The organism is Sphaerisporangium sp. NPDC049002, from assembly GCF_040649355.1.
In the GTDB taxonomy this organism is placed as follows: Bacteria; Actinomycetota; Actinomycetes; order Streptosporangiales; family Streptosporangiaceae; genus Sphaerisporangium.
In genome coordinates this window covers 1-55675 of the sequence record NZ_JBEZFH010000013.1, presented here as the reverse complement: position 1 = coordinate 55675, position 55675 = coordinate 1, and the positions used below count along the sequence as shown (strand labels likewise).

Sequence of the window (55675 nt, the reverse complement as noted above, 5' to 3'; positions counted from 1 at the left end):
GCCCGAGGCCGATCAGCTCGAAGAAGACGAGCACGGCGACCGCGAACGACGCCAGTGACATGGCGACGCCGAGGAAGTGGCCCCAGCGGTCGGTACGACGGCCGCCCAGCAGGAGGATCGCCGCGCCCAACAGGGGCAGGACGATCGTCAGCCAGGAGACGCCGATCACTCCACCGGAGTGCTGGACGATCTCAGCGGGTTCCACGGCCACCTCTTAGTACTTCAGCAGGTTGGCGTCGTCCACCGACGCGGACCTGCGGGTTCGGAAGATCGTCACGATGATCGCGAGACCCACGACGACCTCGGCGGCGGCGACGATCATCACGAAGAACGCGATGATCTGGCCTTCGAGGTTGCCGTGCTGCCTGGCGAACGTGACGAAAGCCAGGTTGCAGGCGTTGAGCATGAGCTCGACGCACATGAACACCACGATGGCGTTGCGGCGTACGAGCACGCCGACACCGCCGATGGCGAACAGCAGCGCGGAGAGCACCAGGTAGTGGGTGGTCACTTGCCTTCCTCCTGGACGGGGCCGTCGGCGGTGCCGGCGGTCTGGGCGACCTTCGGCTTCTCCTCCGCCTCGGAAGAGCCCCCAAGGGAGTCCTCGGGCTCCTCGGCGACGGCCTGGACGACCTTCGGCTTCTCGGCGCGGCCGGGGCCCGCGGCGACGTTCCTGATCGCCTGGGCGAGCCTCGGGTTCTCCGGCAGCCGGTCGTCCTCGACGTCGTGCCGGGCGATGACCCGGTTGACGGAGAGCTCGGAGACCGTGCCGTCGGGCAGCAGCGCGGGCATGTCGATCGCGTTGTGCCGCGCGTAGGTGCCGGGGCCGGGAAGCGTGCCGGGGTGCCCGCCGAGGAAGCGCGCGCGCGACAGCTCCTTCTGGGACGCCTTCGGCGTGCTGCGCTCGCGGTGCGCGAGCACCATCGCGCCGAGCGCGGCGGTGATGAGCAGCGCGGAGGTGACCTCGAACGCGAACACGTAGCGGGTGAAGATCAGCCTGGCCAGCGCGGGGACGTTGCCTCCGTCGGCCTTGACCGCCGAGGCCAGCCCGGCCGGGTCGCCGATCACCGCGTTGCCGATGCCGGCCGCCAGGAGCACCGCGAAGCCGAGGCCCGCGACGACCGCCCAGAAGCGCTGACCCTTGATCGTCTCCACCAGGGAGTCGGAGGAGTCGACGCCGACCAGCATCAGCACGAACAGGAAGAGCATCATGACCGCGCCGGTGTACACGATGATCTGCACCACGGCGAGGAACGGAGCGTCCTGCACGGCGTAGAGCACCGCCAGCGACAGCATCACCACGCCCAGCATGAGCGCGGAGTACACCGCCTTGCGGCTGAAGACGAGTCCGAACGCCGCGGCCACCGAGACGACCGCCAGCACCCAGAACGTGATGGTTTCACCCATTGCTACGGCCCAACCGGTAGTAGTCCTCTTCGGTCTCGCCGAGGCGCATGGAGTGCGGCGGCGCCTCCATGCCAGGACCCAGCGGCGCGAGCAGCATCTCCTTGGTGTAGATGAGGCTCTCACGACTGGAGTCCGCGAGCTCGTACTCGTTGGTCATCGTGAGCGCGCGTGTCGGGCACGCCTCGATGCACAGTCCGCACAGGATGCAGCGCAGATAGTTGATCTGGTACGTCCGGCCGTACCGCTCACCCGGGGAGTAGCGCTCCTCGTCGGTGTTGTCGGCACCTTCCACGAAGATCGCGTCCGCCGGGCAGGCCCAGGCGCACAGCTCGCACCCGACGCACTTCTCCAGGCCGTCCGGCCAGCGGTTCAGCTGGTGGCGGCCGTGGAACCGAGGCGCGGTGGGCCGCTTCTCCTCGGGGTAGTTCACCGTCACCGGCTTCTTGAACATGTGGTGGAAGGTGACGCCGAAGCCCTTTACGGGATTCAGGAAATCAGTTAGTCCCACTGGGGACCTCCTTGCGTCCGTTGACGCCGTGGTAGTGCGGCAGGTCCAACGCCGGAACCGGGAACCCACCGGCGGTGGGCTCCTCACGCAGCCGCTCGAACTCCGCCTCGACCTCCGCGGCCCTGGCCTCTCTGCGGCGCTGGTTGACCGTGTCGAAGCGGAAGTAGATCGCGAGGATTCCGATGACGACGATCGCCGCGATGACCAGCACCAGGGTCCTCTGCTCACCGGCGATCCGGGTGGCCCGGACGGTGGCGACCAGCAGGATCCAGCCGAGGTTGAGCGGGATGAGGACCTTCCAGCCGAAGGCCATGAGCTGGTCGTACCGGATTCGGGGCAGCGAGGCGCGCACCCAGATGAAGAACGCGAACACCAGCGCGAGCTTGATGAAGAACCACAACATCGGCCACCAGCCGACGTTCGCGCCGTCCCACAGCGAGATCGGCCACGGGGCGCGCCAGCCGCCGAGGAACAGCGTGATGCACAGGCCCGACACCGTGAACACGTTGGCGTACTCGGCCAGCATGAACATCGCGAACTTCAGCGACGAGGAGTACTCGGTGTGGAAGCCGCCGACCAGCTCGCCCTCGCCCTCGGGGAGGTCGAACGGGACGCGGTTCGTCTCACCGAGCATCGTGATCACGTAGATCAGGAACGACGGGATCAGCAGGATCGCGTACCAGGACGGGAGCGGGATGGAGAGCCCGAAAGCGTCCCAGGTGCCGCCGGAGGCCTGCTTGGCCACGATCTCGGAGGTGGACAGCGTGCCCGCGAACAGGAACACCGCCACGAACGACAGGCCCATCGCGATCTCGTACGAGATGACCTGGGCCGTGGAGCGCAGGCCCCCCAGCACGGCGTACGGCGAGCGCGAGCCCCAGCCCGCGAGCACGATGCCGTACACGCCGATCGAGGCCATCGCCAGGACGACCAGCACCGCGACCGGCAGGTCGGTGAGCTGCAGCGGCGTCCTCACCCCGAACATCGACACCATCGGGCCGAACGGGATGATCGAGTACGACAGGAACGCCGGCACCGCGATGATGATCGGCGCGAGGATGTAGACGAGCTTGTCGACGGTCCTCGGGAGGATGTCCTCCTTCAGCCCCATCTTGAGACCGTCGGCCACCGACTGCAGCAGGCCGAACTTGCCCGCGCGGTTGGGGCCGTAGCGGTGCTGCATGCGCGAGATGAGCTTGCGCTCGGTCCACACGCCGAACAGCACGCCCAGCATCAGGAAGACGAAGATGAAGACGGCCTTGATGATGGAGATCCACAGGGGATCCTTGCCGAAGTCGGCCAGGGTGGGCCCGGCCGGATCGGCGACCAGAAGAGCTGCCTGTGTCATTTGGTCGCTCACCACTTCTCATTCGCTTCGCGGGCGGCTCGTGCCTCGCCGACCGCTCCGCTCACCGCGTAGGATCCGCTCCCCGTCATGAGGCGCTCCCGATCTTGACGACGTCGCCGGCCACAGCGCGCAGGTCACGGGTGACCGAGCAGCCGGCCGAGTTGGACGGCACCCAGACCACGCGGTCGGGCAGGTCGGCCACCCGCGCGGGCAGCGTGACCGTGCCGCCCTCCGTGGTGATCGTGACCTTACCGTCGAGCGCGCCGATCTCGGCCGCGGTGGCCTCGGAAAGCAGCGCTTCCACGGCCCGGCCCGTGCCGGCCAGGTACGGCTCGCCGTCCTGCATGCGACCGGAGTCGAGCAGCAGGTGCCAGGTGGCGAGGATCGCCTCGCCGGACCTGGGGTCGGCGTGCGTGCCGCCGGACACGCTGGGACCGTTGGAGCGGGAGCCGCGCCAGGCGCCGAGGGCCGCGAGCTCGCGGCGGGCGGCGGCGGCGTCGGGCAGGCCCAGGTGTACGTCCATGTGGTCGCTGATCGCGGCGATGGCGCGCAGGTCGCTCATCACGCCCGGCACCTCGATGGCCTGCTCGAACGAGCGGCCCCTGCCCTCCCAGTCGACGAACGTGCCGCTCTTCTCGGAGACCGCCGCGACGGGCAGCACCACGTCGGCGCGGTCGGTGACCGCGCTGGCGCGCATCTCCAGCGAGACGATGAACGGCGTGTTCTCAAGTGCCGCGAGCGCGGCCTCGGGGTCGGCCAGGTCGTAGGGGTCGACGCCCCCGATGACCAGGGCGTCGAGCTCGCCCGTCAGCGCGGCGGCGAGGATCCCGGAGGTGTCGCGCCCGGCGGTCTCGGGAAGCCCCGAGACGTTCCAGGCGCGGGCGACCTCGGCGCGGGCCGTGTCGTCGTCGGCGGGGCGGCCGATGGGAAGCAGGTTCGGCAGCGCGCCCGCCTCGATGGCTCCGCGCTCACCGGCCCGGCGGGGCACCCAGGCCAGGCGCGCGCCCGAGGTGGCGCTCAGCCGCAGAACGGCCGAAAGGGCGCCCCGGGAGGTGGCCAGCCGCTCGCCCACCAGGATGATCGTGCCCGGCTGCGTGAGCGCGTCGGTGACCGGCGAGGACCCGGAGATCAGGTCGCCGAGCGCCTCGGCCTCCGCGCCGGGAAGCGTGCGGATGAGCGTGCCGCCCATCTTGGCCAGGCCCGCCGATGCGAACGGCGCGAGCGAGTAGACCTTCAGGCCGCGCTTGCGGAACGCCTTGCGGAGCCGCAGGAAGACGATCGGCGACTCCTCCTCGGGCTCGAATCCGGCGAGCAGCACGGCCGGGGCCTTCTCAAGGTCGGCGTAGGAGACCTCGATGCCCTTGCCCGCGACCGCGTGGGCGAGGAAGACCGTCTCCTCCTCCGACAGCGGGCGGGAGCGGAAGTCGACGTCGTTGGTGCCGAGCGCGATGCGGGCGAACTTGGAGTAGGCGTAGGCGTCCTCGACGGTCGCCCGGCCGCCGACCAGCACGCCGGCCTTGCCCCTGGCCCTCGCGAGCCCCTCGGCCGCGGCCGTCAGGGCCTCGGGCCAGGAGGCGGGGCGCAGCCGACCGGTCTCGTCACGGACGAGCGGGGACTGCAGGCGGTCGGGCTGGGTCGCGTAGGCGAAGGCCCAGCGGCCCTTGTCGCAGTTCCACTCCTCGTTGACCTGCGGGTCGTCTCCGGCGAGGCGCCGGGTGACCTTGCCGCGCCGGTGGTCGGTGCGCAGCTCGCAGCCGCTCGCGCAGTGCTCGCAGGCGCTCCGCGTGGACACCAGGTCGAACGGCCGTGACTTGAAGCGGTAGGCGGCCCCGGTGAGCGCCCCCACCGGGCAGATCTGGACGGTGTTGCCGGAGAAGTACGACGCGAACGGCTGGCCGTCGGCCACGCCCACCTGCTCGGAAGCGCCGCGCTCGAAGAAGTCGATCAGCGGGTCGCCCGCGATCTCGTCGGCGAAGCGGATGCAGCGGGCGCACTGGATGCAGCGCTCACGGTCGAGCAGCACCTCGGTCGAGAGCGGGATGGGCTTCTCGAACGTGCGCTTGGTCTCCTGGAAGCGCGACTCGCCCTGCCCGTTCGACATGGCCTGGTTCTGCAGGGGGCACTCGCCGCCCTTGTCGCAGACCGGGCAGTCGAGCGGGTGGTTCAGGAGCAGCAGCTCCATGGCGCCGCGCTGGGCCTTCTCGGCGACCGGCGAGGTGAGCTGGGTCTGGATGACCATGCCCTCGGCGACCTCGATGGCGCAGGACGGCTGCGGCTTCGGGAAGCCCCTGCCGTTGCCCGCGTCGGTGATGTCCACCAGGCACTGGCGGCAGTTGGCCGCCGGTTCGAGCAGCGGGTGGTCGCAGAACCTCGGGATCTGGATCCCCAGCAGCTCGGCCGCCCGGATGATCAGGGTCCCCTTCGGAACGCTGACCTGGAAGCCGTCGACGGTGAGCGTCACCATGTCGACCGGCTGCTCGACCGGTCCCGCCGGGGTTGTCTGTACTGTCATGCCTTGCCCCACACAGTCGACGCGGCGGGATCGAACGGACATCCGCCGATCTCGAAGTGCTTGAGGTATTCGTCGCGGAAGTGCTTCACCGAGGAGTGGATCGGGCTGGTCGCGCCGTCACCGAGGGCGCAGAACGAGCGGCCCAGGATGTTGTCGGCGATGTCCGTGATCGTGGTGAGGTCCTCTTCGGTGCCCTGGCCCTTCTCAAGCCGCCGGAGCACCTGCTTGAGCCAGTAGGTGCCCTCCCGGCAGGGGGTGCACTTACCGCAGGACTCGTGGGCGTAGAACTCGGTCCACCGCAGCACCGCGCGCACGACGCAGGTCGTCTCGTCGAAGATCTGCAGCGCCCGGGTGCCGAGCATCGAGCCCTTGGCGCCGACCGACTCGAAGTCGAGCGGGACGTCCAGGTGCTCCTCGGTGAAGATCGGGGTGGAGGAGCCTCCGGGCGTCCAGAACTTGAGCCGGTGACCCTCGCGGATACCGCCCGCCATGTCGAGCAGCTCGCGCAGCGTGATGCCGAGCGGCGCCTCGTACTGGCCGGGCCGGGTGACGTGGCCGCTCAGCGAGAAGATGCCGAAGCCCTTGGACTTCTCGGTGCCCATCGAAGCGAACCAGTCGGCGCCGTTTCCGATGATGCTGGGAACGCTGGCGACCGACTCGACGTTGTTGATGACAGTGGGGCACGCGTAAAGGCCCGCGACCGCGGGGAAGGGGGGCTTGAGGCGAGGTTGACCTCTGTAGCCCTCCAGCGAGTCGAGCAGCGCCGTCTCCTCGCCGCAGATGTAGGCGCCTGCGCCGCTGTGCACGACGAGCTCAAGGTCGTAGCCCGACCCGAGGATGTCCGTGCCGAGGTAGCCCTTCTCGTACGCCTCGGCGACGGCCGCCTGCACCCGGCGGATGACGTGGAGCACCTCGCCGCGGATGTAGATGAAGGCCTGGTTCGCACGGATCGCGTACGCCGTGATGATGACGCCCTCCACCAGCGAGTGGGGGTTGGCCATCATGAGCGGGATGTCCTTGCAGGTGCCCGGCTCCGACTCGTCGGCGTTGACGACGAGGTAGTGGGCCTTGCCGTCGCCCTGGGGGATGAAGCCCCACTTCATGCCGGTCGGGAAGCCCGCGCCGCCACGGCCGCGCAGGCCGGAGTCCTTGACCGCCTTGATGATGGCGTCGGGGTCGGTGCCGAGCGCCTTCTTGACGGCTTCGTACTCGCCGTATCCCTGGAGGGTGAACGAGTCCGCCCTGTCCCAGTTGGCGGTGAGGACCGGAGTCAGCGTGGTCATTCGGAGGCCCCCTTCGAAGGCGCGGGCGCCGTCCACCCGTTCGCCTTGGCGATCTTGAGACCCTCGATCGAGGGGCCAGCGGCCGAGGGGCCGTCAGCGGCCAGGCCGTCCGGCAGGCCCGCGAGCACGCGCGAGGCCTCCTTGAACGAGCACAGGCGCCCCGGCCCTCGGGTCGGCGCGATCTCCTTGCCGGCCCGCAGGTCGTCGACGAGCTGCTTGGCGGAGCCGGGGGTCTGGTTGTCGAAGAACTCCCAGTTGACCATCATGACCGGGGCGAAGTCGCAGGCGGCGTTGCACTCGATGCGCTCCAGCGAGACCTTGCCGTCGGGGGTGGTGTCCCCGTTGCCGACGCCGACGTGCTCCGAGAGCTCGTCCCAGATCTGGTCGCCGCCCATGATCGCGCACAGCGAGTTGATGCAGACGCCCACGTGGTACTCACCCGCGGGCTTGCGCTTGTACATCGTGTAGAACGTCGCGACGCCCACGACCTCGGCCTTGGTCAGGCCCAGCATCTCGGCGCAGAACTCCTGCCCCGCGTCGGAGACGTAGCCGTCCTCCGACTGCACGAGGTGCAGCAGGGGCAGCAGCGCCGATCGGGTCTTCGGGTAGCGCCCGATGATCTCTTTCGCGTCGCGTTCGAGACGCTCGCGGACTTCCGGCGAATAGGTCGTCACCGGTCCACACCTCCCATGACCGGGTCGATCGATGCGACCGCGGCGATGACGTCGGCAATCATGCCGCCTTCGCAGGTAGCGGGCACCGCCTGCAGGTTCGTGAACGACGGGTCGCGGAAGTGTACGCGGAAGGGGCGGGTGCCCCCGTCGCTCACGACGTGCGCGCCCAGCTCGCCGCGCGGCGACTCGACCGGGACGTACGCCTGGCCCGCCGGGACTCTGAAGCCCTCGGTCACCAGCTTGAAGTGGTGAATCAGCGCCTCCATCGAGCTGCTCATGATGTGGGCGATGTGATCGGGCGAGTTGCCGAGGCCGTCGGGGCCGAGCGCGAGCTGCGACGGCCAGCCGATCTTTTTGTCCTCGATCATGACCGGCTTGCCCTTGAGCTCGGAGCCGGAGAGCCGGTCGAGGCACTGGCCGATGATCTTGAGCGACTCCTCCATCTCGGCCACCCGCACGAGGTAGCGGCCGTAGACGTCGCACGAGGTCTCGGTGGGCACGTCGAAGTCGTAGGTCTCGTAGCCGCTGTAGGGCTGCGACTTGCGCAGGTCCCACGGCAGGCCGGCCGCCCGCAGCATGGGCCCGGTGACGCCGAGCGCCATGCAGCCGGTGAGGTCGAGGTAGGCGACGTCCTTGGTGCGGCGGGTGTACGCGGGGTTCTCGTCGAGCAGCTTGCGCATCTCCTTGATGCGGCCCGGCATGATCTTGAGGAACTCACCGATCTTGTCGACCGCACCCGCCGGCAGGTCGACGGACACGCCGCCCGGCCGGACGTACGCCATGTTCATGCGCAGGCCGGTGATGTACTCGAACAGGTCGAGCACCAGCTCGCGCTCGCGGAAGCCGAACAGCATCGGCGTCGTCGCGCCGAGCTCCAGGCCGAAGGTCGCGATGGCCACGAGGTGGGAGGAGATCCGGTTGAGCTCCATCATCATGACCCGGATGGTCTGCGCGCGGAGCGGCACCCTGTCGGTGATGCCGAGGAGCTTCTCCACCGCCATGCAGTACGCCGCCTCGTTGAAGATCGGCGACAGGTAGTCCATGCGGGTGACGAACGTGACCCCCTGGGTCCACGTCCGGAACTCCATGTTCTTCTCGATGCCGGTGTGGAGATACCCGATCACCGTGCGCGCCTCGGTGACGGTCTCACCGTCGAGGGTCAGCACGAGCCGGAGCACACCGTGGGTGGACGGGTGCTGGGGGCCCATGTTGATGACCAGGCGCTCTTCCGACGACTCGGCGACCGCGCCGACGACCTCGTCCCAGTCCTGACCGTTGACGCTGTAGACCCTGCCCTCGGTGGCGTCCTGCTCGGTGCGAGCGGTCTCACCGTCGTGGATGGCGGTCATGCGTACGACCTCCTCTGGTCCGGCGCGGGGATGGTGGCGCCGCGGTACTCGACCGGGATGCCGCCAAGCGGATAGTCCTTGCGCTGCGGGTGACCTTCCCAGTCGTCGGGCATCTCGATGCGGGTGAGCGCCGGATGGCCGTCGAAGACGATCCCGAAGAAGTCGTAGGCCTCGCGTTCGTGCCAGTCGTTGGTCGGGTAGATCGACACCGTGGACGGGACGTGCGGGTCGGCGTCCGGGCAGGAGACCTCGACCCGGACGCGCCGGTTGTGCGTGATCGAGCACAGGTGGTAGACCGCGCGCAGCTCAGCGCCGATCTCCTCGGGGTAGTGCACGCCCGAGACGCCGAGCGACAGCTCGAAGCGCAGGTCGGCGTGGTCGCGCAGGTGCCGCATGACCTCGACCAGGCGCTCGCGCGCGACGTGCAGGGTCAGCTCACCGCGGTCGACGACCACGCGCTCGACCATGCCCGTGTAGGCGTCGCCCGCCGCGCGCTCCAGCCCGTCGGCCACCTCGTCGAAGTAGCCGCCGTACGGCTTCGCGCTCGACAGCTTCGGCGCGCGGCGCACGACGAGCCGGCCGTAGCCGGAGGTGTCGCCGGAGTCGGTGACCCCGAACATGCCGAGGCGGGCTACCGGCTCCTCCGGCACCCCAGGAAGGTTGTCAGTGCTCATTTCGAGGTCCCCTGGTCGATGAGCGGAAGCGACCGGAGAGCCTGCAGCTCCAGCTCGTCGATCTGCTTGGCGCGGTGCGCGCCGAACTTCATGTTCTGGATCTTGTCGTGCAGCTTGACGATCGCGTCGATGAGCATCTCGGGGCGCGGCGGGCAGCCGGGCAGGTAGATGTCCACCGGCACGACGTGGTCGACGCCCTGCACGATCGCGTAGTTGTTGAACATGCCACCGCTGGAGGCGCAGACGCCCATCGCGATGACCCACTTGGGCTCGGCCATCTGGTCGTAGATCTGGCGCAGCACCGGCGCCATCTTCTGCGAGAGCCGGCCCGCCACGATCATGAGGTCGGCCTGGCGGGGGGACGCGGACGCGCGCTCCATGCCGAACCTGGCCAGGTCATGGTTGGGACCGCCGGTGGCCATCAGCTCGATGGCGCAGCAGGCCAGGCCGAACGTGGCCGGCCAGACGGAGTTCTTGCGCGCCCATCCGGCCGCCTGCTCCACGGTGGACAGGACGAATCCGCTGGGCAGTTTCTCTTCGAGACCCATCTCAGTGCTTCCTCTCGCGCGCCTCCGGCACGCTGCCTCTCAGTCCCAGTCCAGGCCGCGGCGACGCCAGACATAGGCGTACGCGACCAGGACGGTGACGATGAACAGCACCATCTCGACCAGCCCGAAGACCCCGAGCTGGTCGAAAGCGACCGCCCACGGATAAAGGAAGATGATCTCGATGTCGAACACGATGAAGAGCATCGCGGTGATCATGTACTTCAACGGGAACCGGCCGCCGCCGACGGGCTGCGGCGTGGGCTCGATGCCGCACTCGTAGGCGTCGAGCTTCGCGCGGTTCCAGCGCTTTGGGCCGGTGAAGGGCGCGATTCCCACGGAGAAGACGGCGAAGCCCGCCGCGAGAACCGCGAGCACCAGGATAGGCACATACAGTTCCATCGCTATGCGTCCCCTCTGAGCGCTGAAGCTTCGGTCAATCGGTTGCTGAGTCTAGGCAGGTCGATCATCGATCTTCGTTCCGGGTGCTGTGTCATGCCGGTGGCGTGACCTTGGACAGGGCGTTGATGATCCGGTCTGACGCATCGCCCTGCCGGTCCGTGAGGTTACCAAGGAGTTTCAGAGCGAACCGCATCAGAGTGGGATGTGGCAGGCCGTGCCGCGTGAGGAACCCCATCACGCCGGGCTTGCCGATGGCCTCGACGAACAGCCGCCCGAGGGTGAAGTAGCCGCCGTAGGCGTCCTTGAGCGTCTTCGGGTAGGCGCGCAGAACGCGCTCCCGCTGGGCGGGGGTGGTGCCGGACACGGCCGTGACGATGGTGTCGGCGGCGATGCGGCCGGTCTCCATCGCGTAGGCGATGCCCTCGCCGTTGAAGGGGTTGATCATGCCGCCCGCGTCTCCGACGAGCACCAGGCCGCGGGTGTAGTGGGGCTGCCGGTTGAAGGCCATCGGCAGCGCGGCGCCGCGGATCGGCCCGGTCATGTTCTCCTCGGAGAACCCCCACTCGGAGGGCATGTTCTTGACCCAGCGGCGCAGCAGGTCGCGGTAGTCGAGGTTCTGGAACGCCTCGCTCGTGTTGAGCAGCCCGAGTCCGACGTTGCTGGTGCCGTCGCCGACGCCGAAGACCCAGCCGTAGCCGGGAAGGAGCCGCGAGGAGCCGTCGGCGTCGGTGTCCCACAGCTCCAGCCAGGTCTCCAGCCAGTCGTCGTCGTGACGGGGGCTTGTGTAGTAGGTGCGCACGGCGACGCCCATGGGGCGGTCGGTGCGCTTGTGCAGGCCCATCGACAGGGACAGCCGCGTGGAGTTGCCGTCGGCGGCCACGACCAGGCGCGAGCGGTAGGTCACCGGCTCGCCGTCGTGCTTGGCGGTCACCCCGACGATGTGGCCGCTGCGCGGGTCGAGCACGGGACCGGTGACGTTGACGCCCTGGAGCAGCCTGACGCCCCCGCGCTCGGCGTTGTCGGCCATGATCTGGTCGAAGTCGAGGCGCGTGCGCACCAGGCCGAAGTCGGGATAGCTCGACAGCTCAGGCCAGGCGAGCTCGATGCGCATGCCGCCGCCGACGGCCCGGAGCCCCTTGTTCCTGATCCAGCCGGGGGCGTCGATGTCGACGCCCATGGCGATCAGCTCCTTGACGGCGCGCGGCGTCAACCCGTCCCCGCACACCTTCTCGCGCGGGAACCGGGTCTTCTCCAGCAGCAGCACGTCGAAGCCGGCCTGTGCGAGATAGAAAGCCGTGGTCGAACCCGCCGGTCCGGCACCGACGACGATGATGTCGGCGTCCGCCGCGGGAGCTGACTCGCTCACGGGACCTGTCCTGTCCTGGGTGTCGAGGGCCTCGGGTTTGGGGCCTTCGTTCCTTTGTGAACCACTTCACAAACTTGTCGGCGGAAGTCTAACCCTTTTTCCCTGCCCGATGTCAGATGGAGCTTACCTACTTGCCCACGGTTGGTTTACCAGCCCGATGGAGGGCCACGATGCCGAGGGAAAGATTGCGCCACTCGACCCGCTCCCAGCCCGCCTCCTGGAGAAGCCGGGCGAGACTGGCCTGATCAGGCCAGGCGCGGATCGACTCGGCGAGATATTCGTACGAGTCGGGATTGGAGCTCACGGCGCGGGCGACGGGCGGCAGGAGCTTCATGATGTATTGCGTGTAAACCAGCTCGAACGACTTCACCGTGGGCCTGGAGAACTCGCAAACCACCAGCCGCCCGCCTGGCTTGGTGACCCGCAGCATCTCGCGCAGCGCCTCGACCGTGTCGTTGACGTTGCGCAGCCCGAACGAGATCGTCACCGCGTCGAACGTGTCGTCCGCGAAGGGAAGCCTGAGAGCGTCGCCCCCGACGAACGTGACGCCGCGCACTCCCCCGCCCCGCAGCCCCGACCCCCCATGCCGCTCGGCACCCGTGCGCAGCATGCCGAGAGAGAAGTCACAGGCGATCGCCCGCGCCCCGAGGCCGGTGAAGGCGTCGGTCGAGGTGCCGGTGCCCGCCGCGAGGTCGAGGACGAGCTCACCCGGGCCGGCGTCGACGGCGACCGAGGTGGCCTTGCGCCAGGACCGGTCTTGGCCCAGCGAGAGGACATCGTTGACCAAGTCATAGCGCCGGGCCGTGCGGTCGAACATCGCCGCCACCTCGTGCGGCTGTTTGTCCAAGGATGCACGCGTCATGCGACCAGCTTAGTGCGCATGAGGTGATCGACCCAAAGTAGCCACCTCATTACTTAGCGTCTGCTAGGACTTGGTGAATGTTTGCCCGAAACTCGACCCGAAAGTCGATCGCGATCGCCGTCCCGCTGGTCGCGGGAGCCCTCGCCGTCCTCCCCTGCGCCCCCGCCTCGGCCGGGGACGTCGCGCAGGCCCGCGTCGTCTCGGCCCATCCCGTCGCCACCACTCCCCACGTTCTCGACGGCATCGTCAACGCCTTCGCCCTGGTGGGGGGCACCGTCGTCGTCGGCGGCGCGTTCAGCCAGGTGCGCGAGGCGGGCGGCTCCACGACGCTGCGGAGAAGCAACCTCTTCGCCTACGACCTCGCCACAGGAAAGGTGGACCCCCGCTTCGCACCGCGGCTGGACGGCCCGGTCAACGCGCTGGCGGCGGGTCCCGACGGCTCGGTCTACGCCGGCGGCGCGTTCATCACCGCGGGCGGCGCGGGCGGCGCCGGCCGGGGCCTCGTCCGGTTCGGCCTCACCGACGGCTCGCCGGTCGCCGGCTTCTCGGCGCCGGTGCGCGGCGGCGACGTCTCCGCCCTCGTGCTCCACGGCGGCAAGCTCTACGTCGGCGGGGACTTCACCGGCATCGGCCGCACCGGCCGCGCGGCGCTCGCCCGCGTCGACCCGGCAACCGGAGCGGTCGATCCGGCCTTCACGGTCACCCCGGGGGGAGGGCGCGGCGGCAGCCTCAAGGTCTACGCGATGGCCGCCGCCCGTGACCGGCTCGCGGTCGACGGCTCCTTCACCACCCTCGACGGGCTGCGCCGCCCGCAGGTGGGCCTCATCGACATCGGCGCCTCGCGGCCTTCGGTAACCGGCTGGCACACCGAGGCGTACGCCCCCGACTGTAAGGACGTGTTCCCCTCTTACGTGCGAGGCCTGGATTTCTCACCAGACGGACAGTATTTCGTCATCGTGACGACAGGAGGCGCCAAGGGAGCCAACAAGCTGTGCGATTCAGCGGCGCGCTTCGAGACCTATTCACATGGTGACACCATCAGGCCCACGTGGGTCAACTTCACCGGGGGCGACTCGCTGTACTCGGTCGCGGTGACCGGGGCCGCGGTCTACGTCGGCGGCCATCAGCGGTGGCTGAACAACCCCAGAGGGTCGGACTCCGCAGGACCCGGAGCGGTGGCGCGACCCGGCATTGGAGCGATTCAACCCACCACCGGCAGAGCGCTCACATGGAACCCAACTCGCGACCGGGGCATCGGTGTCAAAGCGTTCCTGGCTCACAAAGGCGGCCTTCTCGTCGGAAGCGACACCACGCACCTCGGACACGAGTACCATGCCCGGGTCGGCATGTTCCCGCTTCTCTAAGCCCTGTGGCCCTTGCTGATCTGCTCACTCACCGCGTCTCGCTGCTTGGACAGCAGCACGTAGCTGGCTATGCCGCTGATCACGAAGCTGATCACGATGAGCCAGAAGGCGTCGTGAACGCCGATCAGGAAGAGGACACCAAGGGTGACGACGAACAGGCCGAGCCGTGACGCGGTGTAAACAAGAAACGATCGCACAACGTCGAGGCTACGCCACCAGCCCGGTGGAGCGGTCTACTGGCCGCCTCTGGGTGGGGAGCCGATTACGTCCGTGGAGCTTTACACCGCTCACTTCGCATCGGGAGCGAGCACTGCTAGTGTTCCCAACACGGCGCTTTTGTAAAGAAACACCCACGAGCGCCCCAAAGAGGCTCTATCATATAACAAACGGGCAGTCAGCTGATAACAACCCGTGATCTTTCGATCTAAATCACGGATATATCAGATTTCCGCTCAGCAAACTGGATACCTGTCCGCCCGCTTCAGGATGCGGGATGCGAGGGGGAGAGATTGTGGAGAGTAGCAGCGAACGTCTGCTGACCCCCGGAGAGGTTGCCGCCCTCTTCCGGGTCGATCCAAAAACGGTTACGCGCTGGGCAGCGGCAGGCCGCATCAGCAGCATCCGTACCCCCGGAGGGCACCGGCGTTTCCGCGAGTCGGAGGTGCACGCTCTCCTGCGTGGTGAGGAAGTCCTAACGGCCGAACGGCCGAGCGGCGACTCACCACGTGTTTGATGTACCGGCGAGAGCACGCCGTCCCTGGCGACCATCGGGGGGCACGGTGGGCTCGAAGCCACGTTGCACCACCCGGTGATCCTGCGTGCCCCCCGGAAGCCGCAGGGTCACTGTTCTTTTTAGGACGCGCCTTTAATGCCTTTACGGGTGCGATCTGTTCTCCGTGTCCGGCCGGTGCGGCCCTCCTGGTGGCGTCACTTCCATGGCGCCACGAGCGGGCTCGCCACCGGCACGCGGCCGTCCGGCGCGCACTCCCCCGGAGCCGGAGCTCAGTGGTCGGTGGCCTGCGACTCCTTGAACGCCAGGAACTCGCGCTCCAGGTCGTCGTTCTCGTCCTTCCAGCGCCTGCGCCGCTCGGCGTCCTGCTCCTCGGTGATCGACTCGGGCAGCCAGCGGTCGTAGTCGGGGTCGCTGGGCGCGAGCTCCACGTAGGCGTTGCCGATCAGGCGGCCATCGTCACTGGTGAGGGAATGCGGTATCCGCAACGTCCCGTCCGCGAGCCGGATGACGTACATGGCGGATCACCTAGATTCCGTAGCGCCGGTTGAAGAAGAGCATGACATTGAGAGCGGCCCGGGTGTCTCCGTTCAGCATGTCGAGCAGCGCCGGCCGCTGCCGGGAGGCGATGGCCGCGAAGGCGTCGGCGAAGAACTCCTTGCGGCCGAGGCCACCCGGCTGCTTGTGGAACGCCGAGGCGAACAGGTGCCCGCATTCCTCGTAGAGGGCGACGAACTCCGGCGAGTCGGACACCCATTCGCCAGGCGCCGAGTCGATGTCGTCGAGAGCGTGACCGGTCTCGTGCATCATCACGTCGGGCGTGGGCGAGGGCCGGTCGCCCACCACGATCTTGCGGTCGCCGTACGCGCCGGCGCAGACGTCCCAGGTCGCCTTGCCCGAGGGCAGCGGCGCGCCCCGGAGATAGCCCATGTCGTCCAGATCGGGCACGCCACCGGGCCCGACGTAGATGCCGTCGAGTCCGACCGCCAGGAGGGCCTTCAGGCGCTCGGGGAGCCGGGCGAGGCTGTCCACGGCGCGCACCGCGTCGGCCGACGGGGGGCCGTTCACCGCGTCCCACTGGCGGTAGAGGATCTGCTCCAGCGGGCCGCAGTGTTTCAGCCCGTCGCGCATGTCCGGCGTGTCGGGCGAGTTGGGCTGGGCCAGCGGGGGCTCGTCGTCGAGCTCGAAGTCGCGCCAGATGTACTGCGGCCGGTCGACCACGGGGGCGGTGACGGCGCGCATGGCGTCGGCCCGGGGCTGCTCGCCCTGCCAGAACGCGTCGGCGCGGCTCTCCCTGCGGTTCGCCCTGCGCCCGCTGTCGCGATAGTCCGTACGGTCGCGCGCCTGATCGGCGCGCCCCTCACGGAACGACTCGGGACGCCCCTCACGGAACGACTCGGGACGCCCCTCACGGAAGGACTCGGGACGGCCGTCTCTGCCGTCCGTGGGCTCCGGGGTTCCCTCGCGAGGGGACTCTCCGCGGCGGGGAAGGCCGTACGGCGCCTTCTGCCGCCAGCGCGGCCCTCTGCGATGGCGACCCCTGTCGCCGGAATACGCCGTCAAGGCGACGGCCAGGGGGCCCGGGCGAGCGCGAACAACGGCACGCACCTCTCACGTCCGCGAAGCGTGGTCACGGTCCACGGTACGACGAGGCCGCTCGGGAAGTCATCAGGAATGTCCTACGGGGATGGATCCGCCCGGCTCCCGAGGGACATCCGGGGACATCCGGGGGACGCTGTCACGCCCCGAAAACACGATCTACCGTCGAATGGCTTACGCTGCGGACATGCCTAGCGTGCTTCTTGGCCTGGCCCTGTTAGCCTTCTGGCTTTACTGCCTGTTCGATGTGATCACCACACCGGAGGAGGACGTAAGGAACCTGCCCAAGCTCCTGTGGGTTCTCATCGTCGTCCTCCTGGTCGACCTCGGTGGCCTTCTGTGGCTGCTGCTCGGCCGCCCCCAGAGCGAGCAGGCAGTTCAGCGACAGCGCATCGGCCGCGCCGGCCGGCCCCGGCCCTCCGTGCCCCGTGGACCCGACGACGACCCCGACTTCCTCCGCGACCTAGACCGGCGCCTCCGCAGGGAGGACGACTGACCCCCCGCGCGTCTCCCTGACCCACAGAGACAGCATGCCCGTACCGGCCTCATCGGCGGGCACGGGCGGCGGAACGGCCCGCTCGTAGGGGACGAGCGGGCCGTTCAGGGGACGCCTAAGGGCCTACGGCACCTGCGCGTAGGAATGCAGGCCCGACAGGAAGATGTTCACCCCGACCAGGTTGAACAGCAGACAGCCGAAGGCGATCAGCTGGACGATCACCGCCGCCCGGCCGCGCCATCCGGCGGTGGCCCTGGCGTGCAGGTAGGCCGCGTAGGCGATCCAGGTGATGAACGCCCAGACCTCCTTGGGGTCCCAGCCCCAGTAACGGCCCCACGCCTTGTCCGCCCACAGGGCGCCCGCGATCACCGCGAACGTCCAGATCGGGAAGGCGATCACGATGGCCCGGTGGGCGACGCGCTCCAGATCGTCGCGCCCGGGGAGCCGCGACGGCCCGTCCTTGCGGCCCAGGAACAGGATCCCCGAGACCCCGGCGACGATGAACAGGCCGCTCGCGAAGATCGCGGCGGTGACGTGGATGGCGATCCAGTACGAGTTGAGCGCGGGCACGACCGGCCCCGCCTGCACGTGCAGGTAGCGGACGGCGAAGCCGAGCCCGAGCGCCGCCGCGACCGAGACGAAGGCCCCGAGGAACCGCACCGGCTGCCTGGCCTGCATCACGAGGAACGCGGTCACGGCGGCGAAGCAGATCGCCACCACGAACTCGTACATGTTGCCCCAGGGCCAGCGGCCCACCGCGAAGCCCCGGGTGACGATGGCCCCGAGGTTGGCGGCCCATCCGACACAGCTCAACGCGACCGCGAGAGTGCCCGCACGGGCGGCCCAGGCGGGCCGAGTGCCTCCCGCGCCGGCCGCGGAGCCCGTCCCGTCCCCGCCCGTACGGGCGTCGGTCGTGGTGACCTCGCCCGCCTCGGCGACGGCCCCGCCGCCGGCGGGGACGAGCTCGCGTGCCGGTTCGGCCGCCCGGGCCCGGCCGAAGCCGAGATCGAGCGCGTAGCCGATCATGGCAAGGACATACAGCAGGACGGTCGCGAGGATCAGCTGGTCGCTGAGCGTGGCGAGCCCTGAGTTGACGTCAGTGGGCATCCTTTACTCCTTGACGCGAGGCGGCATCGCCGGCCTCGGGACCTCGAAGGGCCGTGACGATCTGGGAGAACTCCTCGGCGAAGCCGGGGCCGCCCTCGGTGCGCGTCAGCCCGCCGACCTCGACCTCGGTCGCGCCCTCCCCCTCCTTGACCCGCGCCCAGACCCGGCGGCGGCGGACGGTGAGCGAGAGCACGAGCCCGAGGACCGACAGGCCCGCGGCGATCAGGGCCGGGATCCGGCCGGGGTCGTAGGCGATCTGGAGGCTGATCCACTCGCGAACGCCCGTGAGCTGAATGGACCCGGCGCCACCGGGCAGCGGCAGGGTCTCGCCGATGGCGAGCGGCTTGGTGTTGAGCCCCATCACCAGGGGCTTGAGGTTCTTGGTGTCGAGCTGGTAGACCGACTGCGGCCGGCCCGACTTCATCCCGAGGTCGCCGGAGAAGGCGAACACCTGGGCCGTGGGGTTGGCGGCGCCGGGGAAGACCGAGACGTACGAGCCGTCCTGCGCGGGCACGGTCGTCGGCAGGAAGCGCACCAGGAACCCGAGCTGGTCGGGCACGGCGTCCGGCACCTTGATCACGCACTCGGAGGTGTAGGTCACCTGGTCGGCGGTCAGGCACGGCACCGGCCCCTCGAAGGCCACCTGCCCCTTCCCGTCGAGGATCTTGAACGTGGGGGCGTACCCATGCCCGAGCAGGTAGGTCTGGGTGCCGTTGACGTCGAGCGGCTCGTTGACCCGCAGGTCGTACGGCCGCTCACGCGCCCCTGGGCGGTCGGTCACCCTGAGCTTGGCCGAGAAGTCGAGCGGTTGCCCGCGCCGGTCCCCCGTGGCGACGTAGGTGGCCTGGAAGTCCGAGAGCGTGAAGGAGAACGGCTCCAGGGACTCGGCCGACACGTTCTGGCCGGGGATGTACCTGTCGTAGGCGGCGACGGTGTTGGCGAAGCCGTTCCCCTCGACGAGCAGCACGTTGCCCCGGTAGCCGTACAGCCCGCCCGCGCCCACCGCGACCAGCAGGGCGAGCAGGGCGACGTGGAACAGCAGGTTGCCGGTCTCGCGCAGGTAGCCCTTCTCGGCCGACACCCAGCCGGGGCCGGTGACCGTGCGGAAGCGCTTCTTCCTGAGCTGTGCGGCGATCGACTCGACCGTGGCGCCGGGGGCCTCGAAGGAGGCGTGCTGGGGAAGCCTCGACAGGTTGCGCGGGGCCGCCGGAGGCGTGCGCCGGACCTCGCGCAGGTGGGCGGCCGCCCGGGGGATGACGCACCCGGCCAGCGACAGGAACAGCAGCAGGTAGGTCGCCGCGAACCACGGCGAGGTGAAGACGTCGAAGAGCCCGAGGCGGTCGAGCCACCTGGCCACGCCGGGGCTGTCCTTGAAGTACTGCGCGACCTTCTCGGGGCTGATCGACCGCTGCGGGTAGATCGAGCCCGGCACCGAGGCGAGCGCGAACAGGAACAGCAGGATCAGCGCCGTGCGCATCGAGGTGAGCAGGCGCCAGGCCCAGCGCAGCCAGCCCATCGGCCCGAGGCCGGCGGGGCCCGCCGGGTCGGCCCGGACCTCCTGGGTGAACGTCATCAGATCACCGGCTCGAATCCGCCCACCCAGCCCTGCATGCCCGCGATGATCTGGCCCCAGAGGCCGGTCACCAGCAGCACGCCGACGAGGACGAGCATGGCGCCTCCGATACGGGTGATGAGCTGGGAGTGGCGGCGCACCGCCTTGAACGTGTGGAGCGCCCTGCGGTAGGCCAGGGCCGCGAGGACGAACGGCAGGCCGAGGCCCAGCGCGTACGCGAAGGCCAGCACCGCGCCCCGCACCGCGCTGGCCTGGTCGAGCGACAGAGTGAGCACGGCGGACAGCGTGGGGCCGATGCACGGCGTCCAGCCGAGGCCGAACACCACGCCGAGCAGGGGCGCGCCCGCCATCCCCGCGGCGGGGAAGCGGTGGATGCGCACGTCCCGCTGGAGGCCGGGGATCAGTCCGAGGAAACCCAGCCCGAGCACGATCGTGAGGCCGCCGAGCACGCGGGTGACCACCTCGGCGTTACCGAACAGCATCGCCCCGAGGCTGCCGAACAGCGCGCCCCCCAGCACGAAGACCAGGGAGAAGCCCAGCACGAACAGGGCGCTGCCCGCCACCATGCGCCCGCGCCTCGGGTCGCCGCTCATGCCGGTGACGTACGACAGGTATCCGGGGACCAGCGGCAGCACGCACGGCGAGAGGAACGACACCAGCCCGGCCGCCACCGCGACGGGCAGGGCGACGATCAGCGAGCCGGCCGCGACCGTGCTCGCGAGGTCGGTCACGGCGCACCCACGTGGTCGCTACTTCTCATCGCCGACCTTGGTGATCACGTCGTAGAGATCGGAGTACTTGACCTCTCCGAGGGCGCGGGCGGCGACCCTGCCCTGCCGGTCGAGCACCAGCGTGGAGGGGATAGCCGCAGGGTTCACCATGCCGTGGAACGCGAGCGCGACCTTGCCGGGCTGGTCGTACAGGCTGGGATACCCGGGCTGCTGCGTGCGCTGGAAGGCCATGGCCTGCGCCTTGTCGTCCTTGAAGTCGACGCCGAGGAACTGGACGCCGCTGTCCTTGGTCTTGGCGGCGATGTCCTTGAGCACGGGGGCCTCGCTGCGGCAGGGAGCGCACCAGGAGGCCCAGAAGTTGAGCACCACGACCTTGCCCTTGTGGTCGGCGAGGCTCGCGGGGGTGCCCTCCAGCGTCTCGCCCTGGATCGCCGGGGCGGGCTGACGCTCCCCGGCCGGGAAGAGCCGCACCGCGCCGTCGCCCGCCACGAAGCGCGTGTCGCCGGACTGCGGCTGCGATGCCGGGGTTCCGGCGCAGCCCGCGAGAGCCGTCATGGCAAGGACCATGGTGACGAGGGCACGTGACTTCGCGGACACGGAGGAGGATCTCCTTGCACTACAAGCGGTAGAGCTTCAAACCCTACCCAGCGCACCGCACGCCCTCGAAATCGGGGCGGGCACCGGCGACTAACGACGTTTGGCCGGTTTGAGTAGTTTAGGCGGTTTGACGAGCGCCCCCGCCGGTTCGCTGTAGCCCACGCTCGTCAGCCGGTCGCCCTCGAAGGTGAAGCTGGTGAGGCTCGCGAGCCCGCACTGCCGCTTGCGCGGGTCATGCGCCAGCCTGCGGCCCTCCGCGGCCAGCCTGATGATCCAGATCGGGAGCTGGTGGCTGACCAGGACCACCTCGTGCCCCCGCGCCTCGGCACGCGCGTCGTCGATCATCGGCCGCATGCGCTTGACGATCTCGACGTACGGCTCGCCCCAGGAGGGACGGGCGGGGTTCCACAGGTGGCGGTAGTTGGCGGGCGCCCGGAACATGCCGCCGACGACCAGGCCCTCGAAGACGTTGTCGGCCTCGATCAGCCTGGCGTCGGTCTGGATCGGGAGCTCCAGCGTCGTGGACAGCGGGGTGGCGGTCTCCTGGGCGCGTTCCAGGGGTGAGCTGTACAACGCGACGATGTCGCGGCCCGCGAGCGCCTTGGCCACCATCTCGGCCATAGAGCGGCCGTTCTCGGAAAGGTGATATCCGGGCAATCTGCCGTAAAGCAGACCCTGGGGATTGTGCACCTCTCCATGGCGGAGCAGGTGAACAACGGTGCTTTCAGTCATGACGGACACCAGCCTACTGGGCCAGACCGGCCGTGGCATGACTAGACGTGGCGGACCGCCCGACATCCTCTGAGACCGGCAGGAGCCCGGAGGGCGGGCTCATCTGCCGCAGCACGTCGACGGCCGCGCGGATCGCCGGGCGCCGGGCGGCGTCCGTGCGCCACAAGGCGAAGATGCGGCGGGTCGGACGCGGAAGGATCGGAACGGCCCGGACGTCGGAGGACAGGACCTCCCTGCCGAGGCGCGGCACGATGGCACAGCCGTGCCCGGCCCCCACCAGGGCGATCTGCGTCGGGTACTCGTCGGCCATGCATGAGAACTCCGGCTCCAGCGACGCCGTCCTCAGGGTGAACACCAGCCAGTCGTGGCAGACCGTGCCCGGTGAGGAGCTGATCCAACGCTCGCCGTGCAACTCGGCGAGGTCGATCTCGCGCCGGTCGGCCAGGGGATGGCCGGCGGGCACCACCACGTCGGCCACGTCGTCGAACAGGGGGACCCGGGAGAGCCCCTCGGGGATGGCCATCGGCCGGTTCAGCCAGTCCTGGACCAGGGCGAGATCTAGCTCGCCCCGCGCCACCTCGCGGACCTGCCGCTCGGGCTCCCGCTCGTAGAGCACGAGGTCGAGATCGGGATGGCGGTGCTTCAGCTCCCTGAGCGCGCGGGGAAGCACGCCCCGGGCGGCCGTCGGGAACGCGGCGATCAACAGGCGCCCGACGACCGTGCCGCGCAGCGCCTCGAAATCGGCCTCCGCCGTCTCCACCAGCGCCAGGATGCGCTCGGCGTGCTCGGCGAGCAGGCCGGCCGCGTCGGTGAGCTTCACCCCGCGCCCGCTGCGCTCGATGAGCGTCGAGCCGGTCTCGCGTTCGAGCTTGGCGAGCTGCTGGGAGATCGCCGACGGTGTCACCATGAGCGCCTCGGCGGCGGCGCCGACCGAGCCGTACACGGCGACGGCGTGCAGGGCCTTCAGGCGGTGCAGATCCAGCATATAGCGATGCTAAACGATTTATCGGTGTAAGTCCCGCCTGGGCTGAAGGGTCACCCCTGGGAGGACGCGGAAGCGGCGGCCTTCGCGGCGGCGGGCAGCGCCTCGACGACCCGGGTCAGCGCCTCCTCGTCGTGGGCCGCCGACAGGAACCACGCCTCGTACGCCGACGGCGGCAGGTAGACGCCCTGGTCGAGCATGGCGTGGAAGAACGCGCGGTACGCCGGGGTGTCCTGGGCGCGGGCGCCCGCGAAGTCGGTGACCGGGCCGGGGGTGAAGAAGATCGAGAACAGGTTGCCCGCCGTCTGCAGCCGGTGGGGCACCCCGGCGGTGGCCAGGGCGTCGGAGGCGGCGCGGCCGATGATCAGGGCCGCGGCGTCCACCCGGTCGTACACCTCGTCGTCGCAGGCCCGCAGGGTGGCCAGACCGGCGGCGCAGGCCAGGGGGTTACCCGAGAGGGTGCCCGCCTGGTAGACCGGGCCCTCGGGCGCGAGCCGGTCCATGACCTCGGCCCGCCCGCCGAACGCCGCGGCCGGCAGGCCACCTCCCATGACCTTGCCGAACGTCATCAGGTCGGCGTCCACGGGGTCCAGGCCGTACCAGCCGGAGGCGGAGACGCGGAAGCCCGTGAGGACCTCGTCGATGACGAGAAGGGCGCCCCTGGCCGTGCACAGCTCGCGCAGCAGCGCGTTGAAGCCGGGGGCCGGCGGCACAACGCCCATGTTGGCCGGGCATGCCTCGGTGATCACGCACGCGATGTCGTCACCGTAGGCCTCGAAGGCCTCGGTGACCGCCTCGGGCGAGTTGTACGGAAGGACGATCGTGTCCGCCGCCGACGCGCCCGTCACACCGGGGGTGTCGGGCAGCCCGAAGGTCACCACGCCCGAGCCCGCGGAGGCGAGCAGGGCGTCGACGTGCCCGTGGTAGCACCCGGCGAACTTGACGACGCGCGAGCGCCCGGTGAAGCCGCGCGCCAGCCGTACGGCCGACATGGTGGCCTCGGTGCCGGAGCTGACCAGCCGGACCTTCTCGACCGGGCCGACCCGGGAGACGATCTCCTCCGCCAGCTCGACCTCACCCGGCGTGGCCGTGCCGAAGGACGTGCCGCGTGACAGGGCCTCGGTCAGCGCCTCCACCACGGCGGGGTGCCGGTGGCCGAGGATCATCGGGCCCCAGGAGCAGACGAGGTCGACGTAGCGGTTGCCGTCGGCGTCGACGATGTAGGGGCCGTCGCCCGACTCCATGAACCTCGGGGTGCCGCCGACGGCGCCGAAGGCGCGCACCGGCGAGTTGACGCCTCCCGGCACGACGGCCCGGGCGCGTTCGAACAGGTTCTCTGAGATCTTCGTGCGGCTCACGCGTCAAGGTTAGTCCCCGGGGCGCCGGGCCGGTCAGCCGAGTCGGGGGCCGCAGGGGTGAGCGCGAGGGCTCAGTCGATGGCGTCGGCCAGGCGGTCGAGGACGTGCAGAGGGTCGGGAAGGGGACGCCCGTCGGGAGGCCGCAGCCAGCGGGCCTGGCTTCCGTCGGCCAGCGACGACGGCGGGGCGAGGACGTAGCTGTCGCGGCAGTGCCAGCGGAGCCCGGGAGAGTCCTCGATGGTCTCGGGGCCGTAGTCGAGGTGGCAGGACCACCACTCGTCCTCGTCCTCGGGGGCGCCTCGCGTGGCGACGTAAAAAAGGACCCGGTCGCCGCTGGCGGCGACCGGGCCCGTGGCGAAGCCAGAGGCATCCATGGCGGCGAGGGCCGGCTGGCCCGCCGCCGCGGGTACGTCGAAGACGTCGAAGACCCTGCCCGTGGGAAGGATCACGCTCGCCTCGGGATTCTGCTCCCACCATCGGGTGAGCTGAGCGGTGTCCGTGGTCGCCATCATCTGCCAGGCCGGCGACAGCGGATGCGCCCCCGGGTCGGGACAGCCGACGCGGTCGCAAGAACAGGCCCGCCGTCCCTCGCGCAGCGGGTGGGCGCCCAGACAGCTGGCCCACCCCAGCTCGGCGTACTCGAGCACCGAGGCGATCATCTGCGCTTTCGCATGGGAACGGCCGCGCCGTTTCGCCCGGCGAGCCGTCAGCGGTACCCCCACCATCGTGTTCCTCCCCCACCCTGCCTTTCCCCGATGATGCCCGATGGGGACCGCGTAAGGTGACCCGACCCCCGGAAATGGCCCGTCAGGATAGTCTCCTGGCCACTTCAGTAGCCCAGTAGGTGAGGATCATGTCCGCCCCGGCGCGCCTGATGGCGATGAGCGACTCCATGATGACGCGCTCGCGGTCGATCCAGCCGTTGGCCGCCGCCGCCTCGACCATGGCGTACTCGCCGCTCACCTGGTAGGCCGCGACGGGCACGTCGACGCTGTCGCGCACCTGCCGCAGGATGTCGAGGTAGGCCAGCGCGGGCTTGACCATGACGGCGTCCGCGCCCTCGGCCAGGTCGAGGCGTACCTCGCGCAGCGCCTCGCCCACCGGGCCCGCGGGGTCCTGCTGGTAGCCGCTGCGGTCCCCGAACCGGGGGGCGCACTCGGCGGCCTCCCTGAACGGCCCGTAGAAGCCCGAGGCGTACTTCGCCGAGTAGGCCAGGATCGGGATGTGCGAGAAGCCGTTGGTGTCCAGCGCCGAACGGATCGCGCCCACCTGGCCGTCCATCATGCCGCTGGGGGCGATCACCTCCGACCCGGCCGCCGCCTGGGCGACCGCCACCGACGCGTAGCGCGTAAGGGTCGCGTCGTTGTCGACCTCGCCCTCGGCGGTGAGGACGCCGCAGTGCCCGTGGTCGGTGAACTCGTCGAGGCAGGTGTCGCTCATCACCACGATGGAGTCGCCGAGGTCGGCGCGCAGGTCGCCCAGGGCCAGCTGGACGATGCCCTCGGGGTCGTCGCCCGCCGATCCCCTGGCGTCCTTGACGGCCGGGATCCCGAACAAGATGAGCGCGCCCACGCCCGCCTCGGCGGCGTCGTGGGCGGCCTTGCGCAGCGAGTCGCGCGTGTGCTGCACCACGCCGGGCATCGACGTGACCGGCTGGGGTTCGCTCACGCCCTCCTTGACGAACATCGGCAGCACCAGCTCGGCCGGGTGCAGCCGGGTGCCCGCCACCATGCGGCGGATCGGCGCGGTGCGTCGCAGCCTCCGAGGCCGCGCCACCGGAAACTCCGCGTTGCTCATCTTGTCTCCCCTCCCCGACCCTGTCCCGGATCTCGCGTACGCGCGAGGCGCGACGATGGGGAAATCGACTGTTCGGTTATTTGGCTCGGCGGCGAGCACCTCTGCGTGTCTGCGAGGGTCGCCGGGGGACGTCACCGGCCGCGACGGCCGCCTGACGCTGCTTGGCACCGTACTCCGCGAGCGCGGACGCCAGCGCCGAAGCCGACGGATTGTCGGCCATGATGTCGACCCGCAGGCCGAACTCCTCAGCGGTCTTGGCGGTCTGCGGCCCGATGACCGCGATCACCGTGACGTTGTGCGGCTTGCCGGCGATGCCGACGAGGTTCCTGACCGTGCTGGACGAGGTGAACAGCACGGCGTCGAAGCCACCGCCCTTGATCGCCTCGCGGATCGGCGCGGGCGGCGGGGCCGCCCGCACCGTGCGGTAGGCGGTCACGTCGTCGCACTCCCAGCCGAGCTCGGTGAGCCCGGCGATGAGCGTCTCGGTCGCGATGTCCGCCCTGGGGAGCAGGACCCGGTTGATCGGGTCGAGCATGGAGTCGTACGGCGGCCACTCGGCGAGCAGTCCCTCGGAGGAGTGCTCGCCCACGGGCACGAGGTCGGGCTTGACCCCGAACTCCACCAGCGCCTTCGAGGTGGCCTCGCCGACGGCCGCGACCTTCAGGCCGGCGAACGCCCGCGCGTCGAGGCCGTACTCCTCGAACTTCTCCCTGATCGCCTTGACGGCGTTGGCCGAGGTGAAGGCCACCCACTCGTAGCGGCCGGTCACAAGGCCCTTGATGGCGCGGTCCATCTGCTGGGGGGTGCGCGGCGGCTCCACGGAGATCGTCGGCACCTCCTCGGGCACCGCGCCGTACGACCTGAGCTGCTCGGACAGCCCGGCGGCCTGCTCCTTGGTGCGGGGGACAAGGACGCGCCAGCCGAACAGCGGCTTGTTCTCGAACCACGAGAGCCGGTCGCGCGTGCCGACGGCCTCCCCCACGACGATCAGCGCGGGCTCGGCGATGCCGGCGTGCTTGAGGTCGGCGGCGAGCCTGCCGAGCGAGGACACCACGGTGTACTGCTCGGTCGTGGTGCCGCTCTGGGTGACGGCCACCGGGGTGGTGTCGGGCTTGCCCCCGGCGATGAGCGCCTTGCCGATCGCGACCGCCTCGGCGATGCCGTTGTAGATCACCACCGTGCCCGCGGAACCGGCGTGGACGGACCAGTCGTCGACCTGGGTGGCGTCCACGATGCGGAACTCCGGCACCGCGACGGCCGGGGCGATGCCCGCGTAGGTGAGCACCGCCGTCGCCGGCGGCACGCCCGGGACGATCTCGAAGTCGACCTCCGCCTTGGCGCAGGCCGCCACCTCTTCGGTGACCGAGGAGAAGAAGCCGGGGTCGCCCGCGCAAAGGCGCACGACCCGGCACCCCGCCTTGGCCTCCTGGACGGCCTTCAGCGGCACCGCGCCCGTGTCCTCCGCGACGTCGATGACCTTGACGTCCTCGGGGCAGTGGCGCAGCAGGGCCCCGTAGGACTCCCTGTCGAGCACGACGACGTCGGCCCGTGACAGCAGGTCGGCGCCGCGCAGGGTGAGGAGGTTCTCGTCACCCGGTCCGGCCCCTACGAAGGCGACGAACCCGGCATGGCGTTCACCGGCCGTCTCCGTCGCGCCCGTCGTGGCCGCGCTCCTCTCCACGGCCTCGCCGCTCTCATCCGTCATGGTGCCGGCCGTCGTGGTGTCGGCCGTCTTGCCGGTCTTGCTTCCGGAGCTCAATGGGTCCGCTCCCCCATCAACATGCCGGCCCCCTCGGAGATCATGGCGGTCGCGAGTTCGCGGCCGAGCTCCATGGCTGCCGAGGGATCACCGGCGGTGGACTTGCGCACCGACCGCGTGCCATCGAAGGCGACCACGGCGGCGGTCAGGTTGAGAATGTGCCCGTCAACGGCCGCGTACGCACCTACGGGCGCGCTGCAACCGGCTTCCAGGGTGGCGAGCACGGCGCGCTCCGCGGTCACCGCGGCGCGGGTGTGCGCGTCGTCGAGCACGCCGAGCAGGTCGATCAGCGCCGCGTCGCCGGCGCGGCACTCGACGGCGAGCGCCCCCTGGCCGGGCGCGGGAAGCATCTCGGGCACTTCGAACAGCTGGGAGATCTCGGCCTCGCGCCCGATGCGGCCGAGCCCGGCGGCGGCCAGCACGATGGCCCGCAGCTCTCCGGAGGTCACCTTGCCGATGCGGGTGTCGGCGTTGCCGCGGATCGGGACGTACTCAAGATCGGGCCGCAGCACGCGCAGCTGAGCCACGCGGCGCGGGGAGCCCGTGCCCACCTGGTCGCCGGGCGAAAGGTCGGTGAGCTTGGCAGGGCCGACCAGAGCGTCCCTGGGGTCGTCGCGCGGCGGGATGGCCGCGATGACCACGCGTGGGTCGGGCTTGGTCGGCAGGTCCTTGAGAGAGTGGACCGCGAAGTCGATCTCGCCCTCGATGAGCTTGTCGCGAAGGGCGCTGACGAACACCCCGGTGCCGCCGAGCTGCGCCAGGTGGGTCTTGGTGACGTCGCCGAAGGTCGTGACGCCGACGAGCTCGACGGTGCGCCCCGTCAGCGCGGTCAGCCGGTCGGCCACCAGCTGTGACTGGGTGGTCGCCATCAGGCTCCGCCGCGTGCCCAGCCGGAGGACGCCCCGTGCCGTGATCAGGCCCTCGGTCATGCCTCCTCCTCGCCGGCTCGACCGGTCACATCGGTCTCCACCTCGGCCGCGTCGGCTCTTGTCACTGCCTCGGGCACCTTCGGGTTCAGGTCGAACAGCTCGCGCAGCGCCTCAGCATAATGATCGCCCGCTGGGGACGCCGCCAACCGCTTGACACGCACAGTCGGCTCGTGGAGCAGTTTGTCCACGACCCTGCGGACGGTCTGGGAGATCTCGCCCCGCAGCCGCCCGTCGATCTCGGGCACCCGCGTCACAAGACGCCCCAGCTCGGCCTCGACGACGTCGGCGGCCTTGGCCCGCAGCGCCACCACGGTCGGCGTGACCTTGGCCACGCGCTCGGCCCTGAGGTACTCGCATACCTCGGCGGCCACGATGGACCTGACCGCGACGATGTCGTCGGAGCCGCCGCCCTGACCCTGCTCGCCGAGCCCCGCCTCCTGCATCGACTCAAGGTCGACGAGCGTGACGCCAGGAAGCGTGCGCACACCCGGGTCCACGTCGTGCGGGAGGGCGAGGTCGAGCAGGAAGAGCGGTCTGTCGCGTTCGGCTCGCGCCACCATATCGGTGCCGATGACAACGCTACCCGCTCCCGTGCAGGAGATGACCAGGTCAGCGCCTGCCAGCTCGCGCTCGACCTCCGCCAGCTCGACGGCGCGCCCGCCGACGGACTGGGCCAGGCGCGCGGCGCGCTCGAAGGTGCGGTTGGCGACCACGATGTCGGTGACCCCGGCGCGGGAGAGCGTCGCGGCGGACAGCGCGCTCATCGACCCGGCGCCCACCACGAGCGCCCGCCTGCCCGCGATCGGGCCGAGGACCCGCTCGGCGAGGGTGAGGCCGACGCCGACGAGGGAGGCGCCCGCCCGGTCGATGCCGGTCTCGGTGTGGGCGCGCTTGCCGACGCGGAGCGCCTGCTGGGCCAGCTCGTTGAGCGTCGTGCCGGCGGTGCCCTGCTCCTGGGCGAGCCGCAGCGACTGGCGGACCTGGCCGAGGATCTGCCCCTCGCCGACCACCATCGAGTCGAGGCCGCAGGCCATCGTGAACAGGTGCTCGACGACGCGGTCCTCGTAGTGGACGTACAGGTGGCGGGTCAGCTGCTCCTGGGGGATCCCGGAGTGGTCGCTGAGAAGGTCGGTCACGGCGGTCACGCCGCCGTGGAAGCGCTCGACGTCGGCGTAGACCTCGACGCGGTTGCACGTGGAGACGATCATCACCTCGGACACGTGCGCGTCGCTCTGGACGTCGTGAAGCAGCTTCACGAGGGCGTCGCCGGTCACCGCGACGCGTTCGAGCAATGCCACCGGCGCGGTCCTGTGGCTGAGACCAACAGCGAGAAGGCTCATGCGTCCATCGCCTCGGCCCAGTCTCCAGCCATCATGGGACTCCCTGTTTCGCGATCCGCTTTGCGCTGCTCATGAAACGCAAGGATTTGCAGTTCGGTCGAGAGATCGACCTTGCGGACATCGACTCCGTCAGGCACTGTCAGCACGACGGGGGCGAAGTTCAAGATACTCGTGATCCCCGCGGCTATGACCCTGTCGGCCACCTGCTGCGCCGCCGTCGCGGGCGTGGCGATCACCACGATCGACACCCCCCGCTTGTCGATCACGCTTTCGAGCTGGTCGATGTGGTCCACGGCCATACCGACGAGACGCTCGCCGACCACGCCGGTGTCGGCGTCGAACAGCGCGGCCACCCGGAAGCCGCGGGACACGAACCCGCCGTAGTTCGCAAGCGCCCGTCCGAGGTTGCCCACCCCGACGATGGCCACGGCCCAGTCCTGGGTGAGGCCCAGCTCACGGGAGATCTGGTAGATCAGGTACTCCACGTCGTACCCCACCCCGCGCGTGCCGTACGACCCGAGGTGCGACAGGTCCTTGCGCAGCTTGGCGGAGTTCACCCCGGCGGCCACCGCGAGGTCCTCCGAGCTGACCGTGGCGGTGCCCCGCTCCGCGAGCCCGTTCAACGCGCGCAGGTACAGCGGCAGCCTCGCGACGGTCGCATCGGGGATGCCACGTTCACGCGCTTGGGACATGCGGCGGATCACTTGGCCGGAACTCCAGGGGACGGGCGGCCGGTGCGCCCCCGGCCGCGCTCGCGGTTGACAGATGTCGAGGAGAGGGCGCAGGCATCCAGGTTAGTACCTTTGTGAAGCTATGCACAAAGTGTGAACGTCGTCTCTCGGGTGTCAACTTTCCCAGGTAGGGGTGGCGGTCCCGGATCCGGCCCACTGACTGTGATCCATGACACGGCCGGCGGGGCCGTTAGGCTGGGCTCATGGCTCCGCGAGACCACACGATCACCCTGCTCGGCAAGCCCGGGTGCCACCTCTGCGACGACGCCAGGGCCGTCATCCAGCGCGTGGCCGCCGATCTCGGGGTCTCCTGGGACGAGCGCGACATCACCCTCTCCGAGGACGACCAGAAGGCCTACTGGGAGATGATCCCGGTCACGCTGATCGACGGCGTCCAGCACGACTTCTGGCGCGTCGACGAGACCCGCCTCCGCGCCGCCCTGGCCTCCTAGCCCATCCCTCAGACGCGGAAGGCCGTGGGCAGCGGCACCACCTTGGCGGCGTTGACGTTCAGTTCGATGACGTTGGCCGCGAGCACGTGGGCCACCCGCTCGCGGGCGAAGCGCTCCATGTGCGCCTGGCGCTGGTGCTCGGTGAACGCCACCTCGTCGCGGTAGAGCTCGTACACGATGCGCTGCAGGGGCGCCGACTTGACGGCGTGGCAGATGAAGATCAACGTGTCGGGCTCGCTCCGGCGTACGGCCTCGACGGTCTCCTCGGCGAGGCGGTCGAACGCCTCGCCGGCTCCGTCCATCAGCGTGAAGACGGTGAGCAGGCCGTAGATGCTGGGCGAGGGCCTGACCGAGCCCGAGGACGCGACCGGGACGTCGGCGCGGCGCCCCCCTCCCGAGGCGGCGGGCTGGTCCGGGCGGCCGAAGGGCGGCTGGAGTTCGTTGCCGGGGAACAGCGCTCCGGTGGCGGGCATGGAGAAGTCCTGCTGGCCCGGGGCGTGATGCGACCCGTTCTGCCCCGGGTAGGCCGCCGCACCGGGGTCCCATCCCTGCTGGCCCGGGTCCCCCGGGGAACCGGCGTGCCACGACCCTGGCTGGCCCGGCATGTTCGATCCCACCGCGCCGCCGAGGCCGGCCCCTGGGAGCCCTTGCCCGGGAAGTCCTTGCCCCGGGAGGCCCTGGCCGGGCCGGCCTTGCCCCGGCAGTCCTTGTCCGGGGAGGCCCCCGGCCGCGTCCGGGCCGAAGACCTCGCCGGTCCTCGGGCCGCCGAAGGCGCCGGACGGCTGCATACGGGCGGCGAAGTCCACGTCTCCCTGGTCGCCCGCGCGGTACTCCGCCACGAGATCGCCGAGGCCGGAGCGTCGCGGAGACGGGGCCGAGGCGGCGGGAGCGGCGGGCAGGGGCCCGGACTCGTACGCGGCCTCGGGAGCCTGGCGGCGGGGGGGCGGGCGCTCGTCGTCCCAGTCGTCGTCGGCGTCGTCCCGCTCCTCGTCGTACGGCGCGAGCGGGCGGGCGACGGCGTACCACACGGCCCCGACCATGAGCGTGATCACGAGCGCGGCGAAGACGCCGGGGATCGCGAAGCGGACGGCGCCCACCAGGGCGAGCCCGGTCGGCGCCAGGACCACGCCCGCGTGCATGTTGTCGGCGTCGAGGTCGTCGCCGCCGCGCCAGCGCAGCACCGCCAGGATGAGGCAGCCGATCAGGATGAGGTACGTGAGGCCGTGGGCGGCGTACAGCAGGGCCGTCGGGATGATGGTCCAGTGGGTCTCGCCCAGCGGCAGGGTGTAGGCGAACTTGTCGGACTCGCTGATCGGGTCGAGGATCAGGATCACGGTCGTGATCAGCGTGAAGGCGATGCCGAGCAGCCAGGTGGCGAACTTCGCGGGCGCCTTCCGCGCGAGGAGCTGGATCATGCCGATGGCGAGCCAGAACGGCGCCAGGAAGGCTCCGGTGATCTGGTAGACGCGGAAGGTCACGGGCCCGAACTTCATCAGGTGCCCGACGGCGACCGCGCCCAGGGCGAGGCAGAGGGCGGAGGTGGTGACGGTCCAGGCGATCAGCCAGCCGCTCCGTTCGTCCCGGAGACGTCCGACCAGGATGCCAGTGGTGATGGCGGCGAACAGTGCACCGGCGAAGGCGGTGACGGCAACGAGGACTTCCATGATGGCCCAACTCTGCCGGACATTACCTCCAAACCGGTAGCCGATGCCGGAACTGCCGCATGACTCCTGTTACGCGTGGTAGTTACTGAGGCAAAGTGGATTGTGTAATTTCCCGATGATTTCTAGAGTGTTCGAGCACGCACGCGCCCTTCCCTTTCCTCCCCAGGGATACCGGATGTCGAACTCATGGTCGGTCGCCGGGCTTTCCCCTCCAGGATCGGCCGACACTGTGAACTCCACGCGCGCCGCCGCTGACCAGCGGGAGCGCCCCTCACCGGACATCGATGAGCTCCGGAGAGTGGTCCTCCGCGCCAAAACCGGCGACGCCGACGCCTTCGCGGCGTTGTACGACCGATACGTCGATCTTGTGTACCGCTATGTCTACTTCCGGGTCGGCTGTCACGCCCTGGCGGAGGATCTGACCAGCGAGACGTTCCTGCGCGCGCTCCGGCGCATCGCCGACTTCACCTGGCAGGGCAGGGATTTCGGCGCGTGGCTGGTGACGATCGCCAGGAACCTGGTGACCGACCACTTCAAGTCCGCCCGTTACCGCATCGAGGTCTCCACCGCCGAGGTGCTGGACACCCCCGTGGACGGCCCGCACATCCCCGAGAACGCCGTTGTCGCGACCATGGTCAACGAGCGCATCCTGCGTGCGGTGCGCGATCTCGGCCCTGAACAGCAGGAATGCATCGTTCTGCGCTTCTTGCACGGAATGACCCTCGCGGAGACGGCGTTGATCATGGGGAAGAAGAGCGGCGCGATCAAGGCCCTGCAGTTTCGCGCGATCCGTGCCCTGGCCAGGGCACTGCCGGGCGACCTGGGTTGATCTAGGGTGGCGCTCGTGAGGAATCCGGAGTGAGCCGGGCAGCCGTAACCTGAAGGCTCCCCGCATCGTTGGGCAAGTAGCACCTATGGATCATCGTAGTGCGCGCGGCAGGGAGCTTTCATGGGCAAGTGGGGGCCTTCGCGGTGGCTGCTCAGGCGTTGGGCCGCCGTCACGCGACGGGAGCCCCAAGCCCATTTCGTCTCCCGGCTCAACGAGATCGGCGCCGAGCCCGGCCACGGCCCGCGGCCCGACTTCCGCGCCCGGCTGCGTGGAGAGCTGCTCGCCGCCCAGGCGACCGGCCCGGAGATCGCTCCCGAGACCGCGGGTCACAGGCGGCGCACTCCCCTGCTGGTCCGGTTGCGGCCCGGCGCCCTCATCGTGACCGTGACGGGTCTGATGCTCTTCACCGGGCTGGAGACCTACGCCGCGGTGCCCGGCGACCGCCTCTATCCGATCAAGCGGGCGGCGGAGGCCACCCTGCTCAGCCTGACCACCAACGACGTGGAGCGGGCCCAGCGTGAGCTGAGCGCCGCGCACTCCCGCGCAACGGAGGCTGCGGCGCTGCTGGGCTATCCCGACTCCCGGCGCACCGAGCTCATCGGGCCGACCCTGGACGAGATGACCTCGACGACCCGCTCGGCCCTGTCCGCGCTGGGCCACGTGAAGCGCCCGGGTAGGCACACGCCCACGTTGAGGCGCTTCACCGAGGAGCAGCGGGACGTGGTGGAGCCGATGATCCCGCAACTGGGCGGCGACGACCGTATGAAGGCCAGCGCGTACCTGGACATGATCGACGACCTGGCTCCCTGACGTACGCCTCCTCACCAGGCGGGGACACGCCCGGAGCCGTCCACGACCTGCATGATCTACGTTTCCCGCCAGGTCCGCTTATCTGGGCGCATCCATGACGTGCGCCAGACGTCATGCCGCGCTAACGCCACGTACACCGACTCCACCCCCTGCTCCCGGTTAAGCTGAGGTGCTATGAGGCGGTTACTGCGACGGCGCACCGAGGCGGAGCTGGCCGGAGAGGTCGCCGCCGCGGCGGCCGTGGCCGCGCCCATCGCCGATCCCGACCCGACCGCGGCGGCGTTCTTCGACGTCGACAACACGATGATGCGGGGCGCCTCCATCTACCACTTCGCCCGCGGCCTCGCCTCCCGGGGGCTGTTCACCACCAAGGACCTTCTGAGGTTCGCCGTGGGCCAGGCGCTGTTCCGCGTACGCGGCAACGAGAACCCCGAGCACATCGCGCAGGCGAAGGAGGCCGCGCTCGCCTTCGTCGTCGGGCTCAAGGTCAACGACGTCGTACGGCTCGGCGAGGAGATCTACGACGAGGTGATGGCCGACCGCATCTGGGCCGGCACCCGCGCCCTCGCCCAGAGCCACCTGGACGCCGGCCAGCGCGTGTGGCTCGTGACCGCCACCCCGGTCGAGCTCTCCCGGGTGATCGCCCAGCGCCTCGGCCTCACGGGCGCGCTCGGCACGGTCGCCGAGACCGAGGACGGCGTCTACACCGGACGGCTGGTGGGCGATCTGCTGCACGGGCCGGCGAAGGCCGAGGCCGTCAAGGCCCTCGCCAGGCGCGAGGGCCTCGACCTGTCACGCTGCACCGCCTACAGCGACTCGGCCAACGACCTTCCTCTGCTCCAGCTCGTGGGCCATCCCTGCGCGATCAACCCCGACAGCGAGCTGCTGGAACACTCCAGGAACAACAACTGGATGATCAGGGACTTCCGCACCGGCCGCAAGGCCACCATGATCGGCCTCCCCATCGCGGCGGGCGCCGGCGCCATCGCCGGAGGCGTGGCCGCCGCCATCGCCCTGCGAAAGCACTACCGCTCCGCCTGACAAGGCCCTCGTGGCCATCGCTGCGCGACTGTGAGCCGTGTCAGTCCAGGCAGAACTCGTTGCCCTCGGGGTCGGTCATCACGAGGTAGCCGGCGCTCATCGGGGGATCGGGCTCATAGCGACGCACCAGCGTCGCTCCCAGCGCGACGAGTCGGTCGCACTCGGCCGCAAGCGCCGCCATCCGCTCCTCTCCCCGCAGTCCGGGCGCCGCACGGACGTCGAGGTGGACGCGGTTCTTGATGACCTTGTCCTCCGGGACCCGCTGGAAGAACAGCCGTGGGCCGTGCCCGTCCGGGTCCTCAATGGCCGATCTGGTGTTGCGCTGCTCCTCCGGCACCCCGATCCGCGCGAGGAAGTCGTCCCACGCGGCCAGCGGGTCGGCGCCCTCGGGCAGGTCGACTCCGGGCGGGCCCGGATGCACGTAGCCGAGTACGTCGCGCCAGAAGGTCGACAGTGCCCGAGGATCGTGGGCGTCGAAGGTGACCTGGATGTGGCGGCTCATCGGGCTGCTCCGTTCTTCGCGGGTTTCGTGCAGGTAGAGGAACGCGCGGCAGGCAGACCTCGGACCTCTCGCCGGCCGAGCGCGGCGGAGCGGGTCTCACCGTCCGGGGTCCCAGCGTGATTAGGGGGTACCCCAGGTCTCCAGGTCCGCACTTTGGGAGATGTTTCAGGGAATATCACCATGTGACCCTCATGTGGGCACAGCACTGGAAATTCGAAAGCCCCCGAGCGACATCCATCCAGGGCCGCTGTGCGCTTCGCTTCAGATCCACCTTCGCCTCCCCCGCACGGTAGAGAGCTGGTTGAGAAATGAAGAGCAACGCTACGGCAGGTCCCGGAACACTGGCCCGGGAACGTGAAGCCGCGGAGCCCCCGCGAACGTTGAAACGCGTACCCGACACCAGCCTGCGGGACCAGGTCGGCGGCGTCTTCTCCATGCGGAACGACCAGGTGGCCTTCCTGTCACGGATGATCGACACGCACGGCGACATCGTACGGATCCGGGTTCTCGGCATCAAGATGATCATGCTCAACAATCCGGACTTCTTCGAGCGTGTCCTGGTCAGGAACCACGACAACTACGACAAGAACACCTTCCTGTTCCGCGCGGTGGAGCCGATCCTGCGCGGGGGGCTCATCGGCAACGTGGGCGGGGAGCCGTGGCGGCGGCAGCGCCGCATCATGCAACCCTCGTTCCACCGCCCGAAGGTCGCCGGGTTCGCCGAGAACATGACGGACGAGACGTCACGCATGCTTCGGCGCTGGGACACCGAGTACCGGTCCGGGGACGTGGTCAACGTCAGCACCGAGCTCGGGCAGCTCGCCATGAGGATCGTCTTCCGGTCGCTGTTCGGCGCGGACGTCGGATCGCGGGGAGACGCGATCGAGGAGATGTTCCTGGAGGCCAACCAGATCGTCGGCAGCTTCTTCCGATTCCCCTTCCCCCCGCTGAGCTGGCCGACCAAGCCCCATCGCCGCCTCAACTGGATCATCAGGACGATGGACGGCTTCGTCTCCGACGTCATCGAGAAGCGCGTCACCAGCGACGATGAGCACCACGACCTGCTCGCGGCGCTGATGAACGCCGTGGACGAGGAGACCGGCACGGGGATGACCCCGTTGCAGCTCCACCGCGAGGTCCTGAACATCATCATCGGCGGGTACGAGACGACGAGCAACTCGGTCGCGTGGCTCGTCTACCTCGTGGGCCAGCACCCCGAGGTGCAGGAACGACTGCACGCCGAGGTCGACAGCGTGCTCGGCGGGCGGGTCCCGACCTTCGACGACGTGCCCAGGCTCCAGTACACCAGGATGATCGTCGACGAGACCCTGCGGCTGTACACCCCGGCCTGGCAGACCATGCGGCGGGCGAACGAAGAAGACGAGATGGGCGGCTACCGCATCCCGGCGAAGTCCGACATCTACCTCAACATGTTCACCCTTCACCGGCACCAGGACTTCTGGCCGTCTCCCCACACGTTCGATCCGGAACGCTTCTCCCCCGACCAGATCGCCCAGCGCCCCCGTCACGCCTACATCCCCTTCGCCAGCGGCCCCCGCAACTGCATCGGCAAGCATTTCGCGCTGACCGAGCTCACACTGATCCTCGCCATGATCGCGCAGGCGTACCGGGTGGAGATCCCCGAGGACCGCCGGTCGGTGGAGATCGAGCCGCTGATCACGATGCACCCCAAGGGCGGCATACACACCCGGATGGAACGGCGATGACCGCGCCGCAGGAAGCGCGGCTCCGTCCGGTCGCCTGGAACGACCTCCTGACGGCGGACGCCGGCGTGGACCGCTGTCTCGACGTGATCCTGCCCTCGGCCCTCGACGTCTTCCCGCCCCTGCTGGACGAGCACGTGGACGCCGCGCGCCGGCATCTCGCGCGGTGGGTCGACGAGTACGGGCTGGTGCGCAAGGAGGCCGCCCGGCGGCGTTTCGCGCACGCGGACTTCGCCTGGTTCGCCGCGGTGACCTACCCGAGCGCGGACGAGCGGGGCCTGTGCCTGATCGCCGACTGGTTCGCGTGGCTGTTCCTGCTCGACGACCAGTTCGACGACGGCGCGGTGGGGCGTGACCCTGATCGCGTCAGGGAACTGATGGGTGAGATGGCGGCGGTCCTCGTCCACGACGACGGCGGCCCGCGCACCTACCCGCGACCCGCGATCGTTGAGGCACTGGCCGATCTGTGGCGGAGGACGACACCGCGTACCACACCCGCGTGGCGTCACCGCTTCGTGGACCACATCGCCGAGGGCGGGCTGGCGGCGTTCTGGGAGGCGGAGAACCGCGTTCGCGGCGTGGTGCCTGACGAGGCCACGTACATCGAGAAGCGCAGGCACACCGGGGCCATCTACGTCTGCATGGACCTGATCGAGGCGGTCGAACGGACCGAGGTCCCGGCGCGCGTCTACGCCGACGCGAGGTACCAGGACGCCCTCCGGTCGGCGTGCGACGTGGTCTGCTGGATCAACGACCTGTACTCCCTGGAGAAGGAGCTGTCGCTCGGCGAGTACCACAACCTGGTGGCGGTGGTCGAGCACGGCCGCGGCTTCTCCCGCGAGCAGTCGGTCCGCCACGTCGTGGCCGCGATCACCGCGGAGATCGATCTGTACCTCGAACGGGAGAGCCGGGTCCTCTCCGCGTTCCCCGGGCACGTCGCCGACGTGGTGAGGAACTTCGCCGGGATGCGCTCGTGGATGCGCGGGAACCTCGACTGGTCGGCCCGGACCAAGCGTTACCGCCTGGAGGGCCTGAGCGCGGCGAGCGGGCCGAGCGACTACCTCGACGCCGTCGCGGAGGCGTGAGGTGACCACCGCCTCCCTTCCATCCGACCACGCGAACCGCCCACCACCCGAAGCCATCGAACGCAGGAAGGCGGCAACGAGCGTGACGAGCACTCACACACCGGTTCTGACGCCGGAAAGCCCGGTGCCGCCCTTTCCCTTCGGGATCGCGCATGCCCGGATGCTGCTTCCGCCGGTCCTGACCCACTGGGTCGACCTGCTCGAACCCGCCCTCCGGGACATCTGCGGATACCAGATCGGGCTGCGCGACGAGCAAGGACGCCCGACCGGCTCGGCGCACGGCAAGCTGGTGCGCCCGGCGTTCACGCTGCTGTGCGCGCGGGCCGCGGGCGGCCGCCTCCAGGACGCGGTCGCGGGAGCCGCCGCCGTCGAGCTGGTGCACAACGCCTCCCTCATCCACGACGACATCATGGACGGCGACCACGAGCGACGGCACCTGCCGACCGTGTGGGCGCGTTTCGGCGTACCCATGGCCATCCTCGCCGGTGACGCCCTGTTCAGCCTCGCCTTCGAGGCGCTGGCCTCCCCGGAACGACCGGAGTCGCGGGCGGCGAGCCACCACCTGGCCCGTACGCTGCGCGACCTGATGGCCGGTCAGAGCCACGACCTGGGTTTCGAGCGACGGCAGAAGCCCTCGATCGCCGCGTGCCTGGACATGATCGAGGGCAAGACGGGGGCGCTTCTCGGCTGCGCGTGCCGGCTCGGAGCGCTGTCGGCGTCGGCGCCCCCCGCCTGGGAGGACGGTTTCGAGCGGTTCGGCACCCACCTCGGAGTGGCGTTCCAGCTCGTGGACGACCTGCTCGGCATCTGGGGCGACCCGCAGGTGACCGGCAAGCCGGTCGGCTCGGACCTTCAGGCGCGCAAGAAGAGCGCCCCCATCGTGGCCGCGCTCACCGGCGACTCCGGCGCCTCGCGCCGGCTGGCCGAGCTGTACGGGAGCCCGGAGCCGTTCCACACCGACGAACTGGTGCTCGCCGCCGAGCTGATCGACCAGGCGGGGGGACGGGCGTGGGCCCGTACCGAGGCGAGGCGGCGGATCGACGCGGCCTGGGCTTGCGTCGACGACATCGACATGCCCGGCGACGCGCGGCTGGACCTGGAAGAGCTCACGGCTCTCCTCGTCGACCGCGACTGGTGAGGCGCCGGCGCCGGCTCATCGAGGGGGCCCGGCGACCGGCTCACCACGGGCGCGACGGACGGCGTTCGACCTCCGTCGCGCCGGGATCGACCGACCATACGCGACCGCTCAACGAGCGCGAAGCGCACGACCCCAGGAGCAGAGCAATGACCGACAACCGACCCGCGAACGATCCGGCCGACGTCATCGAGAAGTGGTTCGAGTACTTCAACACCTACGACTGCGCGCGCTGGGTCGAGTGCTATGCCGAGGACGCCGTCCTGGAGGACATCGCGCTCCAGCGGACCTTCAAGGGACGCGAGGAACTGGTGGAGTTCATGCGGGTATGGGTTGACGCGTGCCCCGACACCCGCATCGAGAAGGGAGACGTCATCCTGGCCGGTGACCGGGCGGCCGTGCCGTGGAACGGCCTGGGAACGCTGCTGGGGCACTTCCCGCACCTGCCGGAGACCGCCGTCAGGGGCAGCCGCATCAACAACCGGGGGCTGAGCCTCATGGAGTTCGCCGAGAACGGCCTCATCAAGCGGCAGACGGACTACTACGACGTCCTCGCCGTCCTGCGCCAGATCGGCGTCGTGCAGTGATGGCGCCGGAGGAGGTGGGCCGGTTCTTCGACGAGAAGGGCGACGTGCTCGGCGAGTTGCTGGGCGGCAACATCCACTTCGGGTACTGGCTCGGTCCCGACGACACCAGCACGTTCGCCGAGGCCGGGGAGCGCCTCACCGATCACATGATCGAGATCCTCGCTCCCAAGCCCGGCGAGCGGGTGCTGGACCTCGGGTGCGGCAGAGGCAGGCCCGCGATCCGGCTCGCCCAGGCCGCGGACGTGCGGATCGTCGGCATCTCGGTCAGCAAGCGGGACGTCGAGGTCTCCAACGCGCTCGCCCAGGCGGAGGGCGTCGCGGACCGGGTCGCCTTCCAGCACGGCGACGCCATGGACCTGCCGTTCGAACCCGGGTCCTTCGACGCGGTGTGGGCGCTGGAGTCCCTGCTGCACATGCCCGACCGGCTCCACGTGCTGAAGAACATCGCCGCCGTCCTCAAACCGGGGGGCAGGCTGGTGCTCTGCGACGTGTCCGGGGCGACACCCGCCACCGAAGAGGGTCGCGAGGCCCTCGCCGCGATCCTGCGGGACTGGGCGGTCGAGTCGCTGATCGGCGCCGACGACTACGCCGCGCTGGTCGCGGACGCGGGGCTGACCCTGACAGAGATCATCGACGTCAGCGAGCGCACGCGGTACTCGCCCGGCAAGGTCGTTGAGCTGTTCCAGAAGATGGTCGAGGCGCAGGGCATCCCGGTGGATTCCGTGGAGTTGCCCATGGACCTGTGGGAGAAGTCGTTCGCCGCGTTCGAGCACATGGGATACCTGCTGCTGGCGGCCGAACGCCCCGCCGACCAACCCTGACGCCGCCGGCGGCCGGACGTCCCGCCGGCCGGCCCTGACGGTGCCGGCGGCCTGCGTCCGGCCGGCCAGAACCGAAACGTCCGGCCGGAACGGACCTGACGACGTCTCGCCGCGCCCGTGGTTCAGAAGAACGGCGCGAAGGCGTGGCCGCGTTGGAGGCGCAGGCGGTTGAGTTGTTGCTGGACGAGCTCACGGACCTGGTCGGTGAGGTTGAAGACCAGCATCGGATCGTCGGCCTCCTCCGGGTCGTACTCGTCGGTGCGCACCGGCTCGCCGAACTGGATCATCCACTTGGACGGCAACGGGAGCAGGCCGAGCGGCCCGAGCCACGGGAACAGCGGCGTGATCGGGATGTACGGCAGGCCGAGCAGCCGGGCGAGCGACCGGAGGTCGCCGATCTTCGGATAGATCTCCTCCGCGCCCACGATCGAGCACGGGATGATCGGCACCTGGGCGCGGATCGCCGAGGCCACGAAGCCGCCCCGGCCGAATCGTTGCAGCTTGTAACGCTCGGAGAAGGGCTTGCCCACGCCCTTGAAGCCTTCGGGGAACACTCCCACCAGCTCGCCCTTGCGCATCAGCCGGTCGGCGTCCTCGGGGCAGGCCAGCGTGTGGCCCGACTTGCGGGACAGGTGGCCGAGGATGGGAAGCTGGTAGACCAGGTCGGCGCCGAGCAGCCGGAGCGGGCGGCGCGCCGGATGCTCGTCGTGCAGGGCCACCTGGAGCATGAGCGCGTCGACCGGCACGGTCCCCGAGTGGTTGGCGACGACGAGCGCCCCTGTCTCCTGCGGCACGTTCTCAAGGCCGATGGCCTGCACGCGAAACCAGTGCCGGTAGAGCGGGCGGATCAGCTCAAGGAGCACCTTGTCGTTGAGCTCGGGATCGAAGCCGAACTCGTCGACCTCGTACTCCCCGGCGAAGCGGCGCCGCAGGAAGGCCAGGAACTCCGCGACGCGGTCCTCGACGGCTTCGGACCTGCCGTTGCCGGAGCGCCGCCGCGCGGCCGTGATGGGAATGACCTGAGCGTCCCGGGACTCCCCATCGCGGAAGTCGAGCGGTTGCTTCACCGTTTCACACCTCCACCCATGACTGTCGTGACCCAGTCGATCACAGCGAGTGGGAAACCACCAAACAGGCCACGCGAATGGAGAAAATCATCGAACGCCGACGCGGTGGTGAACTTGGGCCGCCAGTCGAGCTCGACCGCGAGCCTGCCGGGATCGACGGCACGCCCGTAGCTCATGAGGGCGAGCTGCTCGGGGGAGAAGTCGACCCGCCCGATGCCGCGGGCGAGGTCGCCGATGACGCGGAAGGCGGTGGCCGGCACCGGCACCGTCGGCCGGCCGCTCCTGCGGACGCACTGCGACAGCAGCATGACGCCGTCGCCGACCACGTTGAACGTGCCGGGGTGGTCCTCCACGGCCATGCGGCGCAGCACCTCCACCCCGTCGTCCTCGTGGACGAACTGCAGCCGGGGGTCGAAGCCCAGCACGGTAGGCAGGACGGGCTGGATGAAGTAGCGCGTCAACGGTGAGTCGACGCCCGGCCCCATGAAGTTCGCGAAGCGAAGGGTGGAGACCGTCACGTCGGGCCGCCGCCGGGCGAAGCCGCGGACGTACGCCTCGACCTCGGTGGCGTCTTTGGCGTAGCCGGAGCTCGCCACCTCGATCGGCTCGGCCTCCTCGGTGAAGACCGCCGGATCGTGCGAGGAGGAGCCGTACACCGCGGTCGTGGATCGGACCACCACCCTGCGCACGGTCGCCGACCGCTGGCAGGCCGCCAGGAGCTGCATGGCGCCGATGACGTTGTGCTCTTTCATGGACAACCGGCCGGCGCTCTTAGAGGGAGCGCTGACCAGGCTCATGTGCACAACGGTGTCGATGTCGGCCGCCGCGATGACCTGTGCGATGTCCGGGCTGCGCAGATCAACCCGGACGAACTCCGTGCGGCCCAGCGCGACGCCGCCGCCGCCTCGCGCGAGCGAGGGCGGCGGCACGGTGTCCACTCCGATGACCCGGTCGATGTCCGGGTCCGCTGCGAGAACGCTCGCCACTCGTGCGCCGATGTGCCGGGAGACCCCGGTGACAAGCACGGTGTGAGTCATCGGTGCCTCGCAGAATCACGTTTGTGGGTCGCGCTTGCTCGGGTGCTTACCGGGCTCGTGATCCCTCACACCCGGCCCGCCGCTCTGCGTCGTCGGTCCGCGCTCTACTTCTTGTTACGCCGCTGGATGCGGGTCTTCTTCAGAAGCTTGCGGTGCTTCTTCTTGGCCATGCGCTTACGACGCTTTTTGATCACAGAGCCCACGGGACCCCCAGGTGAAGGTAGGTTTTTGTCAAATCGGTGCGTGCCCTCCAGCGAGTCGCACGCCGCTCTTGGCCTCTGGACACGCCGTTGTCACGGCATACCCGGAAACCCAGATCGGCGCCTCGCAAGAAGCACACCGATTCAACAGCCTACCGGCGATTCACGGTCGATCGCTCCCCGGGGGGAACCCGCGTAGTCCGCCGAGGGGTCGCGCCCCACGACCGGCCAGACGTGGGCGGTCCCCCACCCACCCCGTTCCGGTCTGTTTCGCACCCCTGGCGAACCATGCGCTCATAGTCCAGCGGTCTCAGACCAGGTGACCGGTGATGTCGCTACTGGTCCATTCAACCCGCTTCGATGAACGCATCCCTCAGGTAGTCGTGCACCGCTTGCTCAGGCACCCTGAAGGATCGCCCGACCCGGATGGCCGGTAACTCACCCGAGTGCACGAGCCGGTACACCGTCATCTTGGACACCCGCATGACAGTGGCAACCTCTGCCACCGTCAGGAACTTCACCTCGCTGAGAGGTCTTTCGCCTGCACCCATCGGACGCCTCTTCCGCACGTGTTTCCGGGTTATCCCCACTGGTGCCATTGCTCACGCACGTGTACTGCTGTCAGCGTAGAACGCGTCTCCGATCGCGCAAACCCCCTATTCCACCAGTCTGAGGAGACGCCTGCCACCAGAACGGAGAAAATCGCTGGCCAGCAGCCAAGCCGAGCCCTGATCTCGATCTTGTGGACCGTCTAACTGTGTCCCATTAGAGTCGCTCGGGATCATAAAAAAGTTGGCAAACGGTCGACGCCCGGCTCCGAATGCGCGCGCGAAACGACCTTTAGGACAGGGCCGGATTCGGTGGAGGCCGCCTCACAGGCCACTCTGGACCCGTGAGACCAGATAGCGCGTCATCGGATTGTAATGGCGCGGTAGCACGTTGTCATCGAGTGGCACGGTAACGGCGATCTTCCCCTCGGCCTCCCCGACGAACAGCCCGGGGTCGTTGCTGTCGGCGAATCCGACGGTCTCGACCCCGGCCTCGCCCGCCGCGCCGGCCCAGCCGTGGTCGGCGATCACCAGATCGGGCTTCCCGTCCCCGAGCTCCCCGAGCATCGCCTGCATCGGGGCGGGGTCGTGGGTGTGGACCAAGGCGCCTCCGTCGTCGAGCATCGCCACGTCGTCCAGGTAGCGGATCCTGCGCTTGCGGCCGAGGCCTCCGCTCGCGAAGGACCGCTGCTCCCCGGGGGTGAGGATCGTGGCGCCGTGCTCCCTGGCGAGCCGCGCCAGCGCCAGATGCGTCGTGAGAAGCCCTGTGGGGTGGCCTGTGGCGATCAGGACCCTGGGGTTGTCTCGCTTGAGCACGGCGGCGACGCGATCGCCCATCGCGTCCAGGGCGTCGATCGTGCGATCGGGGTCGATCGTGTCCTGACCGTGGCGGTACTCGGGGTCGGCCACGACCCCGGCGGACTTCGCCATCAGCGCGAGGATGTCGCGGTAGGTCCAGTCCCCGTCCATGGTGAGGCCGAACATGTAGTGGGGATCCCGTACGGCGAGCGAGCGGTAGTGATCTAGGTTGTTCTCCCGGCTGGTGGCCACCTCACCGGCGATCTTCGTCCGGATCAGGTGGTCTCTCAGCTCTTCCCGCGAGAGAGCAGTCGCGGTCTCCATCGTTCACTCCGTCCACTTGGCAGGTTGGTGCGACCTTTGTGCAACCATCACGGCACAAACGCACCGGCGGCCACCATGCCTGGTGGGGTCAGGGCTGGGGGTCCAGCCCATGGAAAGGGAAGATCGCCTTTCGCGTTGCCATGATTGCTCGGTCGATTGCGTCCCCAGGGTCGTAACCACCAGAGAAATCCTGAAATTCCGCGCTACGGCCGTCCGTCATACTCAGCGGCGGGACCTCGCCCGTACGCGCCCTGACGAACTCGCGCCAGCTCTCCGGCGTCGGCGTGCCCGGCTCGATCGGGTCGCCCGCGGCCTCGGCGATCAGATGGCTCCACGCGCGCGGCACCACCTGGACCAGCTCGTAGCCGCCACCGCCCGTCGCCAGCCACCTTCCGCCCGCCGTCTCGTGCGCCAGCGCGTGCAGCGCGGCGTACGCCTGGCGCTGGCCGTCGAGGCTCAGCATCAGGTGAGCCAGCGGATCGAGCGCGTGGCTGTCGCAGCCGTGCTGGGTGACCAGCACCTCGGGGTCGAAGTCCCGGAGCAGCGGCGGGACCACCGCGTGGAACGCCCTGAGCCACCCGGCGTCCCCGCAGCCGGCCGGGAGCGCCACGTTGACGGCCGTCCCCTCAGCGCCGGTCTCGGTGGGGAAGCCGGTGCCGGGGAACAGCGTGCGCGGGCTCTCGTGCAGGCTGATCGTGAGCACCCTCGGATCGTCGTAGAACATCGCCTGGACGCCGTCCCCGTGGTGGACGTCGACGTCGACGTACGCGATGCGCCGCGCGCCCTGCGAGAGCATCCAGGCGATGCCCAGCGCCGGATCGTTGTACACGCAGAAGCCGCTGGCCGACGCCGGCATGGCGTGGTGCAGTCCTCCGGCGATGTTCAGCGCGTGCTCGGCCTCACCCGTCCACACCGCGCGCGCGGCGGCGAGCGTCGCCCCCGCGACCAGGGCCGACGCCTCGTGGACGCCGGCGAAGGCCGGGTTGTCGGCCGTGCCCAGCCCGCACGCGAGGTCGGGCCTGCCGTCGGCGGACACGCGCCTCACAGCGTCGATGTAGCCGCGCTCGTGCACCAGGGCCAGCTCGTCGCCGGTCGCCGGGGCGCACCCCACCAGCTCCACCTTGTCGAGCACGCCGAGCTCGCGGGCGAGCGCCATGGTCAGCTCGACCCTGACGGGCGCCAGAGGATGGCCGGGCCCGAAGTCGTACGAGACCAGCTCGTCGTCCCAGACAACCCGCACGGACCGGCTCACGTCATCACCTCGCCCACGACGGATCGGCTCCGGCGACACGTGAAGGCTCGGCCAGGCCGGGGGCGCGGGATCGAAAGCTCACCGCGCACGCTCATGAAACCGACCGTACCGCACGCCTTGTGATCACCCGCAGACGGCCGTCACCCGTACGAGACCGGCCAGGCGTTCACTCGGCGCGCAGGGCGATCACGGGGTCGAGCCGGGCGGCCCTGCGCGCCGGGGCGACGCCGAAGAAGACGCCCACCGCCACCGAGACGCCGAAGGCCAGGACGATCGACCACCAGGTGATCGCGGCCGGCACCGGCGAGACCGCCTGGATCAGCAGGGAGCCGCCCACCCCGATCAGGATGCCGATCACCCCGCCGATCGTCGTGAGCAGCACGGCCTCGATGAGGAACTGCCCGAGGACGTCCCGCTGCCGGGCTCCGAGCGCCTTGCGCAGACCGATCTCGCGTGTACGCTCGCGCACGCTGACGAGCATGATGTTGGAGACGCCCACGCCGCCCACCAGCAGGGAGATGCCCGCGATGGCGGCCAGGACGCCCGTGAGCATGCCCAGCACGCTTCCGATGGTCCCAAGGAGCTGGGTCTGCGTCACCGCGCTGAACCGCTCGCCGGGGTAGCGCCCGCCGAGCGCCTGGACGACCCGCTCCCGAAGCGGCTCGATCTCGTCGGGTCCCGAGGCCCCGACGGCGATGCCGTTGATCCGTGACAGCCCGATCAGGCGCTGCGCGGTCGTGACGGGGACGTGGACCTCCTGGTCCCTGGCCACGCCGAACGTCGCGCCCACCGGCTCGTACAGGCCGATGACCCGGAACCGCACGCCCGAGATCGTGACCTGGCGGCCGACCGGATCGACGTCCCCGAAGAGCTTGGCCCCTACCTCGGAGCCGAGGACCGCGACCCGCCGCCGGGTGTCCACGTCGGTGGCGCTGAGGTACCGGCCCCGGCGCAGCGGCCGGTCGAAGATGTTCGGCAGGTTCTCGTCGGTGCCGGTGATGGTGGCGAAGACCTCGGTGCGCCCCACCCGTACGGACTCACCCGAGTTGACGGCCACCGTCACCTTCGCCGGATCGCCGACGACACGGCGGACGAACGCGACGTCCGCGAGGTCGAGCCGGCTCTGCGTGGGCGCGGCCCCGAGGCCCACCTGCCCGGGAACGACCAGGATGATGTTGCTCCCCAGCCCCGCGATCTCCCTCTCGATCGCCTCCTTGGCGCCGGTCCCGATCGCGACCAGGATCACCACGGCCAGCACGCCGACCACGACGCCGAACATCGTCAGCGCGCTGCGCAACCGGTTGACCCGCAGCGCCTCCAGCGCCATGCGCGACGCCTCGGCGGTCCTCACAGCGCGTCCCCTCCCTGGATCGCGGTGTCGAGTTCGATGAGGCCGTCGCGGACGTGGATCCGCCGCCGGGCGAGATCGGCGACCTCGCGCTCGTGGGTGACCAGGACGACGGCCACGCCGCGCGCCGCGTTGAGGTCGGCCAGGATGCCCATCACCTCCTGGCCGTTGCGCGAGTCCAGGTTGCCGGTCGGCTCGTCGGCCAGCACCACCTTGGGATCGCCGACCAGCGCGCGGGCGATCGCCACCCGCTGCTGCTCGCCTCCGGACATCTGGGACGGCCGGTGGTCGAGCCGGTGCGCGAGGCCCACCGCGGAGAGCGCCCGCCTGGCCCGTTCCCGCCGCTCGGCCTTGCCCACCCCCCTGTAGACCAGGGGCAGCGCCACGTTGTCCAGCGCCGAGGTGCGGCCGAGCAGGTGGAAGGACTGGAACACGAACCCGACCGCCTGGTTGCGCAGCTCGGCGAGACCGGTGTCGTCGAGTGTTGCCACGTCGATGCCGTTGACCCGCAGCGTGCCGGAGGTGGGCCGGTCGAGGCAGCCCAGCAGATGCATGAGGGTCGACTTGCCTGAACCGGAGGGGCCGATGATGGCGACGAACTCGCCCCGCTCGATGCGGAGGCTCACCCCGCGCAGCGCGTCGACCGACACCCCCTCCAGCTTGTAGGACCGGGCGAGGTCGACAGCCTCGAAGGCGGGAGCGCCCTCCAGGTCGTTCACGTGAGCTTCTGACCCGGCCGTACGGTGTCGGCGCCCCTGACGACGACCCGCTCGCCGGACGAGAGACCCCGCGCCACCTCGACCACGGCCTCGCCCTGAGCGCCGAGCTTGACCACCCGGCGCTCCGCCGAGCCGTCGGCGCGGACGACCCACACCACGGTCTCCCTGCCGCTGGTGACGATGCTCGACGCGGGCACGGCCACGGCGTCCGGCGACTCGCGCACGGTCAGCCGGACGACCGCGCTCATGCCGGGCTTCGGTACGGGCGCGTCTCCCCCGTCGTCGTACGCGCCCCGGCCGAGCGTGAGGCGTACGGGATAGCTCACCCCTCCTGTGGTGCCCTCCTTCGGGGTGATTCCGACCCCGGTGACCTTCGCCCGGTAGGTGGCCCCCGAGACCGCGTCCAGCTCGACCTCTGCCCTGGTGCCGGGAGCGACCATGAGCACGTCGGTCTCGTCCACGTCGGCCGAGAGTGTCAGCTTGGACACGTCCGTCACGGTCACGATGGCGTCGCCCGCCGCGACCGGCACGCCCGTGGCGACCGTGCCGCCGGACGTGGAGGCTCCCGCGCCGCCGGACGGCCCCGCGGCCGTACCCGCCTGGGCGGCGAGCCCCGCGGGGAGCTGGCCGAGCAGGGAGCCGAGGCCCGGGGAGCCGCCGCCTGAGGGCCCGCCCAGGGTGACCACGCCGTCGAAGGGCGCCTTGATCACCAGGCCCTTCACGTTCGCCTCGGCGATCTTCACCGCCGCCTTCGCCTGCGACGTGGAGGCGGCCTGGAGGGAGGACATGGACGAGGCCAGCCCGCCCAGCCCTGCCCCGATCTGGCCGCTGACCTGCGAAAGCGCCTGGTTGACCGAACGCGTCAGGCTCTGGGTGAGCTGGTTCAGCGCGGCGCGCTGGGCCCGGTGCCGCGTCTCCGCGCCGTCGATGGCGGCGAGCAGTTTCGTCCTCACCTGGCGGTCCTTGATCTTCCTCGCCGCCGCACGCGCCCTGGTGAAGCCCCGCGCGACCTCGCGATCGAGGGACGAGGTGGCGTTCAGGCCGGCGAACCGGATGGCCGGCACCGCGACCCCGCCGCCGAACCGAACGGGCCTGGACGCCTGCCGCTCCGCCTGACGCGCCTGTTTCAGCTGGTCCTCGGCCTGCGGGGAGCTGATCCTCGCGAGGATCTCGCCCTTGTCGACCGTCTCGCCCTCGCGGACGTACAGCTTGGTGAGCGTGCCCGCGGCCGAGGACCGCAGCGTGGCGGTGGCGCGGGCGCCGACGGTCGCCGGGGCCTCGACCACCTCGCTGACCGGGGCGCGCCTGGCCTCACCGATCTGCACCTTGGGCGTCTCGTCCTGCGAACACGACGAGAGCAGCAGCGTGAGACCGAGGAGAAGCGGGGGGATACCGCGACGAATCGTCACTCGGCCATCGTAGGAGCGGAATTCCCGCCCCGCTGGGGTCCCGGACAACCCGGACGCGCATCCCTTAACCGGCAGCCGCACGCCGAGTCCGTACCTGGGCACGCACGCGGAGTCCGTACCCGGGCACCGCACGCGGAGTCCGTACGGGCGGGTGCGGAGCGCGGGGGCTACGACGGGCCGGGGACGCGGCGCAGGCGGCGGATCGCGGGGACCGAGAGCATGACGACGCACCCGGTGACGGCCACCACCGAGGAGACCGCCAGCACCTCCCTCGCCCCGAGCAGCGACGCGACCGGACCGGCGAGGGACTGGCCGACCGGCAGGGCCATGACAGAACCGGCGACCTCGTAGGCGTGGACACGGTTCAGCACCTCGGGGGCCACCTGCGTCTGCACGCTGGTCATCCACATGACGCCCCAGAACGCGGACCCCGTACCCGCGGCGAGATGGCAGGCCGCCATCAGCGCGAGCGGCAGGCCGAGCGTGATCGACAACGGCTGGAGCGCGAAGAGGAACATGGCCATGGCCCCGGCGGCGAGCGGGCGGGGAGGTTTGACCCTCATGGCGACCACGCCGCCGAGGATCGTCCCCGCCCCGAAAGCCGAGGTGACGAACCCGTATCCGGTGGCGTGGTACGAGGCGTTGATCAGGGTGGAGCCGAGAGGGAGCACGGGACCGAAGGCCGCGACGCCCATGACCGCCCAGATGACGATCACGCCCCACATCCAGGTGCGGGAGCTGAACTCATGCCACCCCACCCTGAGGTTCGACCAGATCGACCCCTCCTCGGCCGCGCGCGTGACGGCCGTCAGACGCAGGAGCGCGAGGCAGAGCGCGCTGACGCCGTAGCCGAACGCGTCGATCAGGAACACCAGCCCCACGTCGGCGAACGCCACCAGGAGCCCCGCGACCGAGGGGCCGAGCAGGAACATCGCGTTCTCGGACGTGCGCTGGGTCGCCACGGCCCGCTGCACGTCCCTGGCCATCTGGGGGACGAGGCTCGCCAGGCCGGGCTGGAACATGGCCGCGGCCGTCCCGTTGACGGCCGAGATGACCATGAGCTGCCAGAGTGCGGGCGTGCCCGTGAGGAACAGGGCCGCCGTGACCGACTGTGAGACCAGTCGGGCGAGATCGGCGCCGACCATCATGCGGCGCGGCGTGAACCGGTCGGCGAACACCCCGCCGAAGAGCACGAGGAGCGCCATCGGCACCGTCGAGGAGGCGAGGGTGAAGCCGACGCCGCTGGCTCCGTACCCGGCCTGGATGACACCGAGCGCCATCGCGACCGGCACCATGGCCGTGCCGAGCGTGGAGACGGACCTGGCGGTGAAGAAGAGCCGGAACTCCCGGGTCCAGACCGCAGGCCCTTCCAGCCCCTCCGTGTCCTGCCTCGCCGCCCCTGCGGTGCTCGCCACGATGCCCCCATGTCCGCCGTTCCCCGCCGGCCATGATGCACTCTAACTACAAAGTTTCCTAACGGTTTTGTCGGCTCCCTAGCACCCACCTGGGATGATTCCACCGTCACCCGGCGGCACGGCATCCTTGCCCCTCGTACATGGCCCTGAGGATGGGCCCGCGCTCGTCTTGGCGATATGTCCGAACTATGGTGTTCGCCGTACGAGTCACTTCTCGCGTCGGAGGCAGATCTCCTTGTCGGCAGTACCCGCGGATCAGCGATGGGCGCAGCTCAAGCAGCAGTTCGAGTCGATCGACAGCGATGGTGACGGCTTCATCACCCATGCGGAGTTCACCGAGCACTTCCCGCACCTCCCCGCCGAGGCGCTCGGAGCGCTGGACAGGGACGCCGACGCGGACGGCGACGGCCGCCTGTCGCTGGAGGAGTTCATCAGGCTGGCATCCGGCCACTGACCACTCCCGCGCGAGCCCCCCCGAAGCGGCCCGGTCCGTACGTACGGACCGGGCGGTGGCTTCGGGTCACGCCCGGGTCAGCCAGAGGCGAGCTGGCGGCTGCGGTCGCGCGCGGCCTCGATGGCGGCGAGGAACGCGGCCCGGACGCTGTGGCGCTCAAGCTCGGCGATCGCGGAGATCGTGGTGCCGCCGGGCGAGGTGACGGCCTCGCGAAGGATCACGGGATGCTCGCCGGAGTCGCGGAGCATGATCGCCGCGCCGACGATCGACTGGGTCACCATGTCGAGCGCCGCCGCCCGGGGCATGCCCAGCAGGATGCCCGCGTCGACCATGGCCTCGACCAGGTAGAAGAAGTAGGCCGGGCCGCTGCCGGACAGCGCGGTCGCGGCGTCCTGCTGGGACTCGGGGATGCGCAGCACCTTGCCCACCGGCCTCAGCAGGTCTTCGGTGTGCTTCAGGTGGATCTCGGAGGCATGGGCCCCTGCCGAGATCACGCTCATGGCCTCGTCGACCAGCACCGGCGTGTTGGACATGACCCGCACCACCGGCACCTCGTCGCCCAGCCGGGACTCGACGAAGGACGTCGTGATGCCGGCCGCCACCGAGATGACGAGCCTGCCGGCGGGCACGTGGGCGCCGATCTCACCGAGCAGCGCCGCCATGTCCTGCGGCTTGACGGCGAGGATCAGGGTGTCGGCCATCTTGGCGGCCTCGCTGTTGGACACGATCTGCACGCCGTAGCGCTCGCGGAGCGCCCGGGCCCGCTCCTCGCGCCGCGCCGTGGCCATGATCTCACCCGGATCGACGCCGGCGCGCAGCAGCCCGGACAGCAGGGCCTCGCCCATCTTGCCGGTTCCGAGAATCGCGATCATTTGAAGGCACCTCGCGTAGGAGTCGGGAATCGCTCGCAGCCTACCGACTCTCCGCTGGTACGGGCCTGCCACCGGCCCGCCTGTGGACAACGCCGTGTCAGCGCCTCACCAGCGAGCGCGCGAGCAGGGTGATGTTGGCCGGACGCTCGGCCAGGCGGCGCGTCAGATGGCTGTACCAGTCGACCCCGTACGGAATGCGCACGCGCACCTGGGAGCCCAGATCGGCGAGCCTCCGCTGCTCCGCCACGCGCACGCCGTACGACATCTGGTACTCGAAGCCGCCGGGCTCACGCTCGTTCAGGACGGCGAGCGCGGAGGCGACCTCGATGAGCCGCCGGTCGTGCGTGGCCACCATCGGGTGGCCCTGGCCGGACATGAGGACCTTGAGGCAGCGCACGTACGAGCGGTCGATGTCGGCGGGCCGGGCGTAGGCGACCGAGGCGGGCGCGTCCAAGGCGCGCCTGCTCAGCCGTACGCGGCCCGAGACCAGCGCCCGGCAGTGATCGTCGGCGAGGCGCAGGGACGACGGGATGACGACGCCGGTGGTGGGGTGGTCCTCCAGCAGGGCGGCGTGGACGCCCAGCGCGGACTCGATCACCGCGGCGTCCTCGATGTCGAGGGTCACCGTGGCGCCGGCCTCACGGGCCGCCTCGCAGACGCGCGCGGCGTTCTCCTTCGCGAGCTTCTCGTCGACGTGGAGCCCCACGGAGGTGAGCCGCAGCGACAGATCGGCTCCCTTCGCGATGCCGCGCCGGGCGAGGCCGTCAAGGAGGGCGAGGGACGCCTTGACCGCGCGGGCGGCCTCGTCGGGATGCCGGGTCTCCTCGCCGAGGTGGTCGAAAGTCACCAGCAGGCCGTCGGCGACGAGACCCGCGGCCACCGAGGCGGCGTCCTCCGCGGTGTTCCCCGCCACGTAGCGGCCCATCAGCCTGCGGGTCACCCCCGCGGTCCTGACGACGCTCTCGACACGGTCACTGCTCGACGCGGCCTGCAGAACCTCACGCAACACCATTGGCACCCTTCCGGCACGGCGGTCGTTGGGGAGAGACCTCCCCACCCTACGGCGGTTCAGGCGTCGATCATCGAATCAGGACCTCATGTTGCGGTTTGACAACCAAGTGAAGACGCGTGTCGTCTTACTAATTCCTTATCCGCATGATCTACCCGATGGTGCCCATAAGTCGGTTCCAACGATGGATCCGCGGGCGTCGAAGGGGTGATCGTGAAGAAGATCCTCATTGCGCTTGCCACGGCCGGCCTGAGTCTGAGCGGAGCGTTGGTCGCGGCACCCGCGACGGCCGGCACTCGGCAGGCCCCCGACCACACGCCACCCGCTCCGCAGTGGGCGCAGTGCGCCGGCATGGCGGAGGGCATCGAGTGCGCGGCGATCTCGGTCCCGCTCGACTACGACCGCCCCTGGGGCAGGAAGATCAAGATCGCCGTCTCACGCAAGAAGGCGACCGACACGGCCCACTACCAGGGCGCGATCCTTTTCAACCCCGGCGGCCCCGGCGGCAGCGGCCTCTCCTACCCGGCCGTGATGCAGAACCGGCTCGGCGCCCCGCTGGCCGCGCAGTACGACCTGATCGGCTTCGACCCCCGCGGCGTCGGCTCCAGCGAGCCCGCCCTCCGCTGTGACACCCACTTCTTCGACCCGGTGCGCCCGGACTACGTCCCGGCCAACTGGGCCGAGGAGGCGGCCTGGGTGAAGAAGATGCAGGCCTACTCCAAGGCCTGTGACACCGCCTACGGCGATCTGCTCAAGAACATGACCACGGTCGACGCCGCCAAGGACATGGACCAGATCCGCAAGGCGCTCGGCCAGCGGCAGATCAGCTACGTCGGTTACTCCTACGGCACCTACCTCGGCGCCACGTACGCCACCCTGTTCCCCGACAACGTGCGCCGCCTGGTCCTGGACAGCATCATCAACCCCGAGCGTGTCTGGTACGGCACCAACCTCGACCAGAACCAGGCGTTCGAGGCCCGCGCCAAGGCCTTCTTCGCCTGGATCGCCCAGTACGACGCGAACTACCACCTCGGCACGGCCGCGGCCGACGTCGAGAAGGCGTTCTACGCTGCCCGCGCCAAGCTGAAGGCCGCTCCCGCCGAGGGCAGGGTCGGCCCGTCCGAGTTCGACGACACCTACCTGGCGGGCGGCTACCTCAAGAGCCGCTGGCCGCTCCTCGCCAACGCGCTGTCGAGGTTCGTCACCGCCGGCGAGACCGCTCCGATCGCGCAGGCGTACGCCACCTACGGCGACAGCAGCGGCGACGACAACGCCTTCGCCGTCTACTCCGCCGTGGAGTGCACTGACGCCCGCTGGCCCCGCGACTGGAGCACCTGGCACCGTGACTGGTGGGAGTCCTACCGCACCGCTCCCTTCCTGAGCTGGGGCAACGCCTGGTTCAACGCCCAGTGCCAGTCCTGGCCGGTCCGCGGGCACGACCTGCGCGTCAACGGCAAGTGGATCAAGAACGCCCTGTTCTTCCAGGACACCAAGGACGCGGCGACGCCGTACCAGGGCGGTGTCGAGATGCACAAGCGCTTCCCGGCCTCGCGCCTGGTGGTCATGGACGGCGGCGGCAACCACGGCCTCACCGGCCGGGGCAACGCCTGCATCGACACGATCTGGAAGGCGTACCTGACCGACGGCACGCTGCCCGCGAGCCTGCCCGGCCCGGACGTCCACTGCGCGCCGTTCGCCGACCCGGTCCCGCCCGCGGCGAGCCTGCGTTCCACGCCCACGGCCGACGACGACTGGGTGCCCGGCTCCGCCCCTGCGGAGCCTGCTGCAGGGACCGTTATCAGACGTGGAGGACCACCC

Annotated in this window: 58 protein-coding genes (1 of these 58 cut by a window edge); 14 read left to right on the top strand and 44 right to left on the bottom strand. The window is 70.0% G+C overall.

The window, feature by feature from the left end:
• The 14 genes from nuoL to AB0B89_RS05235 all read right to left on the bottom strand — a co-directional run.
• Positions 1–211, bottom strand: partial view of an NADH-quinone oxidoreductase subunit L gene (nuoL, locus tag AB0B89_RS05300; protein WP_358548427.1) — the start only. It extends 1703 nt beyond the left edge of the window; the window shows 211 of its 1914 coding nt (coding positions 1–211); the start codon lies at positions 209–211; the stop codon falls past the left edge of the window.
• A gap of 3 nt (positions 212–214) precedes the next feature.
• The gene (gene nuoK, locus AB0B89_RS05295) at positions 215–511 is read right to left on the bottom strand and encodes an NADH-quinone oxidoreductase subunit NuoK (RefSeq protein ID WP_189165194.1); all 297 of its coding nucleotides are present in this window, start codon (positions 509–511) and stop codon (positions 215–217) included.
• Positions 508–1407: an NADH-quinone oxidoreductase subunit J gene (locus tag AB0B89_RS05290; RefSeq protein WP_358548425.1), complete on the bottom strand. Its 900-nt coding sequence runs from the start codon at positions 1405–1407 to the stop codon at positions 508–510. Before AB0B89_RS05290 ends, nuoK begins: the two co-directional genes overlap by 4 nt.
• Entirely contained in the window at positions 1400–1915 is a 516-nt protein-coding gene (nuoI, locus tag AB0B89_RS05285; RefSeq protein WP_358548424.1) for an NADH-quinone oxidoreductase subunit NuoI, read from the bottom strand. The genes AB0B89_RS05290 and nuoI overlap by 8 nt, the downstream gene beginning before the upstream one ends.
• Positions 1902–3263, bottom strand: a complete 1362-nt coding sequence (nuoH, locus tag AB0B89_RS05280) for an NADH-quinone oxidoreductase subunit NuoH (RefSeq protein ID WP_358548456.1) — start codon at positions 3261–3263, stop codon at positions 1902–1904. Before nuoH ends, nuoI begins: the two co-directional genes overlap by 14 nt.
• Positions 3264–3348: 85 nt before the next feature.
• Positions 3349–5775 (bottom strand): NADH-quinone oxidoreductase subunit G, encoded by a 2427-nt coding sequence (locus AB0B89_RS05275; RefSeq protein WP_358548422.1) that lies wholly within the window; start codon positions 5773–5775, stop codon positions 3349–3351.
• Positions 5772–7058, bottom strand: coding sequence for an NADH-quinone oxidoreductase subunit NuoF (gene nuoF, locus AB0B89_RS05270; RefSeq protein WP_358548420.1), 1287 nt, complete (start codon positions 7056–7058; stop codon positions 5772–5774). The genes AB0B89_RS05275 and nuoF overlap by 4 nt, the downstream gene beginning before the upstream one ends.
• Positions 7055–7732 (bottom strand): NADH-quinone oxidoreductase subunit NuoE, encoded by a 678-nt coding sequence (gene nuoE, locus AB0B89_RS05265; protein ID WP_358548417.1) that lies wholly within the window; start codon positions 7730–7732, stop codon positions 7055–7057. Before nuoE ends, nuoF begins: the two co-directional genes overlap by 4 nt.
• Positions 7729–9081: an NADH-quinone oxidoreductase subunit D gene (locus AB0B89_RS05260; protein ID WP_358548414.1), complete on the bottom strand. Its 1353-nt coding sequence runs from the start codon at positions 9079–9081 to the stop codon at positions 7729–7731. The genes nuoE and AB0B89_RS05260 overlap by 4 nt, the downstream gene beginning before the upstream one ends.
• Positions 9078–9755 (bottom strand): NADH-quinone oxidoreductase subunit C, encoded by a 678-nt coding sequence (locus tag AB0B89_RS05255; RefSeq protein ID WP_358548411.1) that lies wholly within the window; start codon positions 9753–9755, stop codon positions 9078–9080. Before AB0B89_RS05255 ends, AB0B89_RS05260 begins: the two co-directional genes overlap by 4 nt.
• On the bottom strand, positions 9752–10303 hold the full coding sequence (locus tag AB0B89_RS05250; RefSeq protein ID WP_262842214.1) for an NADH-quinone oxidoreductase subunit B: 552 nt from the start codon (positions 10301–10303) through the stop codon (positions 9752–9754). The genes AB0B89_RS05255 and AB0B89_RS05250 overlap by 4 nt, the downstream gene beginning before the upstream one ends.
• Before the next feature lie 39 nt (positions 10304–10342).
• The gene (locus tag AB0B89_RS05245) at positions 10343–10702 is read right to left on the bottom strand and encodes an NADH-quinone oxidoreductase subunit A (RefSeq protein ID WP_203993453.1); all 360 of its coding nucleotides are present in this window, start codon (positions 10700–10702) and stop codon (positions 10343–10345) included.
• A gap of 91 nt (positions 10703–10793) precedes the next feature.
• On the bottom strand, positions 10794–12068 hold the full coding sequence (locus AB0B89_RS05240; protein WP_358548409.1) for a geranylgeranyl reductase family protein: 1275 nt from the start codon (positions 12066–12068) through the stop codon (positions 10794–10796).
• A gap of 127 nt (positions 12069–12195) precedes the next feature.
• The gene (locus tag AB0B89_RS05235) at positions 12196–12930 is read right to left on the bottom strand and encodes a demethylmenaquinone methyltransferase (protein WP_358548406.1); all 735 of its coding nucleotides are present in this window, start codon (positions 12928–12930) and stop codon (positions 12196–12198) included.
• A 77-nt stretch (positions 12931–13007) separates the two neighbouring features.
• Between AB0B89_RS05235 and AB0B89_RS05230 the strand changes: the two genes are divergently transcribed.
• Positions 13008–14294, top strand: coding sequence for a delta-60 repeat domain-containing protein (locus tag AB0B89_RS05230; protein ID WP_358548402.1), 1287 nt, complete (start codon positions 13008–13010; stop codon positions 14292–14294).
• Here AB0B89_RS05230 and AB0B89_RS05225 read toward each other — a convergent pair.
• Positions 14291–14491 (bottom strand): DUF4229 domain-containing protein, encoded by a 201-nt coding sequence (locus tag AB0B89_RS05225; RefSeq protein ID WP_358548399.1) that lies wholly within the window; start codon positions 14489–14491, stop codon positions 14291–14293. The genes AB0B89_RS05230 and AB0B89_RS05225 overlap by 4 nt on opposite strands.
• Positions 14492–14787: 296 nt before the next feature.
• Between AB0B89_RS05225 and AB0B89_RS05220 the strand changes: the two genes are divergently transcribed.
• Positions 14788–15027, top strand: coding sequence for a BldC family transcriptional regulator (locus tag AB0B89_RS05220; protein ID WP_189165217.1), 240 nt, complete (start codon positions 14788–14790; stop codon positions 15025–15027).
• A 269-nt stretch (positions 15028–15296) separates the two neighbouring features.
• Here the strand turns inward: AB0B89_RS05220 and AB0B89_RS05215 are convergent, their stop codons facing one another.
• Positions 15297–15542, bottom strand: a complete 246-nt coding sequence (locus tag AB0B89_RS05215) for a hypothetical protein (protein WP_358548396.1) — start codon at positions 15540–15542, stop codon at positions 15297–15299.
• A gap of 10 nt (positions 15543–15552) precedes the next feature.
• A complete protein-coding gene (locus tag AB0B89_RS05210) occupies positions 15553–16587 on the bottom strand; it encodes a hypothetical protein (protein ID WP_358548394.1) in 1035 nt (344 codons plus the stop codon).
• A 223-nt stretch (positions 16588–16810) separates the two neighbouring features.
• On the opposite strand from AB0B89_RS05210, the gene AB0B89_RS05205 reads away from it, so the two are divergent.
• The gene (locus tag AB0B89_RS05205; protein WP_358548390.1) at positions 16811–17119 is read left to right on the top strand and encodes a PLDc N-terminal domain-containing protein; all 309 of its coding nucleotides are present in this window, start codon (positions 16811–16813) and stop codon (positions 17117–17119) included.
• Between the two features lie 123 nt (positions 17120–17242).
• Here the strand turns inward: AB0B89_RS05205 and ccsA are convergent, their stop codons facing one another.
• The 13 genes from ccsA to AB0B89_RS05140 form a co-directional block, all read right to left on the bottom strand.
• Complete coding sequence (gene ccsA / locus AB0B89_RS05200) at positions 17243–18226, bottom strand: cytochrome c biogenesis protein CcsA (protein WP_358548387.1); 984 nt, start codon at positions 18224–18226, stop codon at positions 17243–17245.
• Complete coding sequence (locus tag AB0B89_RS05195) at positions 18216–19799, bottom strand: cytochrome c biogenesis protein ResB (RefSeq protein ID WP_358548384.1); 1584 nt, start codon at positions 19797–19799, stop codon at positions 18216–18218. Before AB0B89_RS05195 ends, ccsA begins: the two co-directional genes overlap by 11 nt.
• Complete coding sequence (locus AB0B89_RS05190) at positions 19799–20530, bottom strand: cytochrome c biogenesis protein CcdA (protein ID WP_358548381.1); 732 nt, start codon at positions 20528–20530, stop codon at positions 19799–19801. Before AB0B89_RS05190 ends, AB0B89_RS05195 begins: the two co-directional genes overlap by 1 nt.
• Positions 20531–20548: 18 nt before the next feature.
• Complete coding sequence (locus tag AB0B89_RS05185) at positions 20549–21127, bottom strand: TlpA disulfide reductase family protein (RefSeq protein WP_358548378.1); 579 nt, start codon at positions 21125–21127, stop codon at positions 20549–20551.
• A gap of 90 nt (positions 21128–21217) precedes the next feature.
• Positions 21218–21859, bottom strand: a complete 642-nt coding sequence (locus AB0B89_RS05180; RefSeq protein ID WP_358548375.1) for a histidine phosphatase family protein — start codon at positions 21857–21859, stop codon at positions 21218–21220.
• A gap of 13 nt (positions 21860–21872) precedes the next feature.
• Positions 21873–22844, bottom strand: a complete 972-nt coding sequence (locus AB0B89_RS05175) for a LysR family transcriptional regulator (RefSeq protein WP_358548372.1) — start codon at positions 22842–22844, stop codon at positions 21873–21875.
• Between the two features lie 50 nt (positions 22845–22894).
• A complete protein-coding gene (gene hemL, locus AB0B89_RS05170; RefSeq protein ID WP_358548369.1) occupies positions 22895–24199 on the bottom strand; it encodes a glutamate-1-semialdehyde 2,1-aminomutase in 1305 nt (434 codons plus the stop codon).
• A 71-nt stretch (positions 24200–24270) separates the two neighbouring features.
• A complete protein-coding gene (locus AB0B89_RS05165) occupies positions 24271–24924 on the bottom strand; it encodes a bifunctional DNA primase/polymerase (protein WP_358548366.1) in 654 nt (217 codons plus the stop codon).
• Positions 24925–25006: 82 nt separating this feature from the next.
• Entirely contained in the window at positions 25007–25996 is a 990-nt protein-coding gene (gene hemB / locus AB0B89_RS05160; protein WP_358548363.1) for a porphobilinogen synthase, read from the bottom strand.
• Between the two features lie 76 nt (positions 25997–26072).
• Positions 26073–27755 carry a uroporphyrinogen-III synthase gene (locus tag AB0B89_RS05155; RefSeq protein ID WP_358548360.1) on the bottom strand — a complete coding sequence of 561 codons (1683 nt, stop codon included), beginning with the start codon at positions 27753–27755 and terminating at the stop codon, positions 26073–26075.
• Complete coding sequence (hemC, locus tag AB0B89_RS05150) at positions 27752–28684, bottom strand: hydroxymethylbilane synthase (RefSeq protein ID WP_358548357.1); 933 nt, start codon at positions 28682–28684, stop codon at positions 27752–27754. The genes AB0B89_RS05155 and hemC overlap by 4 nt, the downstream gene beginning before the upstream one ends.
• Positions 28681–30024: a glutamyl-tRNA reductase gene (locus AB0B89_RS05145; RefSeq protein WP_358548354.1), complete on the bottom strand. Its 1344-nt coding sequence runs from the start codon at positions 30022–30024 to the stop codon at positions 28681–28683. The genes hemC and AB0B89_RS05145 overlap by 4 nt, the downstream gene beginning before the upstream one ends.
• Positions 30021–30716 carry a redox-sensing transcriptional repressor Rex gene (locus AB0B89_RS05140; protein WP_358548351.1) on the bottom strand — a complete coding sequence of 232 codons (696 nt, stop codon included), beginning with the start codon at positions 30714–30716 and terminating at the stop codon, positions 30021–30023. The genes AB0B89_RS05145 and AB0B89_RS05140 overlap by 4 nt, the downstream gene beginning before the upstream one ends.
• Before the next feature lie 242 nt (positions 30717–30958).
• Between AB0B89_RS05140 and AB0B89_RS05135 the strand changes: the two genes are divergently transcribed.
• Positions 30959–31207, top strand: coding sequence for a glutaredoxin family protein (locus AB0B89_RS05135; RefSeq protein WP_358548349.1), 249 nt, complete (start codon positions 30959–30961; stop codon positions 31205–31207).
• Between the two features lie 8 nt (positions 31208–31215).
• Here AB0B89_RS05135 and AB0B89_RS05130 read toward each other — a convergent pair whose 3' ends face one another.
• Positions 31216–32871: an antibiotic biosynthesis monooxygenase gene (locus tag AB0B89_RS05130; protein ID WP_358548347.1), complete on the bottom strand. Its 1656-nt coding sequence runs from the start codon at positions 32869–32871 to the stop codon at positions 31216–31218.
• A gap of 175 nt (positions 32872–33046) precedes the next feature.
• Here AB0B89_RS05130 and AB0B89_RS05125 point away from each other — a divergent pair, with 175 nt between their 5' ends.
• The 3 genes from AB0B89_RS05125 to AB0B89_RS05115 all read left to right on the top strand — a co-directional run bounded on the left by AB0B89_RS05125 (position 33047) and on the right by AB0B89_RS05115 (position 35551).
• Positions 33047–33700 (top strand): sigma-70 family RNA polymerase sigma factor, encoded by a 654-nt coding sequence (locus AB0B89_RS05125; RefSeq protein WP_358548345.1) that lies wholly within the window; start codon positions 33047–33049, stop codon positions 33698–33700.
• A 120-nt stretch (positions 33701–33820) separates the two neighbouring features.
• Positions 33821–34510 (top strand): DUF5667 domain-containing protein, encoded by a 690-nt coding sequence (locus AB0B89_RS05120; RefSeq protein WP_358548342.1) that lies wholly within the window; start codon positions 33821–33823, stop codon positions 34508–34510.
• Between the two features lie 174 nt (positions 34511–34684).
• Entirely contained in the window at positions 34685–35551 is an 867-nt protein-coding gene (locus tag AB0B89_RS05115; protein WP_358548339.1) for an HAD-IB family hydrolase, read from the top strand.
• A 40-nt stretch (positions 35552–35591) separates the two neighbouring features.
• Here AB0B89_RS05115 and AB0B89_RS05110 read toward each other — a convergent pair whose 3' ends face one another.
• Entirely contained in the window at positions 35592–36053 is a 462-nt protein-coding gene (locus tag AB0B89_RS05110) for a VOC family protein (RefSeq protein ID WP_358548336.1), read from the bottom strand.
• Between the two features lie 380 nt (positions 36054–36433).
• Here AB0B89_RS05110 and AB0B89_RS05105 point away from each other — a divergent pair, with 380 nt between their 5' ends.
• The 5 genes from AB0B89_RS05105 (at position 36434) to AB0B89_RS05085 (ending at position 41405) form a co-directional block, all read left to right on the top strand.
• On the top strand, positions 36434–37780 hold the full coding sequence (locus AB0B89_RS05105; RefSeq protein ID WP_358548333.1) for a cytochrome P450: 1347 nt from the start codon (positions 36434–36436) through the stop codon (positions 37778–37780).
• Positions 37777–38862, top strand: a complete 1086-nt coding sequence (locus AB0B89_RS05100; RefSeq protein WP_358548330.1) for a hypothetical protein — start codon at positions 37777–37779, stop codon at positions 38860–38862. The genes AB0B89_RS05105 and AB0B89_RS05100 overlap by 4 nt, the downstream gene beginning before the upstream one ends.
• 160 nt (positions 38863–39022) lie before the next feature.
• Positions 39023–40000, top strand: coding sequence for a polyprenyl synthetase family protein (locus AB0B89_RS05095; protein WP_358548328.1), 978 nt, complete (start codon positions 39023–39025; stop codon positions 39998–40000).
• Between the two features lie 146 nt (positions 40001–40146).
• Complete coding sequence (locus AB0B89_RS05090; RefSeq protein ID WP_358548326.1) at positions 40147–40584, top strand: nuclear transport factor 2 family protein; 438 nt, start codon at positions 40147–40149, stop codon at positions 40582–40584.
• A complete protein-coding gene (locus AB0B89_RS05085; RefSeq protein ID WP_358548324.1) occupies positions 40584–41405 on the top strand; it encodes a methyltransferase domain-containing protein in 822 nt (273 codons plus the stop codon). The genes AB0B89_RS05090 and AB0B89_RS05085 overlap by 1 nt, the downstream gene beginning before the upstream one ends.
• 122 nt (positions 41406–41527) lie before the next feature.
• Here AB0B89_RS05085 and AB0B89_RS05080 read toward each other — a convergent pair whose 3' ends face one another.
• The 10 genes from AB0B89_RS05080 to AB0B89_RS05035 all read right to left on the bottom strand — a co-directional run bounded on the left by AB0B89_RS05080 (position 41528) and on the right by AB0B89_RS05035 (position 51522).
• Positions 41528–42472 carry a lysophospholipid acyltransferase family protein gene (locus AB0B89_RS05080; RefSeq protein WP_358548322.1) on the bottom strand — a complete coding sequence of 315 codons (945 nt, stop codon included), beginning with the start codon at positions 42470–42472 and terminating at the stop codon, positions 41528–41530.
• Entirely contained in the window at positions 42469–43509 is a 1041-nt protein-coding gene (locus tag AB0B89_RS05075) for an NAD-dependent epimerase/dehydratase family protein (RefSeq protein WP_358548320.1), read from the bottom strand. The genes AB0B89_RS05080 and AB0B89_RS05075 overlap by 4 nt, the downstream gene beginning before the upstream one ends.
• A gap of 104 nt (positions 43510–43613) precedes the next feature.
• Entirely contained in the window at positions 43614–43712 is a 99-nt protein-coding gene (locus tag AB0B89_RS05070) for an AURKAIP1/COX24 domain-containing protein (protein WP_018654693.1), read from the bottom strand.
• A 344-nt stretch (positions 43713–44056) separates the two neighbouring features.
• Positions 44057–44260: a helix-turn-helix domain-containing protein gene (locus AB0B89_RS05065; RefSeq protein ID WP_030456159.1), complete on the bottom strand. Its 204-nt coding sequence runs from the start codon at positions 44258–44260 to the stop codon at positions 44057–44059.
• A 321-nt stretch (positions 44261–44581) separates the two neighbouring features.
• Positions 44582–45379: a phosphatase gene (locus AB0B89_RS05060; protein WP_358548316.1), complete on the bottom strand. Its 798-nt coding sequence runs from the start codon at positions 45377–45379 to the stop codon at positions 44582–44584.
• Between the two features lie 88 nt (positions 45380–45467).
• Positions 45468–46631, bottom strand: a complete 1164-nt coding sequence (locus AB0B89_RS05055) for an acetoin utilization protein AcuC (RefSeq protein WP_358548313.1) — start codon at positions 46629–46631, stop codon at positions 45468–45470.
• A 166-nt stretch (positions 46632–46797) separates the two neighbouring features.
• On the bottom strand, positions 46798–47982 hold the full coding sequence (locus tag AB0B89_RS05050) for an ABC transporter permease (RefSeq protein ID WP_358548310.1): 1185 nt from the start codon (positions 47980–47982) through the stop codon (positions 46798–46800).
• Positions 47979–48698 carry an ABC transporter ATP-binding protein gene (locus AB0B89_RS05045; RefSeq protein WP_358548307.1) on the bottom strand — a complete coding sequence of 240 codons (720 nt, stop codon included), beginning with the start codon at positions 48696–48698 and terminating at the stop codon, positions 47979–47981. Before AB0B89_RS05045 ends, AB0B89_RS05050 begins: the two co-directional genes overlap by 4 nt.
• On the bottom strand, positions 48695–50107 hold the full coding sequence (locus AB0B89_RS05040) for an HlyD family efflux transporter periplasmic adaptor subunit (protein ID WP_358548304.1): 1413 nt from the start codon (positions 50105–50107) through the stop codon (positions 48695–48697). Before AB0B89_RS05040 ends, AB0B89_RS05045 begins: the two co-directional genes overlap by 4 nt.
• Before the next feature lie 167 nt (positions 50108–50274).
• Positions 50275–51522, bottom strand: coding sequence for an MFS transporter (locus AB0B89_RS05035; RefSeq protein ID WP_358548301.1), 1248 nt, complete (start codon positions 51520–51522; stop codon positions 50275–50277).
• Positions 51523–51757: 235 nt separating this feature from the next.
• Here AB0B89_RS05035 and AB0B89_RS05030 point away from each other — a divergent pair, with 235 nt between their 5' ends.
• Positions 51758–51976: an EF-hand domain-containing protein gene (locus AB0B89_RS05030; protein ID WP_358548298.1), complete on the top strand. Its 219-nt coding sequence runs from the start codon at positions 51758–51760 to the stop codon at positions 51974–51976.
• A 77-nt stretch (positions 51977–52053) separates the two neighbouring features.
• Here the strand turns inward: AB0B89_RS05030 and proC are convergent, their stop codons facing one another.
• Positions 52054–52848 carry a pyrroline-5-carboxylate reductase gene (proC, locus tag AB0B89_RS05025; RefSeq protein WP_358548295.1) on the bottom strand — a complete coding sequence of 265 codons (795 nt, stop codon included), beginning with the start codon at positions 52846–52848 and terminating at the stop codon, positions 52054–52056.
• Between the two features lie 97 nt (positions 52849–52945).
• Positions 52946–53860 carry a proline dehydrogenase family protein gene (locus AB0B89_RS05020; RefSeq protein ID WP_358548293.1) on the bottom strand — a complete coding sequence of 305 codons (915 nt, stop codon included), beginning with the start codon at positions 53858–53860 and terminating at the stop codon, positions 52946–52948.
• Between the two features lie 210 nt (positions 53861–54070).
• On the opposite strand from AB0B89_RS05020, the gene AB0B89_RS05015 reads away from it, so the two are divergent.
• Positions 54071–55675, top strand: a 1605-nt coding sequence (locus tag AB0B89_RS05015; protein ID WP_358548290.1) for an alpha/beta hydrolase, incomplete at its 3' end; no start/stop codon positions are given.

Excerpts from the sequence above, each read along its gene's own strand:
- AB0B89_RS05250 (WP_262842214.1), bottom strand. The coding sequence starts at position 10,303 with ATGGGTCTCGAAGAGAAACTGCCCAGCGGATTCGTCCTGTCCACCGTG.
- nuoF (WP_358548420.1), bottom strand. The coding sequence starts at position 7,058 with ATGACCACGCTGACTCCGGTCCTCACCGCCAACTGGGACAGGGCGGAC.
- AB0B89_RS05165 (WP_358548366.1), bottom strand. The coding sequence starts at position 24,924 with ATGGTGGGGGTACCGCTGACGGCTCGCCGGGCGAAACGGCGCGGCCGT.
- AB0B89_RS05140 (WP_358548351.1), bottom strand. The coding sequence starts at position 30,716 with ATGTCCCAAGCGCGTGAACGTGGCATCCCCGATGCGACCGTCGCGAGG.
- AB0B89_RS05130 (WP_358548347.1), bottom strand. The coding sequence starts at position 32,871 with ATGGAAGTCCTCGTTGCCGTCACCGCCTTCGCCGGTGCACTGTTCGCC.
- AB0B89_RS05230 (WP_358548402.1), top strand. The coding sequence starts at position 13,008 with ATGTTTGCCCGAAACTCGACCCGAAAGTCGATCGCGATCGCCGTCCCG.
- AB0B89_RS05065 (WP_030456159.1), bottom strand. The coding sequence starts at position 44,260 with ATGGGTGCAGGCGAAAGACCTCTCAGCGAGGTGAAGTTCCTGACGGTG.
- nuoH (WP_358548456.1), bottom strand. The coding sequence starts at position 3,263 with ATGACACAGGCAGCTCTTCTGGTCGCCGATCCGGCCGGGCCCACCCTG.
- AB0B89_RS05235 (WP_358548406.1), bottom strand. The coding sequence starts at position 12,930 with ATGACGCGTGCATCCTTGGACAAACAGCCGCACGAGGTGGCGGCGATG.
- AB0B89_RS05020 (WP_358548293.1), bottom strand. The coding sequence starts at position 53,860 with ATGGTGTTGCGTGAGGTTCTGCAGGCCGCGTCGAGCAGTGACCGTGTC.
- AB0B89_RS05260 (WP_358548414.1), bottom strand. The coding sequence starts at position 9,081 with ATGACCGCCATCCACGACGGTGAGACCGCTCGCACCGAGCAGGACGCC.
- AB0B89_RS05085 (WP_358548324.1), top strand. The coding sequence starts at position 40,584 with ATGGCGCCGGAGGAGGTGGGCCGGTTCTTCGACGAGAAGGGCGACGTG.
- hemB (WP_358548363.1), bottom strand. The coding sequence starts at position 25,996 with ATGAGCAACGCGGAGTTTCCGGTGGCGCGGCCTCGGAGGCTGCGACGC.
- AB0B89_RS05120 (WP_358548342.1), top strand. The coding sequence starts at position 33,821 with ATGGGCAAGTGGGGGCCTTCGCGGTGGCTGCTCAGGCGTTGGGCCGCC.
- AB0B89_RS05095 (WP_358548328.1), top strand. The coding sequence starts at position 39,023 with ATGCTGCTTCCGCCGGTCCTGACCCACTGGGTCGACCTGCTCGAACCC.
- AB0B89_RS05115 (WP_358548339.1), top strand. The coding sequence starts at position 34,685 with ATGAGGCGGTTACTGCGACGGCGCACCGAGGCGGAGCTGGCCGGAGAG.
- AB0B89_RS05255 (WP_358548411.1), bottom strand. The coding sequence starts at position 9,755 with ATGAGCACTGACAACCTTCCTGGGGTGCCGGAGGAGCCGGTAGCCCGC.
- AB0B89_RS05145 (WP_358548354.1), bottom strand. The coding sequence starts at position 30,024 with ATGAGCCTTCTCGCTGTTGGTCTCAGCCACAGGACCGCGCCGGTGGCA.
- AB0B89_RS05110 (WP_358548336.1), bottom strand. The coding sequence starts at position 36,053 with ATGAGCCGCCACATCCAGGTCACCTTCGACGCCCACGATCCTCGGGCA.
- AB0B89_RS05245 (WP_203993453.1), bottom strand. The coding sequence starts at position 10,702 with ATGGAACTGTATGTGCCTATCCTGGTGCTCGCGGTTCTCGCGGCGGGC.
- AB0B89_RS05275 (WP_358548422.1), bottom strand. The coding sequence starts at position 5,775 with ATGACAGTACAGACAACCCCGGCGGGACCGGTCGAGCAGCCGGTCGAC.
- AB0B89_RS05075 (WP_358548320.1), bottom strand. The coding sequence starts at position 43,509 with ATGACTCACACCGTGCTTGTCACCGGGGTCTCCCGGCACATCGGCGCA.
- AB0B89_RS05125 (WP_358548345.1), top strand. The coding sequence starts at position 33,047 with ATGTCGAACTCATGGTCGGTCGCCGGGCTTTCCCCTCCAGGATCGGCC.
- proC (WP_358548295.1), bottom strand. The coding sequence starts at position 52,848 with ATGATCGCGATTCTCGGAACCGGCAAGATGGGCGAGGCCCTGCTGTCC.
- AB0B89_RS05205 (WP_358548390.1), top strand. The coding sequence starts at position 16,811 with ATGCCTAGCGTGCTTCTTGGCCTGGCCCTGTTAGCCTTCTGGCTTTAC.
- AB0B89_RS05290 (WP_358548425.1), bottom strand. The coding sequence starts at position 1,407 with ATGGGTGAAACCATCACGTTCTGGGTGCTGGCGGTCGTCTCGGTGGCC.
- AB0B89_RS05060 (WP_358548316.1), bottom strand. The coding sequence starts at position 45,379 with ATGGAGACCGCGACTGCTCTCTCGCGGGAAGAGCTGAGAGACCACCTG.
- AB0B89_RS05215 (WP_358548396.1), bottom strand. The coding sequence starts at position 15,542 with ATGTACGTCATCCGGCTCGCGGACGGGACGTTGCGGATACCGCATTCC.
- AB0B89_RS05220 (WP_189165217.1), top strand. The coding sequence starts at position 14,788 with ATGCGAGGGGGAGAGATTGTGGAGAGTAGCAGCGAACGTCTGCTGACC.
- AB0B89_RS05135 (WP_358548349.1), top strand. The coding sequence starts at position 30,959 with ATGGCTCCGCGAGACCACACGATCACCCTGCTCGGCAAGCCCGGGTGC.
- AB0B89_RS05090 (WP_358548326.1), top strand. The coding sequence starts at position 40,147 with ATGACCGACAACCGACCCGCGAACGATCCGGCCGACGTCATCGAGAAG.
- AB0B89_RS05175 (WP_358548372.1), bottom strand. The coding sequence starts at position 22,844 with ATGCTGGATCTGCACCGCCTGAAGGCCCTGCACGCCGTCGCCGTGTAC.
- hemC (WP_358548357.1), bottom strand. The coding sequence starts at position 28,684 with ATGACCGAGGGCCTGATCACGGCACGGGGCGTCCTCCGGCTGGGCACG.
- AB0B89_RS05100 (WP_358548330.1), top strand. The coding sequence starts at position 37,777 with ATGACCGCGCCGCAGGAAGCGCGGCTCCGTCCGGTCGCCTGGAACGAC.
- AB0B89_RS05195 (WP_358548384.1), bottom strand. The coding sequence starts at position 19,799 with ATGACGTTCACCCAGGAGGTCCGGGCCGACCCGGCGGGCCCCGCCGGC.
- AB0B89_RS05180 (WP_358548375.1), bottom strand. The coding sequence starts at position 21,859 with ATGACTGAAAGCACCGTTGTTCACCTGCTCCGCCATGGAGAGGTGCAC.
- ccsA (WP_358548387.1), bottom strand. The coding sequence starts at position 18,226 with ATGCCCACTGACGTCAACTCAGGGCTCGCCACGCTCAGCGACCAGCTG.